We start from the raw sequence: 56,345 nt of genomic DNA on the forward strand, positions 1-56,345 counted from the left end.
TCGCCAGCGTGTCGGCCTCGGTGTCGGAGTGCTGCAGGACCGGCATCAGGCCGGCGGCGACGAGGCACGGCAGCAGCACGATCCAGGCGCGCCGCCGCGCGAACGTGCGCAGGCCGTCGCGCGCCGCGACCTGTCGCTCCGCGACGAGCTTGGTGAGCGCCGCCGGCAGGCTGCCGCCGAGCGTCAGCTGCGAGGCGAACAGGCCCACCGCGATGACGAGCGCGATGAGACCCCGGCCCTCGACGCCGAGCAGGCGCGCCATGATGATGCCGGTCACGAGGGTCAGGAACTGCAGGCCGAACGTGGCGGTGACGATCAGCAGGAACGTGAACCGGTCACGCATCTGCCGGGGCCCGGTCGTCGATTCGCCCCCGTCGTCCGACACCCGTAGAGCATACTGTCAACGATCCTCCGAAGGCCCCGAAACGGCGGTCTCTACTCCCAGGAGAATGCGCTCGATGCCGACACCTCTGCCCCTGCCGATCCGCGTGCTCGTGAAGGGTGCCTCGACCGTCAACTGGGTCTCGTTCATGGGCGGACCACGCCAGGACTTCATCTTCCCGCGGGTCGTCGAGGAGCAGCTGCTCGCCGCGGGCCGTCCGTGCGACGTCCAGACCAGCACCATGACCTCGCAGCGCACCTCGACGATCCTCAGTACGTGGCAGGCCGAGGTGCTCGGCTACTCGCCCGACGTCATCGTGCTGGTGTACGGCCACTACGAGACGATCCACCTGTTCATCCCGCGCTGGCTCGAGGTGCACGCCAACAGCCTCAAGGCCAGGCCCCGGCGGATCGCGGCGATCTACCGTCGTGCGTTCGTGCGACCGGCCTGGAAGGCGCTGGCTCGGTTGCAGGCCAAGGTCGACTCGATCCTCGACCCGACCCTGCGGCGCGGACGTCCCGAGCAGGTCGCGGCCGACCTGCGCCGCTACATCGACAACGTGCAGAAGGTCGGCAGCCCGCTCGTCTACGTCTTCGAGCTGCTGCCCCCCGGGAGCCGCTATCGCAGCTGGTTCCCGGGCATGGCGCGCCGCATCGACGTCATGAACCAGACCCTCGAGCGCATGGTCGCCGACGTGGGTCTCGACCACGTCCGGTACTTCCGCGTGGCCCCTCTGGTCGACCAGCACGCGGGCGGCGACATCGACGTCGCGATCCCCGACGGCTTCCACTACTCGCCCGAGATGCACCGCCACATCGGCACCGCGCTGGCCGCCGACGTCGAGCAGTGGGCAGCAACTCAGAATCATCTCTCCACGGGGCCCGAACGGCCCTGAAAAAGGCCGATCTTCCGTACAATTTCCAGATGGCCATCACGACCTCCCCCGCTCCGGCGCCCCCGTCCGCGAAGCAGCGTGCCGCCCGATTCCTCCCTCGACCGATCGTCGAGCTGCTCGACCGTCTCGTGTTCCGCGCTCGCCGCGGTCGCGTCCGGTCGACGCAGTGGTTCTTCGGGCTGTTCGGCTTCAACATCGTCAAGAAGGACGACTACTACTCCACCCTTCCCGTGCTCGCAGAGATCGAGAAGACCCGCGCTCGCTGGGACAAGCCCAGTGCGCTGGTCGGTATCGATCTCGACGTCCCGGCCATGTCCGCGGCCCTGCGCGACCTCGCGGGTCGGTGGGAGGATGAGTTCGCCGACGTCACGGGCGACTACATCGCCAACACGACCCAGGGCTTCGGTCCCGGCTACCCGCAGCTGGATGCCCGGACGCTCTACTACATGCTGCGCGAGCACAAGCCCGCCCGCTACCTCGAGATCGGCTCGGGGCTCTCGACCTACTACGCCTCGCTCGCGGCACGCCGCAACGCCGAGGAGGGTTCACCGCTGCAGATCACGTGCGTCGAGCCCTACCCGTTCGACGCCCTCCGCACGCTCGACAACTTCGAGCTCGTCGAGGGCTTCGTGCAGGACGTCCCGTTGTCGACGTTCGAGGCGCTCGACGACGGCGACGTGCTGTTCATCGACTCCTCGCACGCGCTCAAGATCGACAGCGACGTCGCCTTCTTGTTCCTCGAGGTGCTGCCGCGGCTCAAGCCCGGCGTCATCGTGCACATCCACGACGTGCACTTCCCGTTCAACGGCCCGTACCCCGCCGACATGTGGCTGTTCGGCGAGCGCTGGCCTGTCTACTGGAACGAGGCGATGGTCGTCCAGATCTTCCTGGCCCACAACTCCGCCTATCGCGTGCTGCTGTCGACGCCGATGATCCGCCACGAGGACGAGGCCGTCCTCACCGAGCTCTTCGACGACTACACACCGGTCGCCGACGACCGCAACCCGCCGTCGTCCCTCTGGCTGCGCCGGGTGCCCTGACGCATCAGGGGTGGTGCCGGGTGCGCCTGATGCGTGCTCCGAACTCGTCGAGTGCCTCGAGCACCTCGGGGGCCTGCCAGACCCGGTTGCGGGTGCCCTCGCTCGTCTGCGTCAGGATGCCGGCGTCGACGAGTGCGTTGACGGCCCGCTGGGCTCCCGGTACAGAGGTCCCGAGGGTCGACACGACGTAGGCGTTGTTGACCGCCGGCTGGCTGATGAGTGTCTTCGCGAGTCGTCTGGCAGCTGCGTCGGACCGCAGGTGCGCGAGGCGTCGGTCCCAGTCGACGGAGATCTCGTGGAGCTCTCTCACCAGGTGGCGGCCGTTGCTCGTCGCGAGCGCGGTCGCCCGGCACAGCTGTTCGACGATGGGCCGCACGTCGCCCTCGCGGTAGGAGGTCAGTGCGTCGTAGTACGAGTCGGTGTCGGCGAGCAGGCCGGCGGAGATCGGCACCGTGGTGCGCCGCGAGAGCCGCTTGTTGCGGATCATGGCGTGCAGCAGCGCCCGGCCGGTGCGCCCGTTGCCGTCGGTGAAGGGATGGATCGTCTCGAATTGGGCATGCGCGACGGCGAGCTGCTGAATGACGGGGATGTCGTCGCGCCGGCAGAACGCCATGAGGTCCGTGAGTCCGTCGGCGACGCGGGAGTGGTGCGGAGCGATGAAGTCCGCGCGATGGGGGCCGGTCCCGGACCCGCCGATCCAGACCTGCTGGTCCCGAAGGTGTCCTGCGTCCGGGTCGTGGCCCTGGAGAAGGGTCTGGTGCATGTGGAGGACGGTCGGGGTCTCGATGGCATCTGCCAGCGACGTCGCGGCCTCCATCGCGTCGACGTTCGCCTTGACGATGCGTGCGTTCCGGACGGATCTCACCCCGATCTCGGCGAGCGCGAGCTGGCGCGCACCGACCGTGAGGTTCTCGATCTGCGAGGAGGACGCGGACTCCGTCCTCAGCAGGATGGTCGACATCGGCGCGATCTCCGCCGCGCCCCAGAGCTCGGAGACATCGCGGTCGAAGGAGATGATCTCCCGGGCCGCCGCCTCGGCAGCGGCGGCGACCGAGGCGGGCACCGCCGGCGTCAGCGTCGCGATGTGCGGCGGCACCGCGGCGAGGTACGGGCCGGCGTGCTTTCGCTTCTGGCTCTGCGACGCCGAGTCGGCGACCGTCCACGGGCGCGACTCGTGCTCGACGGGTGGCCATGACTCGCCATGTGTCGACATGGGTCCCCATGCTAACACTTAGTACACCAGGTGACGCTACACGGAGCCGCTGGTCACACCTGGTGAGGACTTGAATGCCCGCGCGACGTGTCAGGCGTCGTCGGCGAGACGGACGAACAGTCCATCGACCTGCATCATGCGGCCGTCGGGACCGGAGTAGCCCGGCTCGATCTGCTGGATGCGGTAGCCGTGTGCCGTCATCGAGCCGACCAGGTCGTCGAACAGCAGCTGGTCGTCGTAGAGCTCGACGAACGACAGCTCGAGCTGGATGGCCGCCACCTGGCCCACCAGGCCGCCCGCGCCCTGCAGCACCTCGCCCTCGAAGCCCTGCGTGTCGATCTTGAGCAGGGTGCGGGCGGGTTCGACCGCATGGGTCGCGGCGATCTCGGCGACCGTCGTGACGGGCACGGTCTCGGACGCGATGTACTGCGACCCGGGCGCCGTGGTCAGGTGGGTGTCGGTCATCCCGCGGATGGAGGACGAGAACGAGTTGGCCGAGACGTTGATGACCGCCTCGCCGGGCTCGGCGCCGACGGCCACGTTGAGCACCGTCCAGGCGTCGTCGCGCGCAGCCCGCTTGCCCAGCTCGGCGAACGCGCCGCTGAGCGGCTCGCAGCTGATGATGCGACCGCCGAAGCCGGCGCTGCGGGTCAGGGTCGCGTACTGGCCGACGTTGGCACCGATGTCGAGCACGGTGTCGATGCCGCGCGACTCCAGCGTGCGGACGAGCCGGCCCGCGTACGAGCCGCGGCCGATCTCGAGGTCCGCGCGCTGCAGCGTCTTGCGGATCGCGAGCTTGGCAGTCTCGCGGGCGCGGTTGGTGCGGGACTGGTCGCTCATGCCCGCCCTAGCGCTTGGCGAGGATGTCGTAGATCCAGGCGTAGGTCTTCTCGAGACCGTCGCGCAGCGAGATCGACGGCTCCCAGCCGTAGATCTCGTGGAACATCGTGTTGTCGCTGTTGCGGCCACGGACGCCCTGGGGCGCGGTGAGGTCGTGCTTCTTGGTCACCGTGATGCCGGCGATGTCCTCGAGGATGCCGATCATCTGGTTGATCGTGACGAGCTCGGACGATCCCAGGTTGACCGGCTCGACGTTGTCGCCGGCGAGGATCTCCTGGGTGCCGCGCACGCAGTCGTCGATGAACATGAAGCTGCGGCTCTGCTCGCCGTCGCCCCACACGTCGATCTCGTGCGTGCCGGTCAGCTTGGCCTCGGCGATCTTGCGCGACAGCGCCGCGGGAGCCTTCTCGCGTCCGCCCTCGAACGTGCCCTCGGGCCCGTAGACGTTGTGGTAGCGGGCGACGCGGGTCTCGAGGCCGAAGTCCTCGCGGAAGTGGCGGGCCATGCGCTCGCTGAACAGCTTCTCCCAGCCGTAGCCGTCCTCGGGGTCGGCCGGGTAGGCGTCGGACTCCTTGAGGGCGGTGACGTTCGGATCGGTCTGCTTGTCGCCGGCGTAGACGCATGCGGAGCTGCTGTAGAAGAAGTTCTCGGTGCCGGCGGCACGGGCTGCGACGAGCATGTTGGTGCTGGTCTGCACCGACAGCATGCACTCGGCCTTGTTGTTCTCGATGAACCCCATGCCGCCCATGTCGGCCGCGAGGTTGTAGATCGTCTGCGTGCCCTCGGCGATGCGCTGGGCATCGCGCTGGTCGGCGCAGTCGGCCACGACGTTGTCGGCGGCGTCGCTGACCTGGTACCACTCGTCGATCGGCTTGACGTCGACGGAGCGGACGTCATGTCCCTGTCGAAGGAGGTCGGCCACGAGGTGTCCACCGATGAAGCCGCCGCCGCCGGTCACGAGTATCGTCATTCAGCTGTACCTGTTCTCACGAGAATCCATCAGGGAAGGTGCAGGGCCGAAACGGCCACCACGCTACACAACGTCCTACGAGTTCGATGGTTACGAAAGCCGTCCTCGGTCGTTGATGGAGAGGGGTGGATCGTGCGGTCAGGGCAGCTCGGCTCGCATAGACTCCCCCCACATCCGAGCCGGACAGTCATCTTTCGAATGGGGACCTTGTGGATCTGCGTCAATTCCTGGGCATCCTGCGTGCGCGCTGGGTGTTCAGCGTCTCCACGTTCGTCGTGGGGACGGTGGCCACGATCCTGCTGGTCCTCAGCATGTCGCCGGTCTACGGGTCCAGCGCCAAGCTGTTCATCACGTCCCCCATCGGCCAGCAGGCCGCCGATCCGACGGCTGCCTTCTTCGCAGCCCAGCGGCTCGCGTCCTACGCCGATCTGGCGCGCGAGCCCTCGCTGCTGCAGGACGTCATCAACAAGCTCAACCTCACCGACGTGTCTCGGGAGCAGCTGGCCGGTCAGGTCAGCGCCGAGATCATCGCGTCGACGCAGACGCTGCAGGTCGACGTCACCGCCGACACGCCCGAGCTGGCCCAGCGGATCGCCAAGGCCGAGTCCGAGGGCATCGTGAGCCTGGTCGCCCGCCTCGAGAAGCCCACGTCGGGCGACGGTGCCCCCGCGTTCGTGGCCCGCATCGTCGGTCCGCCCAGCATCAGCCAGACCCCTGTCGCGCCCAACGTGCCGCTCAACATCGCGATCGGGCTGCTGCTGAGCCTGTTCGTCGGCATCGCCGGCTCGGTGTTGCGCGACCTGCTCGACCGCACCGTCAAGACGCGGCAGGAGGCCGAGGAGCTCAGCGGCGGTGCCGTGCTCGCGACGCTGCCGTTCGACCGCCAGCTCAAGAAGCAGGCGCTGAGCAGCGAGGGCCACGGTGCGCTCGCCGAGGCGTTCCGCGTGCTGCGCACCAACCTGCAGTTCGCCAACCTCGACGCCAAGGTCGAGTCGATCCTGGTGTCGAGCGCCGTGCCCAACGAGGGCAAGACGCTCGTCGCGACCAACCTGGCCATGTCGATGGCGCAGTCGGGACGCTCGGTGCTGCTGATCGACGCCGACATGCGCAACCCCAACGTGGCCGAGCTGCTGGGCCTCGAGAACTCCGTCGGCCTCATGACGGTGCTGATCGGGCGCACGACGCTGGCCGAGGCGATCCAGTCGCACGAGAGCGGCATCAGCTTCCTCGGCACCGGACCGCGTCCGCCCAACCCCGCCGAAGTCCTCGACACCCAGGCGATGCGCGACCTGCTGTTCGGGCTGCGCAGCGACTACGACGTCGTCATCATCGACGCGCCGCCCATGCTCCCGGTCGCCGACGCCTCGATCCTCATGCGGGAGGTCGACGGCGCGCTGATGCTGGTCCGCTACGGCTCCACGACGCGTGAGCAGCTGCGCCTCGCGGTGACCCGCATCGAGACCGTCGGCGGCCGCCTGTTCGGCTCGATCCTCAACCGGACGCCTCGCCGTGCGGGCGACGTCTACGGGTACGGGTACGGGTACGGATACGGCGAGCCGGTCGAGGCGGCACCGCGCCGCAGCCTGCCGCAGCTCGTCCGTCCGGGTCGGCGCGCAGACACCAGCCGCCGGGCCGTCCGGTAGCCGGGCCTCCACCATGAGCCTGACGTCGATCACCGAGCGGCTGACGTCGATCACCGAGCGCCTGACCGACCGCCTGACCCTCGGCGACCGGGCGGCCGACCGTCTGGCCCGGGTCGTGCGTGCCGTGGTGCCGCCCGTCGTCGTGCTGGTCATGCTGATGGTGCTGATCCCGCTGGGCCTCGGATCGACGATCGGTGCCGGGGCCGCGCTCGGCCTGGTGCTGGTGCTGCTGCTGCTCGCCACGGTGGGTCTCGAGTCGTCCGCCGTGGTGCTGTTCGGTGCGGGCTTCCTGTTCGCCCCCATGAACGACGTCAAGCCCGTCGCGGCGATCAGCTTCGTGACGGTCTCCGACGTCTTCTTCTTCATGGGCGTGCTGACGCTCTTCCCGCTGCTCATGACGCGCACCTTCGTGCGGCAGGCGCCCTTCCTGATCGGTGTCGGCGGCATCGTCGCGTTCGGCCTGATCTCGTCAGCCCTCGCGACGGCTCCGGCGGCGAGCCTCAACGTCCTCGTGCGGCTCATCGTCGGTGCCCTGATGCTGCCGCTGGTGTTCATGCTGTGGCGGCCCGGTCGCGGGGTCATGACCTGGTTCGCCGCGGCCTACGTGGCCGGCAACGGCATCAGCGTCCTGCAGGGGCTCGCGACGGGTGTCGTGTCGGTCGAGGGCCGCTACATCGGCCTGACGGAACACCCCAACATCCTGGGCCTGATCTCGATGCTGGCGGTCGCGCTCGTGCCGTTCCTCTACGCCGAGGTGCCGAGCCGTCTGCGCTGGCTCGTGCTGGTCGGCGGTGCCGTGTCGGCCTACGGCGTGTGGATGAGCGGCAGCCGGGCCGCGCTGGCCGGCACGGTCGTGCTCGCGCTCGTCTACCTGATGCTGTCGCGCTCGATCGAGCACGGCCTGGTCCTGTTCGGCCTGAGCATCGTGCCGCTCTACCTCGTCGGACGCACGTTCAGCTCCGACACCGCCGACTCCAGCCCGCTCGGGCGCCTGCGCGGCGGAGGGTCCGCGACGCTGTCCGACATCGACCGCGAGAATCTCCACGCGGTCGCGATCGACAAGTTCCTGCACCACCCAGTGCTGGGCAGCGGGTTCGCCGATGCGTCACTCGCGCACAACATCTACCTGCAGGTGGCCGCGGCGGGCGGCATCGTCGGCGTCCTGTTCTTCCTCGTGATCGTCGTGTCGACGATCCGCCAGCCGCTGCTGCTGCTCGGGCACCTACGGCTGCTGGCGCTGCCCGCGATGGGCTACGCGATGGTCGGCCCCCTCACCCCGCTGATCTGGGACCGCTACATCTGGTGCGTCCTGGCCCTGCCGTTCCTTGTCCTCCGCCCGCCCGGTCGCGCCGCGACCAGCGATGTCGGCCACCAGACGGCCGAGCCCTCGGCCGCCGCACACCGTCAGGAGCGCGTGGATGGATGACGTGCAGGCACCACCCCGCACCGCGCTCATCACGGGCGTCTCCGGCCAGGACGGCATGTACCTCGCCCGGCACCTGCTCGCCCAGGGCTGGCAGGTCGTCGGCACGGTGCGCCCCGGCATCTCGTCGCTGGCCCGCATGGCGCCCTACCTCGCCGGGGTCGAGATCGTCGAGCACGACCTCACGGACGCGTTGGGGTTCGGCGACCTCGTCAGTCGGCACGCGCCGCAGGCGGTCTACAACCTGGCGGCCTTCAGCGCGGTCGGTCGCAGCTGGGACCAGCCCGAGCTCGCCGCGCGCACCAACCACCTCGCGGTCGTCGAGATGCTGCAGAGCCTCCTGCGCCACCGCGACAAGAACGCGCAGGACGTCCGGTTCTTCCAGGCGTCCACCGCCGAGGTCTTCGGCAGCGAGGTCGAGGGACCGCTCGACGAGGAGTCGTCCCACCGGCCCCGCACCCCCTACGCGATCGCCAAGAGCGCCGCGCACCACCTCGTCATCAGCTACCGCGAGCGCTACGGCCTGCACGCCAGCAACGGCATCCTGTTCAACCACGAGAGCCCCTTCCGTGGGCAGCAGTTCGTGGCCGGCAAGATCGCCAGGGTCGCGGCGTCCGCGGCGTGCGGCCGTCACACGACGGTCGCGCTCGGCGACCTCGACGTCGAGCGCGACTGGGGATCGGCCGCCGACTACGTCGACGCGATGGCGCGCGCGGTCGGCCACGAGGTGCCCGACGACTACATCATCGGCACGGGGCAGACCCACACACTCCGCGACATGCTCACGGCGGCGTTCGCGGCGGTCGGCCGCGACGACATGGAGGACCACGTCGAGCTGATGCCGCACCTGTGGAGCGCCACGCAGGCGCAGGCGCTGCTGGCCGATCCGGCCAAGGCGGCACGCCAGCTCGGCTGGTCGGCCTCGACCTCGTTCGACGAGCTGGTCTCCGGCATGGTCGAGGTCGACGTCAGGCGCATCACGACCGGCGTGGCCGAGTCCGAGGCCTACCTCGGCTGACGCGTGACGATTGGGACGCGCGCGCGTTGTCTCATCGGAGGCTGCCGGTCGATCCCGTCGGGATGAGCGCATCGGGGCCCACGAGCAGGAAGGCTTCCCCACGATGACGCGCAGCGTGACATTCGCAGCCCGCAGGGTGCAGCAGACGGTCAGCAGCTTCGACAACGGTCCCCGGCTGCTGGTCGACCTCGCCCGACAGGCCGTCACCGGCCGTCCCGAGGAGATCACGTTCCGCACCCGTGACGGTGCCTCCATCACGATCCCCAACCGCCCGGGTGCCCGGGTGCCGATCTACGAGATCTTCGTCGAGGACGAGTACCGCATCGACTGGTTCACGTCCGACCTCGGCGAGTCGCCCGTCGCGCTCGACATCGGTGCTCACGTCGGCTGCTTCGCGGTGGCCTTCGCCCGTCGCCACCCGGGCTCGCGCGTCGATGCCTACGAGGCCTCGCCGTCGACCGCGGCCTACCTGACGCGCAACGTCGACGACAACCACCTCACGGGTCGCGTCAACGCCAACCACCTCGCGGTGCAGGCCGTGGCGGGGCAGCTCGAGCTCGCCGACAACGGCGCCGCCAGCGGCCACAACGGCGTCCTGCACCTGTCCGAGGGCGGCCCGACCGTCACGGTGCAGAGCGTCGCGATGTCCGAGGCCCTGCACGTCAGCGGACGCTCGGCCGACCTGGTCAAGATCGACACCGAGGGCGGCGAGTACGACATGGTGCTCGGCTCCGACCCGGCCGACTGGTCGGGCGTGCGCCGCGTCGTGCTGGAGTACCACAACCTGCCGGGTCACTCCTGGGAGCAGCTCGAGGAGTTCTTCACCCGCGCCGGCCTGTCGCTGATCCGCCGCGACAGGTTCTCGACCGGCCTCGGCATGGCGTGGCTGTCGCGTGACCCGCTGGTCGATCCCTCGCCCATCACCGACTGAGTGCTCTGAGGTGACCCGACTCCCGCCTCGGCTGCAGCCGTTCTGGCCGCTGGTCAAGCGTGTCCACCGCTTCGTGTCGTTGACGGCCGGCATCCTCGGCCGTCGCACGAGGCGGTGGCACGGCGACCGCGCGCTGCCCGCTCGCGGGACGGCCTCGATCGACGAGACCCGTGACCGCGAGCCCCAGCACGTGGCGATCCACCGGGCAATTGAGGGCGAGCTGATCCGTCGTGCGCCCGCACAGGGCTCGCCGGCCGGGCACTGGGTCTTCGACCAGCACCGCCAGGTCGACATCCCTGCTGCGTCGTGCCTCGACATCGAGCGCGGCACCGTGGTCGGCGACTTCGGCGCCGTCATCACGCCGGGCGGCACGCTCGACGGCGAGACGAGCGACTACTTCGGCATCGCGGGCTGGCGTGAGCACCCGCTGTTCCTGCGTCCGCGGCTGCCTGTCGTCCAGGAGGTCGACGGGACGGTCGCGGTGCTCGCGACGCGCGGCGGCAACAACAACTACTACCACTTCCTGCTCGACGTCCTGCCGCGGTTCGGCGTCCTCGAGCGGACGCTGCCGGGCGTCGACGTCGACGCGATCTTCGTGCCGAACGGGTCCGGGTGGCAGCGGACGTTCCTCGACCTCGCTGGCCTCGGTGACGTGCCGGTGCTGTCGTCGGGCCCCGACCGGGCCGTGCGGGCGCGACGCCTGCTGGTGCCGTCGGTGGCCAACCGCCGGGAGGCCGCCCCGTCGTCGTCCGTGACGTGGCTGCGCGAGCACCTCCCGCCACAGGGGACGGACGACACCCCGAGGCGCATCTTCGTGACCCGCGGCCAGGTGCCCAACTCGCGGCGCGTCGTCCACGAGGACGCCGTCATGGAGCAGCTCGCCCAGCGGGGGTTCGTGAGCATCGACCCGGCCAAGCTCACACCGCAGGGGCAGATCGACCTGTTCGCGGGTGCCGAGGTCGTCGTGGCCGCACACGGTGCCGCCCTCACCAACCTGCTGTTCCTGAGCCCCGGTGCCCGGGTGCTCGAGATGTTCGCGCCGAACTACGTCAACAGCTGCTACTGGGCCATCACGCAGGGTATCGCCGACGTCCGGTACCGCTACCTCGTCGGCGACGGCTGGGAGCAGCACGGGCCGGGCGACCCCATGAACAAGATCCTGGCCGACATCGAGATCCCTGCCGCGACGATCGTGGCGGCGGTCGACGAGCTGCTGGCCGACTGACTCAGCGGAAGTCGAGCAGCATCGTGTCGGGGGGCTCGGACTCGTGCGTCATGGCGTCCTTGTCGACGCGGGCGCGGACGCACGTCGTCTCGTGCCGCAGCCGCAGGAAGCCCGTCTGCCCGCCGTAGCTCAGGAAGAGGTCGCGCACCTGCGCCAGGGCCGACTCGCCGACCGAGGGGTGCTTGGTGGCTTCCGCGAACCGCAGGAGCCCCGGCAGGTCGAGCTTCTCCCAGCTGCCGACCTCCTGCGTCTCGGGCTCGTGGAACAGTCCTGATGCGCTGAACGTGTCGGCCGGCGTCGCGGCGTTGTCGCGCGCGCCGGTGATCTCGCGCAGCTTGCGCATCCACGGGATCGAGTCGTCGTGCTGGCGCGAGACGGTCGACAGCAGGCCATCGGGACGCAGCACGCGCGCGTACTCGGCGAGGGCCGTGGGTGCCTCGCGCAGCTCGGGGACGATCACGACGTCGAAGGCGTCGCCCAGGAACGGGAGCCGCTCGCCGGCGCTCCGGACGTACTGGATGTCGGGGTGGCGGCTCGCGGTGACGTCGTCGCCGGCCACGACGACCTCGTGACCCTGCTCGACGAGCTGGTAGGCGAGCGATCCGTCACCGAGGTGCAGGACGCTCGACAGGCGGTCACCGACGAGCCACTTGGCGGTGCGGTCCTCCGGCGATTCGGTCACGTCCCGAGGCTACTCGTTCGTCCCGCAGGCGGCCGGTACGCTTCGGTCGTGTCCGATCCCTTCATCTCGGCGGCCCTGCTCGAGGGCATCCCGTCCACCTACGCGGGCACCCGTGACGGCATCGACTCGATCCTGCGCGATCGTGGCCTGCGCCGCAGCACGCCCGAGGACACCGCCCGCTCGCTCCTGCTGGGAGCCGCCGCCACGGCGTCGCTCGAAGGCAGCGCCTACGACGCCGACACGCTCGCATCAGGCGGGGGAGACGCCCTGGCGCGCGGTGCGGTGCGCCTGTCCACCGAGCTGCTCGGGCTGCTCCCGACGTGGAACCGCTCGCCGGTCCAGGCACTGGCCCGCATCCACGCGCTGGCTGCGGCTGGTTCGGCCGACGACGCCGACCTCGGACGTCCGGTCAACCCCGAGGGCGTCGCCCGCCTGACCGAGCTCGCTTGGATGCTCGGCCAGCCCACCGAGGCACCCGGCCTGGTCGTCGCCGCGCTCGTCAACGCCGAGATCACCGCCGCCGGTGCCTTCGCCTCGCACAACGCTGTCGTGGGCCGAGCCGCCGAGCGCCTCGTTCTGCTGGCCAAGGGCGTCGACCCGGCCTCGGTGCTCGTGCCTGAGGCTGGGCACGCCGCCGAGCCCGACGGCTACCGATCGGCGCTCGCGGCCTACGCCGGTGGCCAGCCGACGGGCGTCCACCAGTGGCTGATGTACGCCTCGCAGGCGTTCACGCGTGCCGCCGAGGCATCCCCGCTCGCGCGCTGAGGCCGTCCCGCTGGGCCTGACGTTTTTCCCAACACGCCGAGGGCGTGTCTGCAGAAACGTCAGGCCCACGGTTGTTCGGGGTGGGGCACAGGACGACGGCGCCGGTCCTCGAGGGACCGGCGCCGTCCGGAGCGACACGGCTGGCTACCAAGCGTGCTGGATCTGAGTCGTCATGGCTCCGGTGGTCCTGAGTGGGTCGGAGTCCGGCGAGCGACTGTCCCAGAGACGGGTGATCGCCGCGTGGGTACCGGTGTGTCGTTCCGCTGTGGTGTTGTTGAGTCATGTGTACGCCTCTGCGGCGATCACCGAAACCCCTACTCGCGCGTAACGTTGTGCGCTTCGGTTCACAAGCGTCCGCAGCAGCGGTTGTCTACGATTCACCCATGCCCCGTCGTCGTCTGGTCGCGGTGATCGCGCTCGCGGCCTGCACATGTCTCGCAGCATGCTCGTCCGACACGGGCGGCAAGGGCCCGTCCGGCTCGGCCGGATACGTCGCGGTCGGCGACTCGTTCGTGTCGGGCCCCTCGCTCGGTGCCCCCGACACCGACGTGCCGGGCTGCTTGCGGTCGACGGCAAACTACGCGCACCAGCTCGCCGCCACGATGCCCGAGCTGGGCTTCCGCGACGTCAGCTGCGGCGGCGAGGACACCACGATGCTTCGCGACGGGCGCACCCTCGACGACGGCACCGTCCTGGAGCCGCAGCTGTCGTCGATCGGTCGCGACACGACGCTCGTGACGGTCGGCATCGGGGCCAACGACGCCTCCGCCACGGCCGGCCTCTACCAGTACTGCCTGCTGCCGGCCACCGCCGACGACGCGCAGTGCGACACGTTCAGCGGCACGTACATGCCAACGGTGTATCCCAAGACGTCCAAGGCCGTCATCTCGGTGCTCGACGAGATCGCGGACCGTGCGCCGAAGGCTCAGGTCGTCCTGGTGGGCTACCAGCGCATCGCCTCCGACACCGGAACGGGGTGCGCCGCGCTGCCCCTGACGGACGCCCGTCGCAAGGCGGTTGCCGGCTACGAGCGGAACATGAACCAGGCGCTCTCCAGGGCAGCCGAGAAGGCCGACGTGCCGTTCGTCGACATGTACGAGGCCTCGGAGGGGCACGACGTCTGCTCGGGGGAGCCGTGGGTCAACGGCCTCGAGAACTCACCGACGGGTGACGGTGCCTTCTTGCACCCGACCGCCGCGGGCATGGCCGCGGTGACGGCGAGGCTCGAGAAGGTCGTCCAGCGCTGAGGCTGCTCAGGCGGAGCGGCTGCGGCGGTGCGACACGACCGCGACGGCCACGGCGCTGACGGCACCGGCCACGACCGCGGTGGCCGCGGCCTTGCCGACCCGTGTGTCGAGGCCGAGGCGGCGACGCAGCGCGACGGGACGGGCGAAGACCAGCACGGGCCAGTCCTTCTCGCCGGCGACCTTGCGCAGCGCCTTGTCGGGGTTGACCGCGAACGGATGACCGACCGCCTCGAGCATCGGGATGTCGGTCTCGGAGTCGGAGTAGGCGTACGACCGGCTCAGGTCGTAGCCGCGCTCGTCGGCCAGCCGCTGCATCGCGGTCGCCTTGTGCGGGCCGTAGGCGTAGAAGTCGACCTCGCCGGTGTAGCGCCCGTCCTCGGCGACCAGCGTCGTGGCGATGACGTGGTCGACGCCCAGCATCGCGCCGATCGGCTCCACGACCTCGATGCCCGACGCCGACACGATGATGACGTCGCGGCCGGCGGCCTGGTGCTGCTCGATCAGCGTCACGGCCTCCTCGAACACGATGGGGTCGATGATCGTGTGGAGCGTCTCGGCGACGGCCTGGCGCACGACCTCGACGTCCCAGCCCTTGACCATCTGGGTCAGGTACGCACGCATCTTCTCGAGCTGGTCGTGGTCGGCGCCGCTGATCGAGAACATGAAGTTGGCGTAGGCGCTGCGTAGCACGGCCCGCCGGTTGAGCAGACCTCCGTCGTAGAAGGGCTTGCCGAAGGCGAGCGTGCTCGACTTGGCGATGATCGTCTTGTCCAGGTCGAAGAAGGCTGCGGTTCGCGCGGGGCTCACCCCATCAGGATAGGCCGGTCCACAGGTCGATGCGCCAGGCTCGGCCGTCCACAGGTGCCTCGATCGACCTTTCGGCCCGTGCCTGGTGGCCGGAATCGTCGTGGGCATGACCCATGCCGCGGCCCCGCTGATCGCCACGACCGACCCCCGCCTGATCGACGAGGGCCTGCGGTGGTGCGCTGCCGTGGGTGCCTCACCGACTCGTGCCGACGACGTCGCAGCGGTGCGGCGGTCGTGGCGCGGGGCCTCGGCGGTGTTGGTCGGTGACGACCTGCTCGACGACCTCGCGCGGTCGTCGCTGCCGCGCCGCGAGCACGTCGTCGTGGTCGCCCGCGACCTGTCGCCGAACCGCTGGTCGGCCGCGGTCGCCCTCGGTGCGGTCGCGGTCTGCGGCCCCGACGACGAGGACCGCGTCGTCGAGCTGCTGTCGGCGGCGCTCGATGGATCCGGCGAGGCGTGCGTCGTCGCGGTGGTCGGCGGTGTCGGCGGGGCCGGGGCGTCGACGCTCACCGCTGCGCTCGGCATCGCCGCCTCTCGCCGCCGGTTGCGTCCACTGGTCGTCGACGCCGATCCGCTCGGCGGTGGCCTCGACCTCGTGCTGGGGGCCGAGACCGCGGACGGGGTGCGGTGGGACGACTTCGGCACGACGCGGGGCCGCCTCGACGCGTCGTCGCTGGCTGACGTGCTGCCGGCCCGCGACGGTGTCGCGCAGCTCGTCTGGGCCCGCGGCTCGCTCCGGCAGGTGCCCGATGCGTGGCCGGAGGTCGTGTCGGCTGCGGTGCGCGGCTTCGACCTGGTGGCGGTCGACGTGCCCCGCCACCTGGGCGTCACGGGTGCCGAGCTCGTCGGACGCTCGGTGCTCACGCTGGTCGTGGTGCCTGAGGAGATCGCCGCGGTGGCGGCCGCTCGTCGGGTCGTCGACGAGGTGCGTCTGCGGGCACCCACGGTGGGCCTCGTGACGGTCCGGCGGCCGCATGGCCTCGGCGCAGCCGCGGTCGAGGAGGCGCTCGACCTGCCGTCGGTGGCCCGGCTGCGTCCCGACCGTCGCCTCCGCGCGGCCGTCGACCAGGGACAGGGCCCGGGGCGCTGCCGCTCGCTGGGTCGTGCCGCGGCGGCGGTGCTCGACGCCGTGGGGCTCGACCGGTCATGAGCATGCACTCCTCAGCGGGTGAGCCGTCGGTCCTGGAGCGGGTGCGGCGCAGACTGGCCGCCGACTCGTCCGAGCCCACGGCCCTGACGGTCGCGGACGCCCTGCGGTCGGAGCAGCAGGTGGCCGGCACCGGCACCGTGCTGCAGATCGTCGACCAGCTGCGCAGCGAGAGTCATGGTGCTGGCCCGCTCGACCCCCTGCTGGCGCTGCCCGACGTCACCGACGTGCTGGTCAACGGACCCCACGACGTCCACGTCGACTGCGGGCGTGGGCTCGAGCGGGTGCCGGTGCGATTCGACGACGACGAGGCGGTCCGGCGGCTCGCCCAACGCCTGGCGGCGCAGGCCGGACGACGCCTCGACGACGCCAGCCCGTGGGTCGATGCGCGGCTGCGCGACGGCACCCGGCTGCACGCCGTGCTCTCTCCATTGGCCCGCCCCGGCACCGTGATCTCGTTGCGGGTACCGGCGCGCCGGTCGTACAGCCTGGCCGACCTGCACGACGTGGGCTCGGTGACGGGCGAGGCGCTCGAGCTGCTCCGGCAGCTGGTGTCGTCGCGAGCCGCCTTCCTTGTCACGGGAGGCACCGGCTCGGGCAAGACCACGCTGCTGTCGGCGCTGCTGTCCGAGGTCGCCCCCACCGAGCGCATCGTCGTGGTCGAGGACGCGACCGAGCTGCGTCCCGGCCACCCGCACGTCGTGGGGCTCGAGGCCCGTCCCGCCAATGTGGAGGGCGCAGGTCAGGTCACGGTGCGCGACCTCGTGCGCCAGGCGCTGCGCATGCGCCCCGACCGCCTCGTCGTGGGGGAGGTGCGAGGCGCCGAGGTCGTCGATCTGTTGGCCGCGCTCAACACGGGGCACGAGGGCGGGTGCGGCACGGTCCACGCCAACTCGACGGCCGACGTGCCGGCCCGGTTCGAGGCGCTCGGCGTCGCGGCGGGCCTGCCGCGCGCCGCGGTGCACAGCCAGCTGGCCGCCGGCATCGACGTCGTCGTGCACGTCGGCCGCACGGGTGCGGGGCGACGGTCGGTCGAGCAGGTCGCCGTCATGGCCCGCACCGGCGACGGCATCGTCGAGTGCGTGCCGGCGATGTCGTTCGGTGGCGGCAGGTCGGTGCGTGGCCCCGGGGCGGCGCGGCTGCTCGAGGTGTTGCGGTGAGCGTCGCGGCGGCCGTGCTGGTCATGATGGCGGTCCGGCTGCGCTGGCCGGCCGGACGGTCGCGGGTGCGGTCGCGCCTCGTGCTGGCCCCGCCCGTGGTCTCGCGCGGCTGGCTGGTCGCGGTGGCCGTGGCCGTCGGGGCGGTCGCGTCCGCGTGGCTGCCGGCGATCTCCGGTCCGGGTGTCGTGCTGCTCGCCACGGTCGGGGGAGTCGGCTGGTTCGCGGTGCTCCAGGTGCGGGCGGGACGGGCGCGGGCGACGGTCGCGAGGCACCGTGCCGAGGTCGTCGAGCTGCTGGGTCTCATGTCGGCCGAGCTGCGGGCCGGCGTGCTCGCACAGCGCATGATGGCCAGCCTCGCGGACGACTTCCCGGTGCTCCGACTGGCCGCCAGGACCGCCGAGACGGGCGGTGACGTGGCGCAGGCGTTCCGGGTGGCCGCGGCGACGCCGGGGTGCGAGCTGCTGCGCGACGTCGCGGGTGCGTGGCAGGTCTCCGACCGGTCCGGCGCGCCGCTCGCCACCGTCATCGGCCGGCTCGAGCAGTCGGCACGCGTCGACCGCGAGATCGACCGCGAGATCCAGTCCGGCGTGGCACCTGCGCGGGCCACGGGCCGGATGATGGCGGCACTGCCCGCCATGGGCCTCCTGCTGGGCTCCGGCATGGGCGGCGATCCGGTCGAGGTGCTCACCTCGACCTGGATCGGGGTGACGTGCCTGGCCGCCGGCTGCGGTCTCGCCTGTGCGGGCATCGCCTGGATCGAGCGCATCGCCGCCACGTCGGGCACGACATCGTGATCGCGGCGCTGCTGGCCGGCGTGGCGGTGTGGTGCGTCGTGCCGGCGTCCGCCCGGCCCCGAGCCCGCCGGGTGCTCCTGCCGCAGACGGCGTCGCGCCGGGTCGACCCCGCCCTCGTGGCGTCGATGCTGGTGCCGGTGGCGTCCGTCGTCGTGCTCGGGGTCGTGTGGGGGCTGGCCCTGTCGGTCGTGGCGGTGCCGGTCGTGCGCCGTATGGTGGGTCAGCTCGAGTCGACGTCGCAACAGCTCCGTGCCGCGCGCATCGAGGCGGCCCTGCCCGGGGCGCTCGACCTGGTGGTCGCGGCGCTGTCCGTCGGCCGTCCGCCCGTCACGGCCTTCGCGCTCGCCGCCGATGCGACCGCCGCACCCTTGGGAGACGACCTCGCCGTCATCGCCGGCCGGCTCGCGGTGGCGGCCGATCCCGACACGGTCTGGCACGGCGTCCCGCCCGACTCGGGTCTGGCCGCGGTGGCCCGGGCGTTCCGGCGCGCGGCAGCGTCCGGGATGCCGGTCTCCGACGTGGTCAGGGGCGTGGCCGACGAGCTGCGTCGCGAACGCGCGGCGCGCATGCGCGAGCGCAGCCAGCGGGTCGGCGTCCGCACCGCGGCACCGCTCGGCCTGTGCTTCCTGCCGGCGTTCTTCCTGATCGGCATCGTCCCGACCGTCGTGGCGTCGTTCAGGGGCCTGTCGTGGTGACGGCCGCCGTCCACAGGTAGCGGACGGCGCGGGTCTGTCCCCAGGCGGGTCGACCAGATCGCAGCGGCGGCGACCCGCGACCCATCTTCTCGGTGACACATCAACCCACGAAGGGACTTCCCATGAAGCAGCTGTTCACCCGCACCCGCGACGAGCAGGGCATGTCGACCTCGGAGTACGCCGTCGGCACGCTCGGTGCCTGCACGATCGGCGGCGTGCTCGTCAAGATCGGCCAGTCCGAGTGGTTCGGCGACCTGGTCCGCGACCTGTTCGACAAGATCCCCAGCATCCTGCCGTTCTGACCGACCGCCGTCCCGACCCCGCCGGGGCGGTGCTGCGGCACCGCCCCGGTCCCACCCGGAGGACCCCATGACCCACCACACTGCCTTGATCCACGAGGACGGCCCGTCCGACGAGGGCGGCCTGCCCGACGACGGCATGGCGACGGCGGAGTACGCCGTCGGCACGCTCGGTGCCTGCTCGATCGCCCTCGTGCTGCACGGGCTCGCCACCGACGGCAGCATCTTCGACCTCATCGCCGGGCTGTTCCGTCTGCTCGACGGGTTCCCTCCCGGCAACCTGCGCCTGCGATGACCCGGCGGCGCGACGACGGCATGGTCACGGCCGAGCTGATGACCGTCGCACCCTTCGGCGTGGCCCTGGCCTTCCTGCTGCTGTGGATCGTCTCGCTCGGCCTGACGCAGGTGCGGCTATCCGATGCCGCCCGCGAGTCGGCCCGCATGGTCGCCCGGGGCGAGTCGACCCAGGCGGCGACCGACATGGCCCGACGGCACGCGCCCGGTCGCGCGTCGGTCGAGGTCACGACCGCCGACGGCGAGGTGACCGTCACGGTGCGCACGCGGTCGCGCATGCCGCTGCCGTTCTTCTCCGGCATCGGCTCGCGATCCCTGGAGTCGACATCGGTCGCAGCCCAGGAGTCACCGTGAGAGGCCGCGTCCCCGTCAGAGATCCCGGTGCTGTCAGAGACCGCGGTGCCGCGACGGTCCACGCGGCGACCGTCGCGGTGCTGCTGGTGGTCGTCGGCCTGCTGCTGGTGCAGGCGACGAGCTTGGTGCAGATGAAGCACCGGGTGGCCGCCGCTGCTGATCTCGCCGCCCTGGCGGCGTCGCGGGCGAGCGTCGAGGGCGAGGACGGGTGTCAGGCCGCCGCCGCGGTCGCCCGCCGCAATGGCGCCCGCCTGGCCGCCTGCCGCATGGACTTCGACGTCGCGACCGTCACGGCCAGGGCCACGAGCCCCCGGTGGTGGGGTGGCCGCTGGGCCACCGAGCAGCGCGCGCGAGCCGCGCCCGAGTCGTACGTGACGCCGTGAGGCCTCAGGTCGACCGGCGCAGCAGACGTCGGGCGCGGGTCAGCGTCGCCCGCTTGCGCTCGATGAGTCGGCGCTCGCTGTCGGACAACTGCATCGGGGACGGAACGGTCGGTGTCTCGAGCTGGCGACGCTCGTCATCGGTCCGCTGCTTGCCGGCAGCCCGCAGCCGCGCATCGTCCTCGGGCGAGCGGTCACGGGGCAGCCGGCGCAGCACGGCGTAGAACTCGAGCTGGCCCGGCCGGGTGTTGCGGACGGTCTCGACGACCAGCTCGCACAGGCCCAAGCGACCCAGCTCGTTGACCTGCTCGATGAACGACGACGGACGGAACGTCCACACGTGGCAGTCGACGTACTCGCCCGATCGTGCCCTGTCGACCTGGGCGAGTGTGTTGTCGAGGTCATGACTGCGGACGCCGTCGAGCGGAGGACGCCGGCCGCTCCAGGCGTCCTTCGGGCTCAGCGTCGTCGCCGTGCGGAGGTGGTCGTAGACCGCGCGGACGCTCGGCACGAGATCGCCCTGCTGGTGTGCCTGCAGCATCTGGCCGACCGTCGTCTGCGGCCGGTAGGCGTCGAAGGAGTACCGCATGTCGGGGATCGCCAGCACCAGCGCACCGTCGTCGCGCAGCAGCGAGGCGATGTCGTCGAGCCACGTGATGAGGTCGGGCACGTGCTCGATGACGTGCGATGCGATGACCCACGCGAAGGGTGCCTTCGCCGCCGCGACCTCCGACAGCGGACGGATGACGCCGTCCGGCCCGGTGAGCGGGAAGTCGACGGCCACGATGTCGTCGTCGGGCACGGCCTCGTCGTGGTGGTAGTGCTCGACCAGCGACTCGGTCGGCACGATGTCGACGTAGCTGACGTCCCACCGCGACTTGAGCGCGATGGGGCTGTGCAACGGGGCGATCTCCAGGCCAGGACCGTGGTCGAGAGGCGTCAGACCGAGCATGCGTTCTCTGCGATGCACCTTCACCACGATGGTGGTCTCCTCAGGATCTGGGTCCGACGTCCGCCCCATGTTCCCACGAGCAGGTCACGCGGCCGGTGCGTCGACCAGCAGGGCATCGAGCAGCCGGATCGCGCCGGCCTTGTCGAGGGGCTCGTTGCCGTTGCCGCACTTGGGCGAGTAGACGCACGACGGGCAGCCGTCGCGGCACGCGCACGCGGCGATCGCGTCGCGGGTGACCCGCAGCCACGTCGCGGCGACCTCGTAGCCGCGCTCCGCGAAGCCGGCCCCGCCCGGGTATCCGTCGTAGACGAACACCGTCAGGGTGCCGGTGTCGGGGTGCAGAGCGGTCGAGACGCCGCCGATGTCCCACCGGTCGCACGTCGCCAGCAGGGGGAGCAGCCCGATCGCGGCGTGCTCGGCGGCATGGGCCGAGCCGGGGACGTCGTCGTGCGCCATCGTGCGGGCGACCGCCTCGGCGTCGAGGGTCCACCAGACGGCCTTGGTCTGCAGCGACCGCGCCGGCAGCTCGAGCACCTCCTCGCCCAGCACGCCACCGCCCGACGTGCTGCGCTTGAGGTACGACACGACCTGGTTGACCACCTCGACCGATCCGAACGACATCGCCGCATCGCCCCACTGCGTGGTCCGCTCGGTGGCGACGACCGCGATCTCGGTGACAGATCGCGCCGACGTCGAGTAGTCGGGGTCGTCGCGGTGCACCATCGCGACACCGTGCTCGACGTCGTACTCGTCGACGACGTGCACGTCGCCCTGGTGCACGTAGACGGCTCCCTCGTGCACGGTCGAGTCGGCCGAGCCGCCGTCGACCGTGCCGATCAGGCGTCCGGTCGTGCCGTCGACGATCTGCACGGGCGCGCCGCCGCTCGACCGGATGTCGGCGAGGTCGCTGGCGCGGTCGCGCTTGGTCCAGAACCAGCCCGCGGGCCGCCGGCGCAGCCAGCCCGCCGCCTCGAGGGCTGCGACCCCCTCCTCGGTGCGGGGCCCGAACATCGCGAAGTCGTCCTCGGTCAGCGGTATCTCCTGGGCCGCGGCCGCGAGGTGCGGACCCAGCACGTACGGATTGTCGGGGTCGAACACCGATGCCTCGACCGCGCGGCCGAGCAGCGCCTCCGGGTGGTGCACGAGATACGTGTCGATCGGCTCGTCGCGGGCCACGAGGATGCCGATCGAGTCGCGTCCCGACCGTCCCGCTCGCCCGAACTGCTGTTGCAGCGCCGCCCGCGTGCCCGGGAACCCCACCGTGATGACGGCGTCGAGACCCGCGATGTCGATGCCGAGCTCGAGGGCGTTGGTGCTGGCCAGCCCCAGCAGGTCGCCGCTGCGCAGCCGTTGCTCGAGCTCGCGCCGCTCCTCGGGCAGGTAGCCGCCGCGGTAGGTCGCCACGCGTCGCACGAGCTCGGGGTCGACCTCGCGCAGGCGTCGCTGAGCCGTCGCGGCCACCGACTCCGCGCCGCGCCGCGACCGCACGAAGGCCAGCGTGCGCACCCCGCCGACGACGAGGTCGGTCAGCAGCTCGCCGGCCTCCGACGTCGCCGAACGTCGCACGACCGCTCGGGGGTCTGCGTCGGGGCCGGTCGTGCCGACACCCGGCAGGATCGGCGGCTCCCACAGCGCGACGGTGCGGGCCGCGTGGGGCGAGGCGTCGTCGGTGACGGGCACGACGTCCAGACCTGTCAACCGTCCGGCGAACACCTCGGGGTCGGCCACCGTGGCGGACGACAGCACGAACGTCGGGTCGGCCCCGTAGTGCTGGCAGATGCGTCGCAGCCGTCGCAGCACATGGGCGACGTGGGCACCGAAGACGCCGCGGTAGTGGTGGCACTCGTCGACCACGACGTGCGTCAGCCCGCCCAGCACCCGCGTCCACCGCGCGTGCCCCGGCAGGATCGTGTGGTGCAACGTGTCGGGGTTGGTCAGCAGGTAGTTGGCGTGGTCGCGCGCCCAGGCGCGTTCCTCGCGTGAGTTGTCGCCGTCGACCGTCGCTGGCCGTGCGAAGGCCGTCGCCCCGGCGAGGCGGCGCAGCTGGTCGGCGGCCAGGGCCTTGGTGGGCGCGAGGTAGAGGACGGTCGGCATGCGGTTGCCGCGCAGCGAGCTGCCGGTGCGTCCGGCCGCGAGGTCGGTGAGCGCGGGTGCCTGGAACACCAGCGACTTGCCCGAAGCCGTCCCCGTCGAGATGACGGTGTGGCGACCCTCGTGCACGTGATGCAGCGCCTCGGCCTGGTGCCCCCACAGGGTCGCGATGCCCTCGGCCTCGTACATCGCCCGCACGCCGGGGTCGACCCAGTCGGGCCACGGCTCGACGACCGCCTCGCGCGCCGGCACCCGCTCGACGTGCGTCACCCTGTCGCCGTAGCGCAGCACGAGATCGGCGGGGTCCACTGGTCGAGTCTCCCAGAACGGCCCTCGCCGGTGCCCGGCCGTCGGTCTCCGTGGGGCCTCGTGTGGCGGATCGTGATTCAATGCACCGGGAGCCGCTGGGGTTTTCGAGCAAGGGAGATCGGCGATGGAGCTGGCACTGACTGCCCGCACGGAAGGCGACTTCGAGGTCATCGAGGTCGGGGGCGAGATCGACGTCTACACGGCTCCCCGGCTGCGCGAGGCCATCGTGACCGCGGTCGACGCGGGACACACGCGCCTCGTGATCGACGTGCGCAAGGTCGACTTCCTCGACTCCACGGGCCTCGGCGTTCTGGTGGGGGCCCTCAAGCGCGTCCGGGCCGACGGCGGCTCGCTCGACATCGTCTGCACCCAGGAGCGCATCCTGAAGATCTTCGAGATCACGGGACTCGACAAGGTCTTCGGTCTCCACGCGACGGTCGACGAGGCGCGCGCCGCGCAGGCGTGACCCAGATCACACCTCTCCGGTGTCGTGACATGTAACGTGCGTCACACGGCTCTGCCGGGCCGATGCACGTCTCCGTCCTGACCTCTGGAGGATTCCCATGGCGAACGCGACCCTCGTTGCGGCTGCCGGTGACATCGACCTGTCGAACGACAACACGATCATCGTGGGCGTCGTCGCGGGCATCGGTCTCTTGGCACTGATCATGGCGGCGGTCTTCCGCGCCGACGTCCTCAAGGCCTCCGAGGGCACCGAGAAGATGCAGGAGATCGGGCAGGCCGTCCAGGAGGGAGCATCGGCCTATCTCGGCCGGATGTTCCGGACGCTCGCGATCTTCGCGGTCCTCGCCTTCGGCCTGCTGTTCCTGCTGCCCGGTGACACCGACGTCCGCATCGGGCGCTCGGTGTTCTTCCTGCTCGGTGCCGGCTTCTCCGCCGCGATCGGCTACCTCGGCATGTGGCTGGCGACGCGCGCCAACATCCGGGTGGCTGCCGCCGCCCAGACCGAGGGCCGCGAGCCCGCGATGCGCATCGCGTTCCGCACCGGCGGTCACGTCGGCATGCTGACGGTCGGCCTCGGGCTGCTGGGTGCCGCAGCCGTCGTGCTGATCTACCAGGGTGAGGCGCCCTCAGTGCTCGAGGGCTTCGGCTTCGGTGCCGCGCTGCTGGCGATGTTCATGCGCGTCGGCGGCGGCATCTTCACCAAGGCCGCCGACGTCGGCGCCGACCTCGTCGGCAAGGTCGAGCAGAACATCCCCGAGGACGATCCGCGCAACGCCGCGACGATCGCCGACAACGTGGGCGACAACGTCGGAGACTGTGCCGGCATGGCGGCCGACCTGTTCGAGTCGTACGCCGTGACGCTCGTGGCCGCGCTGATCCTCGGCTCCGTCGCGTTCGGCGAGCAGGGTCTCGTGCTCCCGCTGATGATCCCGGCGATCGGCGCGCTGACGGCGATCCTCGGCGTGTACCTCACGCGTCCGAGGGCCGGCGAGGGCGGACTCACCACGATCAACCGATCGTTCTACGTCTCGGCGTTCATCTCGGCGATCGCCTCGTCGGCCGCTGCCTGGTTCTACCTGCCGTCGTCGTTCGGCGAGCTCGACTTCGCCGGCGGCCAGGAGCAGAACCAGCTCGTCGCGCAGTTCTACCAGGCACCCGACCCCTCCACGCTCGACGGCGATCCCCGCATCATCGCGATCGTGGCGGTGCTGATCGGCATCGTGCTGGCCGCCGTCATCCTGGCGCTGACGGGCTACTTCACGGGCACCGAGACGCGTCCGGTCAAGGACGTCGGCAAGACGTCGCTGACGGGGGCCGCGACGGTCATCCTGTCGGGCCTGTCGGTCGGCTTCGAGTCGGCCGTCTACACGGCGCTGGTCATCGCGGCAGCCGTCTACGGGGCGTTCCTGCTCGGCAGCGGGTCGATCGTGGTCTCGCTGTTCGCCGTCGCGCTGGCCGGCTGCGGTCTGCTCACGACGGTCGGCGTGATCGTCGCGATGGACACCTTCGGCCCGGTCAGCGACAACGCGCAGGGCATCGCCGAGATGTCGGGCGACGTCGACGAGGAGGGCGCGCAGATCCTCACCGAGCTGGACGCCGTCGGCAACACGACCAAGGCCATCACCAAGGGCATCGCGATCGCCACGGCCGTGCTGGCCGCGACGGCGCTGTTCGGCTCGTTCGCGGACGGCATCAAGGAGTCGTTCTCCGACATCCTGCGTGCCATCGACGTCACCGACCAGGCTGCTCTCCAAGCCTTGGGCAACGGGCTCGACCAGAGCGACCTGACGGCCCTGCAGGGCATCCTCAACGTCGGCGACCCCAGCCTGCTGGTCGGCCTGATCATCGGCTCCGCCGTCGTGTTCCTGTTCTCGGGACTCGCGATCAACGCGGTGGGCCGTGCGGCCGGCGCGGTCGTGTACGAGGTCCGTCGCCAGTTCCGCGAGATCCCCGGCATCATGGAGGGCACGGGTCGTCCCGAGTACGGCAAGGTCGTCGACATCTGCACGCGCGACTCGCTGCGCGAGCTCGCGACGCCGGGCATCCTGGCGATCTTCGCCCCCATCGCGGTGGGCTTCGGGCTCGGCGTGGGCGCGCTGGGCGCGTATCTGGCCGGTGCGATCGGCACGGGACTGCTGATGGCGGTCTTCCTGGCCAATGCCGGCGGCGCGTGGGACAACGCCAAGAAGCTCGTCGAGGACGGCAACCACGGCGGCAAGGGCTCGCCCGCCCACGAGGCGACGATCATCGGCGATACCGTCGGCGACCCGTTCAAGGACACCGCCGGGCCGGCGATCAACCCGCTGCTCAAGGTCATGAACCTCGTGGCCCTGCTGATCGTGCCGTTGATCATCAAGTTCACGTACGGCGAGGACGCCAACGAGCTGATCCGCTACTCGATCGCGTTCGCCGCGGCGCTCATCATCGCCCTGGCGGTGTACGCCTCGAAGCGTCGACCGATCACCCTCGAGACCGACTACGTGGAGCCCGACGAGGAGCCCGCCCCCACCGCCTGACCCGCGAGTGGCGCAGTCCTGCGTTTTCGAGACGGTGCGTCCCGCGAGATTGCGCCACTCGGGGACGAGATTGCGCCACTCGCCTGTCTGACAGGGTGGACGCATGCTCGACGCCGCGCACGTCCCCGCCCTCCGATCCGCCCTCGACCGGGCGGGCTTCACGGTCGACGCGGTCTACGCGCTGCTCGGCGACGACGCCCACCGGGCGCTGGGTCGCAACCAGACGGTCCCCGCGCTGAGGGCGACGCGTGGCGGGGGCGATCTCGCGACGCTCGTGCGGCTGTTCGCGCTCCAGGTGCCGGTCGACCGCAGCCGGGCCGACGCGGCGCTGCCCGGGCTGGTCGACGCCCTCGCCGCAGCCGGGATGGTGGTCGCCTCCGGCGGTGAGGTGCGCGCACTGGTCGACATCCGGCCCTACGGCGACGAGGACCATGACTGGTGGATCATCTGCGACCCGACCTCAGGCCTGGACGGTCGCCAGTCACCCATGGACCCGTCGTACGTGCTCGGCATCAGCGAGGCGTCCTCTTCCTTGGCGCAGCTGACGGTGCGCGAGCCGGTCGGCCGGGCGCTCGACCTCGGCACGGGGTGCGGCGTGCAGGCGATGCACCTGGCCCAGCACGCGCGCGAGGTCGTCGCGACCGACGTCAACCCGCGCGCGCTCGCGATGGCCCGCCTCACGGCCGCCCTCAACGACGCCGACGTCGACGTGCGCGACGGCAGCCTGTTCGACCCCGTCGCGGGTGAGACCTTCGACCTCATCGCGACCAACCCGCCGTTCGTCATCTCCCCGCCCGGCAGCCAGGTGCTGGTCTACCGCGACTCCGGCATGCCCGGCGACAGCGTCGTGCGACACCTGGTCGAGAACGCCGAGACGCACCTCAATGACGGTGGCTGGTGCCAGATCCTGGCCAACTGGGCCCACCACGACGACGTCGACTGGCAGGCCGACCTCGGGCAGTGGCTCGACGGACGCCCCCTCGATGCGTGGATCCTGCAGCGCGAGCTCGTCGACCCCGCCGCGTACGTCGAGATGTGGCTGGCCGACGCGGGCCTCGCGACGTCCCCCGACTACACGCAGCGCTACGACGCCTGGCTCGACTGGTTCGCGAGCGAGCGCATCGAGGCGATCGGCTTCGGGTGGCTGAGCCTGCGCAAGACGTCCGCCACCCCCGTGCACCGGCTCGAGGAGTGGACGGGCGAGATCGCCCAGCCCGTCGGCCCGGCCGTCGCCGCCTGGGGCCGCCGCATCGACCAGCTGCGCGGCACCTCGGACGACGACCTGCTCGGACGCACGTTCCGCCAGGCCGTCGACCTCGTCCAGGAGACCCGCGGAGCGGCCGGCGCGGACGATCCGGAGAGCATCGTCGTGCGGCTGCAGCACGGTGTGCGCCGCACCCGCCAGGTCGACACCGTGGAGGCCGGGCTGGTCGGTGCCAGCGACGGCGACCTGACCTCGGCCCAGATCCTCGACGCCCTCGCGTCGCTGCTGGACCGCGACCCAGCCGAGCTGCGGCAGCGCTACGCCGGGTCGGTGCGCGAGCTGGTCGAGGAGGGCTTCCTGGTCTGAGCCGTCACGACCTGCAGATGCGTCGGGCCGTCGACCACGGCATGCTCGACGGGGTGACGACGACAGGACTGGCCACCAGCGACGACTACGACCTGCCGGGGGCGGTGCTCGCCAGCTGGGATGCGTTCATCGGCCTGGTCGAGCACGCCGATCTCTCGGCGCGCACGCGTCTGGACGGATGGACCGTGCGCGACGTCGTGCTGCACCTCGGCACGTGGGACGGCGAGTCGGCCCTGAGCGCCGCGCTGGCGACCCGCGGCACGGACGCCGTCCGCACGCCGCTCGACCCCGATGCGACCAATGCCGGCATGATCCAGTCGCACGGCGACGCGTCGGGCGACGAGATCCTGGCGGCCCTGGGAGCTTCGCGCGATGCCGTGGCCGACGTGCTGTCGTCGGTCGCAGGCTCCGCCGAGGGGCTCGAGCCGGTCGCGAGCCAGCTCGGACCCGTCCCGCTGCTGACGCTCGTGCACGCTGGTTGCTACGAGCTCGCGGTGCACGCCCTCGACGTCGCCGATGCGCTCACGCTCGAGGTCGATCCGCAGCTGCTGGCCTCGGGCGTCGCGGCGCTGGCCGACACCACGGGTTGCCTGGCCGCCCGTGAAGGCATCGAGACCACGGTCGTCATCGACGCCAAGGACGCGTCGTGGGCGTTCGCGGCCGACGGCAACGGCGGGTGGACGACGACGGCCGTGGTGGGCAAGGCGCACGGCCCCCGAGTCTCGGGCAGCGCCGAAGACCTGCTGGAGGCGTCGGCAGGACGGGCCGACCCCGTGCGACTCGTGACGCTGCGCCACCTGAAGATCAAGCACCTCGGTGGGTTGCTCGCGCTGACGCCGATCATCGACCAGGTGCCCGGCCTGCCCGGCGGGCGGGGCCTCAAGGTCGCGGCCAAGACCCTCGGCGGGCTGTTCAACCACTGACCACTGAGGGACCAGGCCGAGCGGCCCGGCCGCTCAGACCGCCAGGGCGAACCAGACCGCCGCGCTGTGCGCATCGGTCGTGCGTCCCCAGCTGTCGACCATCGCGTCGACGAGGCGCAGCCCGTGCCCGTGGCCGTGCAGCGAGTCGTCGTCGCCGCGCACCTGCGGCGAGACCGCGGCCCCGTTGTCGTGAACCCTCGTCGTCAGCACGCCGTCCTGCAGCTCGACCCGCACGTGGCAGCCGCCGCCGGTGTGGATCAGGGCGTTGGTGGCCAGCTCGGACAGGCACAGCACGGCCTGGTCGGCCTTGTCGGGGGAGACGCTCCAGTCGGTGAGGACCTGCCGCAGGAACCGGCGTGCCGCCCCCACGCCCGAGGGATCGGCCGGCATGTCGTGCTCGGCGATCAAGGTGCCGGGAGCGGGACGGTGCAGCGCGACCTCGGGTGATCCGGCGGGCGTGAGGCGCTCGCGCAGGTCGCGCTCGAGGCGGTCGGCGATCGCGTGCAGCTCGGCGCGCTGCGCGGCGTCGAAGGCCTGCGGCTGCGAGTAGTAGAGGACGAAGCCGCCCATCGCCGAGCCGTCGGTCGTGAACGGTGCCGCGGCGACGGCCCGGTAGGTCGTGTCGCGCTGGGCCGCGACGAAGTCGGCGTACCGGCCCTCGAGACACTCGAGGGCGTCGGCCACGAGCTCGCCGGTGCCGATCGCGTCGTTGAGTGGTGCCGTCGCGAACGCGTCGATGTGGCACCACTCGTGGGTGCCTCCGCGCTGCCGGTCGCTCGCGGTGAACAGCAGGCGACGGCCGCCTCCCTCGACGACGGCGACGCCCACCCGGTCGACGCCGGGGATGCGGGTCAGCACGTCGAGCGCGGCCTCGGTCCAGTCGTCGACGCCGTCCAGCGGGACGACGGGATCGGGCGCGGAGACGGACACGGCGGTCAGTTTAGGCCGCGGAGGCGAGCTGTGTGGAGATCGAGCCGCATGATCATCCGGCCGCGCCGGCCGCGACGCTCTCGGCGGGTTCGGACTCGGGACGCCACCGCGGCACGAGCTGCCCGCCGAACGCCACCAGCGCGATGATCGTCGCGATGGCCCCGCCGACGAGGAACCCGCCCCACGACCCGACGTGGTCGATCGCCGCTCCGACGACGGGCGAGGCCGCCGCACCGCCGAGCGTGAACGCCGTGCCCTGCCAGCCCATCGCCTCGCCGCGTCGCTCCTCGGGGACGAGCTTGGCGATCCACTCGCTCGCCGCCGACATCGTGGGTGCGCAGAGGAAGCCCGTCGGGATGACGCACAGCGCCAGCACCCACACGCTGTCGGCGAGACCGACGGGGATCAGCGTCACCCCCATCGCCAGCAGCAGCCACGTCGGCCGGATCGAGAAGTCGAGCGCCCCGTAGAGCAGCCCTCCGACCAGCGACGCGAGCCCCCACGCGCCGAAGACGATGCCGACCGAGCCGATGTGATCGAGGTGGTCGAGCTCGGCGACGATGCCGAGATCGGTCGAGATCAGGGCGATCATCGTGCCGGACGAGATGAGGAACAGGAACAGCACCTGGCTCGACACCCACGACGCCGAAGCGCGCTCGCGCCGCCCGGACGGGTCGGGGGCCGTGGATGAGCGCGTCGGCGGGTCGAGCCGCCAGAAGATCAGCCCCGCCACGACCTCGCACGCCCCGATGAGGGCCAGCGACACGTCGGCTCCCGCCTGGATGACCAGCAGTCCGCCGACCGCCGGACCGATGATGAAGCTGGCCTCGGCGATGACGCTGTCGGCCGCGAACGCCGTGCGGTGCTGGTCGGACGGCACGATGACGCTCAGCGAGAGCCGCACGATCGAGAAGATGGGGATGAGGAACAGCCCCATGCCGAACGCGATGGGGGCCAGCACGAGCGCCGACGTCGTGATCGAGGCCAGCGGGTAGAGCACCGCCACCGCGACGATCGACGGGATGATCGCGCGCCGCATGCCGAGCCGGTCGATCAGGCGTCCGCGCCAGGGTGCGCCGAGACCCGCCCCGACGGTGGAGGCGGCGGCCACGACCCCGGCCAGCACGTAGTCGGCGTCGAGCTCGCGGACGACGAACAGCGTCAGCACCAGCGGTGCGGTCATGGCGGGGATGCGGGCGAAGAACGCGGCGATCAGCAGCGCCCGGACACGACGGTCCGCCCACAGCTGCGCATACCCCGAGAAAGCCACAGGACATGTTCTCACCGTCGTCCGACAGGTCGATCCGGTGCCACGGTGCGCGCCCTCGTCAACGACGCTCTGTAGTAGTGCGGTTCGGCGTTCCTTGACAGCACGCGTTAGCGTGTCCCCGTCCGACCACCCCAGGAGTTCCAGTGACCACGCTCGTCATCGTCGAGTCCCCCAACAAGGTCCGCAGCATCGCGGGCTACCTCGGGGACGGCTACGTCGTCGACTCGTCCGTGGGCCACATCCGCGACCTCCCGCGTGGTGCCGACGAGGTGCCCGCAGCGTTCAAGGGCGAGTCGTGGGCGCGCCTGGGCGTCAACATCGACTCCGAGTTCGAGCCGATCTACGTCGTCTCGGCCGACAAGAAGTCGCAGATGACCAAGCTCAAGAAGCTGCTCAAGGACGCCGACGAGCTCGTCCTCGCGACAGATGAGGACCGCGAGGGCGAGGCCATCGCGTGGCACCTGTTCGACGAGCTCAAGCCCAAGGTGCCGGTCAAGCGCATCGTCTTCAACGAGATCACCAAGGACGCGATCCAGTACGCGATCGCCCACCCCCGCGACATCGACATGGACCTCGTCGACGCGCAGGAGGCCCGCCGCATCCTCGACCGCCTGTACGGCTACGAGGTCAGCCCCGTGCTGTGGAAGAAGGTCATGAGCGGCCTGTCCGCCGGCCGCGTGCAGTCCGTCGCGACGCGCCTGGTGGTCGAGCGCGAGCGTGAGCGCATGGCGTTCCGCATCGCGTCCTACTGGGACCTCGAGGCGACGTTCGACGCCGGCGAGGGCTACGACCCCCGACAGTTCCCGGCCAAGCTGTTCAGCATCGACGGCAAGCGCATCGCGTCGGGCAGCAACTTCGACAACACGGGCGCTCTGACGTCCGACAAGGTGGCCCACCTCGACGAGGCGCAGGCCGGCGCGCTGGCCGAGGCCCTGGCCGACCAGGCGTTCACGGTGCGCTCGGTCGAGGAGAAGCCCTACACGCGCAAGCCGTACGCCCCGTTCCGCACCACGACGATGCAGCAGGAGGCCTCGCGCAAGTTCGGCTTCGGCGCCGCCCGCACGATGCAGGTCGCCCAGCGGCTCTACGAGGGCGGGCACATCACCTACATGCGCACCGACTCCACGACGCTGTCGCAGACGGCCCTCAACGGCGCGCGCGCCCAGGTGCTCGAGCTGTACGGCGACGCCTACCTGCCCGAGAAGCCCCGCACGTACGCCAGCAAGGTCAAGAACGCGCAGGAGGCCCACGAGGCCATCCGTCCCGCGGGCGAGAAGTTCAAGACGCCCAAGGAGACGGGCCTGTCGGGCGACGAGCTGCGCCTCTACGAGCTGATCTGGAAGCGCACGATCGCCAGCCAGATGAACGACGCCAAGGGCAACTCGGTCTCGATCCGCATCGGCACGACGGCCTCGACCGGCGAGGACGTCGTCTTCTCCAGCTCGGGCCGCACGATCACGTTCTACGGCTTCCTGAAGGCCTACGTCGAGTCCAGCGACGACGCCGACTCCGAGGGCGACGACCAGCAGACCAAGCTGCCCAACCTGACCGAGAAGCAGACCGTCACGGCTGTCGAGCTCGGCAAGGCCGGACACGAGACCAAGCCGCCGTCGCGCTTCACGGAAGCGTCGCTGATCAGCGAGCTCGAGACCCGCGAGATCGGCCGCCCGTCGACGTACGCCTCGATCATCGGCACGATCCAGAACCGTGGCTACGTCTACAAGAAGGGCACTGCGCTGGTGCCCGCGTGGATCGCCTTCTCGGTGACCCGTCTGCTCGAGGAGCACTTCCCGCGCCTGGTCGAGTACTCGTTCACGGCGCAGCTCGAGGACGTCCTCGACGAGGTCGCCAACGGTCGCGAGGACCGCCTCCACGTCCTGCAGGGCTTCTGGACCGGCGAGGCCGAGGGTGACACGGGCCTCAAGCGGCTCGTCGAGAACCTGCCCGACATCGACGCCCGTGGCCTGGCGACCTTCCCGCTCGGCGAGGGCATCGACCTGCGCGTCGGCCGGTACGGACCGTACGTCGAGGGTCCCCCGTTCACCGAGGGCGAGGACGGCAAGCAGGTGCCGACACGCGCCAACGTCCCCGACGACCTGCCGCCCGACGAGCTGACGCTCGACAAGGCCAAGGAGCTGCTCGCCACGCCCTCGGGCATGGAGAAGGAGCTCGGCGTGCACCCCGAGACGGGCCTGGCGATCACGGCCAAGAACGGACGCTTCGGGCCCTACGTCACCGAAGCACTCCCGGAAGGCGCGAAGAAGGCTGACCGGGGTCGCACCGCGAGCCTGTTCAAGGACATGGACCTCGACACCATCACGCTCGAGCAGGCCGTGCAGCTGCTGACCCTGCCGCGCGTCGTCTACGTCGAGGACGGCGTCGAGGTGACGGCGCAGAACGGTCGCTACGGCCCGTACCTCAAGAAGGGCACCGACTCCCGCTCGCTCGAGCGCGAGGAGCAGCTGCTGACGATCACCGAGGACGAGGTCAAGGCGATCTACGCCCAGCCCAAGACCTACGGGCGCAAGGCCGCCGCCGCACCGCTCAAGGAGCTCGGCGACGACCCCGTCAGCGGCAGCCCCGTCGTGGCCAAGGACGGCCGCTTCGGCATGTACGTCACCGATGGTGAGTACAACGCGACGCTGCGCAAGGACGACTCGCTCGAGACGCTGACTCCCGAGCGGGCGTTCGAGCTGCTCGCCGAGCGTCGGGCCAAGGGGCCGGCCAAGAAGGGCGGCAAGAAGACCACCGCCAAGAAGACGACCAAGAAGACCGCGACCAAGAAGACCGCGACCAAGAAGACCGCGACCAAGAAGGCTCCTGCCAAGAAGGCCGCCGCCAAGAAGGCCGCCGCCAAGAAGACCCCGGCGAAGAAGACCCCGGCGAAGAAGACCCCGGCGAAGAAGACGAGCACCGTCACCACGACGACGACCCCCGCGGCCTCCGAGTCGAGCTGACGTCATGGCCGCCGGGGGGCGCTGGGCCGGAGGGGGTGGACGTGGGAGACGGCGCGGGGCCGCCGGCGCGATCGCGGCGCTGATGATGGCGGTGGGCCTGTCGTCCTGCGGCGACCCCAATGAGGGCGACGCGTTCGCGGCGGAGTTCGGCGCCTGGCTCGACGCCCAGGACGCCGTGGTCTCGCACGACTCCGGCGGCACCCAGCCGCTGCCCTTCCACGGTGACGCGCAGACCGTCGTGACCCTCGCACCGTCGCTCGACGACGCTGCGGTCGTCGACGCGGCGACGACCATCGTGTCGCACCGGCCGAAGACAGACATCTCGTCGCACGATCTCACGATCCGCTTCTCGGCCGACAGCACCGACGCTGCCAGTCCGATCGTCTCGTTCTACGTGCAGGCGGCGACGCCGCTTCCCGACGACGCGCAGACCCGTGGCCGGGTGGAAGCCCTGGTCGAGGAGGCGCAGCGGTGGGTCCCGGCCGACGCCGGTCTCACCGCGGTGACGGCCGAGGCCGAGGTCGTGACGGTCGAGACGACGACCGAACCGCTGACGGCCGCGCCCGCGCTGGCCGAGGTGCTGGCCGCCGGGAGCCGCGACGTCCGCACCCTCGAGGTCGAGTCGCCGGCCGGCGACCGGGTCGTCGTCGACGACGGGGGAGACCTCGCCTGGTTGGCCGACGTTCCGTCGTTCGTCGAGCAGGCTCGTTCAGCCGCCCCAACGGTGACCTACCAGGCGACCGCCTCGGGGGTCGACAGCCGTTACGACCGCGCCACGCCGAGACCGGCCGACCCGCCTGCCCTGCTGCTCACATTGCCCGACGGCACCGACGACGCCACGCTCGCGGCCCTCGAGGCGCTGTCGGCACCGTCCGGCGTCGACGTCGACGTGTTCAGGCCGCCCCCGGCTCGGACCGCTGCGCCCACGCCGTAGCACCTGGTGGGGCAGGGGCTCGACGGCATAGGCTCCTGCGATGATCGCCACGCTCCGTCGTCCGCTGGCACCGCGCGACCCGCACGAGCAGCACCGGGTCGCGTCGCCCCTCGAGCTGTTCACAGACCTCTGCTACGTCGTCGCGATCGCGCAGGCGGCGCTGACACTCGAGCACGAGATCGTCCACGGCAAGCCGGGCCACGGCCTGGTGTGGTTCTGCGTCGCGTTCTTCGCGGTGTTCTGGGCCTGGCTCAACTTCGTCTGGTTCAACTCCGCGTACGACCCCGACGACACGATCCACCGGATGCTGACGCTGCTCCAGATCTTCGGGTCCCTGGTGCTCGCGGCAGGCGTGCCCGACATCTTCCACGAGGACTTCACGCTCGGTGTCATCGGCTACGTCATCATGCGCATCGGGCTGGTGCTGATGTGGTTGCGCGCCGCGGCCGGCCACCCCGAACGTCGTCGGACGGCCCTGCGATACGTCTACGGCCTGGTGTCCGTGCAGGCCGTCTGGGTCGCGGCACTGCTCGTGACCGACGGGCACCTGCCGCTGTGGCTCTTCGTCGTGGCCATCGCCCTGGACTTCGCGGTGCCCGTCTGGGCCGAGTCGGCCGGCACGACGCCGTGGCACCCGCACCACATCGCCGAGCGGTACGGACTGTTCTTCATCATCGTGCTCGGCGAGACGATCCTGTCGGTGACTCTGGCGTTGCGTACTGCCTTCGCCGAGGAGGATCCGCCGTTCGAGCTCTGGTACGTCGTCGCGGGCGGCGTCCTGGTGACGTTCTGCGCGTGGTGGCTGTACTTCGCCCGCGAGAACGGCGAGATCCTGACGGGCAACGACGTCGGCTACACGTGGGGCTTCGGCCACTACGTGATCTTCGCGGCGGCCGCCGCGGTGGGTGCGGGGCTCTCGGCCCGCATCGCGTTCTACGGTCACCACGCCGAGGTGTCGGACGTCGTCAGCAGCGCGTTCGTGACGGGTCCCGTGGCGGCTGCGCTCGCGGCGCTGTGGCTCGTCAACGTCCGGCTGCACGACGCGTCCGCCCGGACGGCCGTCCCGTTCGGTGCGGCGATCGTGGCTGCGGTCGCGGTGACGTTCGTCCCCGTCTCGGAGCTGTGGGTCGGCTTGATCTGCGTCGCGCTGCTGGCCGTCGAGGTGTGGCTGACGACGCGTGCCCCGGACGTCACCGGGCCGGCCTGAGTCGGCCCCGTCCGACCGATCTTTCTGCGTTCGCGCTGCCGGGGCGACGTGAACGTCGTCAGGTCCGTCGGGCTGCTGACCGATCTTTCGACGTTCAGGGTGTCACGGCTACCGATACGCAGAAAGATCGGTCGCGCCCCGCCGGCGACCGGACGTCACCGTGACGGGCCCTGACGGTGGCACCGACTAGGCTCGCCTGCATGGATCCCCTCTTCACCGAGACCGGGCTGTTCCTCTGTCTCGAAGGCGGCGAGGGAGCCGGCAAGTCGACGCAGGCGAAGCTGCTCGTCGAGTGGCTCGAGTCCCTCGGCCACCCCGTCCTGCTGACCCGTGAGCCGGGCGGCACCGACGTCGGGCAGATCCTGCGCCGCATCGTGCTCGACAACGACACCGGCGAGCTGTCGCCCCGCACCGAGGCACTGATCTACGCCGCCGACAAGGCCGAGCACGTCGACCGCGTCGTCCTGCCGGCACTGGCCGACGGCACCGTCGTGCTGACCGACCGCTACGTCGACTCCACGCTGGCCTACCAGGGAGCAGGGCGCGAGATCGGCATCGCCGAGCTCGAGGCCGTGGCTCGCTGGGCGACGTCCGACCTGCGTCCCCACCTCACGGTCGTTCTCGACGTCGACCCCACGGTCGGGCTCAGCCGGTTCGAAGGGGCCGACCGCATCGAGGCCGAGCCGCTGGAGTTCCACCAGCGGGTCCGCCAGCACTTCCTCGACCTCGCGGCCGTCGACCCCGCGCACTACCTCGTGGTCGATGCGAGCCGCACGCCCAGCGAGATCCACCAGCAGATCCGGGCCGCGGTCGAGCCCTGGCTCGCGCAGGTCGGCGCACCGTGACGCTGACGTCGTCGTCGGTCTGGGCCGACCTCGTCGGGCAGGAGCCCGTCGTCGAGACGCTGCGCAGCGCCGTCGCCTCGGCGTCGGGCGACGGTCGCTCGATGACGCATGCGTGGCTGTTCACGGGCCCACCCGGCTCAGGACGCTCCAACGCCGCCCTGGCCTTCGCCGCGGCGCTGCAGTGCGAGCGGGGCGGCTGCGGTGAGTGCCACTCGTGCACGACGGCGCGCGCTGGCAGCCATCCCGACATCACGGTCATCACGACCGAGGGCCTGACGATCGGCGTCGACGGCATCCGCGAGTACGTCCGCGCGTCGTCGCTGCGGCCCGCGCTCGGACGTTGGCAGGTGCTGATCGTCGAGGACGCCGACCGGCTCACCGACCAGGCCGCCGCCGCGCTGCTCAAGGCCATCGAGGAGCCCTCGAGGCACACCGTGTGGATGCTGTGCGCGCCCGCCGCCGACGACGTCATGATCACGCTGCGGTCACGGTCGCGGTCGGTCATCCTGCGCACGCCCGGCACCGCCGCGATCGCCCGGCTGCTGGTCGAGCGCGACGGCATCGAGCCGGCCATGGCCCAGGCTGTCGCGGCGGCGTCGCAGGGCCACATCGGCCGCGCCCGGGGGCTGGCGCGCGACGCCGGTGCGCGGGAGCGGCGACGCCTGATCTTGTCGATCCCGCTGTCGTTGCGAGGTCTCGGCGAGTGCATGTCGGCGGCGCAGCGGGTCAGCGACGAGGCCACGGCGCGAGCCACGGCGTTCTGCGACCCCGCCGACGAGCGCGAGCTCGCCGATGTCCGCCAGGCGTGGGGCGTCGAGGAGCGCGGACGACGTCCCCCCGGCTACGCGGGGGCCATCGCGACGCTCGAGAAGGAGCAGAAGCGCCGCCGCACCCGCCTGACCCGCGACGCGATCGACGGCGTGCTGCTCGACCTGTTGTCGTTCTGCCGCGACGTCCTCGCGGTGCAGTGCACGCAAGGGGCGGCGCTGGTCAACGCCGACGTCGCCGACGACGTCCACGAGATCGCCCGCCTGTGGACGCCCGAGTCGACCATCGGCGCCATCGATGCCATCGTCGAGTGTCGTTCGGCCCTGACGGCCAACGCCGCTCCGCTCCTCGCTCTCGAGCGCATGATGATGGGACTTCGCCGATGACCCGTACCCGTACGGCCCTGCTCCTGACCACCGTGGTGGCCCTGCTCGCCGGGCTCGTCGTCTACGCCGCCTTCGCGACCCGGTCGCCCGACTTCGACCCGCCGACCCCGCTCGAGGCGGCCGCGCCCCAGGGCCTCGAGTCGTTCTACACCCAGAAGCTCAGCTGGTCCGACTGCTACACCGGCGGCCACTGCGCTGATGTCACGGTGCCGATCGACTACGCCGACCCCGACGGTGCCACGACCCAGTTGCGCATGGTGTTCTACCCCGCCACGGGTGACGCGACCCGCAGCATCTTCGTCAACCCGGGCGGCCCGGGCGGGTCCGCGATCGACTACGCAGGTCAGATGAAGAACGACCTGGGCAAGCAGGTGCGCGACGCAGCCGACGTCATCGGCGTCGACCCGCGCGGGGTCGGCCTCAGCTCGCCGCTCACGTGCCTGCCGGCCAAGAAGTTCGACGCCTACGCGGCCAGCGACCCCGACCCCGACGACGCCGCCGAGATCGCGGCCTCGCGAGCGTCGTTCACCGCGATGGGCAAGGCCTGCGAGGCCAACTCGGGTGCGCTCGCCGCGCACGTGTCGACCGTCGAGGTGGCCCGCGACATGGACGTCGTCCGGGCCCTGGTCGGTCGCGCCAAGCTCGACTGGTTCGGCGCGTCCTACGGCACCGAGCTCGGCGCGGTCTATGCCGAGCTGTTCCCCGGCAAGGTCGGCCGCATGGTGCTCGACGGGGCGGTCGACCCGTCGCTCGACTCCGTGGAGTCGAGCTTCGCCCAGAACGAGGGCTTCCAGCGCGCGCTCGACGCCTACGCCGCCGACTGCGTCAAGAGCGACGCTTGCCCGCTCGGCACCGACGCGAAGGCCGGTGTCGCCAAGATCGCGGCGCTCATGGACCAGCTCGACGCCGCGCCGCTGCCTGGGGTGGGCGACCGCAAGCTCACCGAGGGGCTCGCCTTCTACGGCATCGCCGTGACCCTCTACGACCAGAAGTCGTGGTCCTACCTCAGTCAGGGGCTGGCCGCCGCGTTCAAGGGAGACGGCGCCCTCCTGGTGCAGTTCGCCGACGTCTACTTCGACCGCAAGCCCGATGGCTCCTACGGGTCCAACAGCGGTCAGGTCATCAATGCCATCAGCTGCCTCGACAACCCCGGCGGGCTCACCCTGGCCGATGTCGAGAAGCAGACCCCGCGCTTCGTCAAGACGTCCCCGGTGTTCGGGCGGGCGCTCGCGTTCGGGGCGCTCGGCTGCTCCGACTGGCCCATCGAGTCGGCCAACCCGCTGCCCACGATCGACGGCAAGGGCGCTCCGCCGATCGTCGTGATCGGCACCACCCGCGATCCGGCCACGCCCTACGAGTCGGCCGAGGCGCTGGCCAAGCAGCTCGACTCCGGCGTGCTGCTGACCCGTGACGGCGACGGCCACACGGCCTACGCCTCCGGCAACGCCTGCATCACCAAGGCCGTCGACGGCTACCTGGCCGACGGCACCGTGCCGAAGGTCGGCACCACCTGCTGATCGCCCCGGGCGGACCGATCTTTCGACGTTTGGGTCGCTAGAGCAACCGGAACGTCGACAGATCGGTCAGCGGGTGGACAGGTCTTTCTACATTCGGGTCGCTGGGACGACCGAAACGTCGAAAGATCGGTCCCTGCGGTCAGCCCCGGATGTCCTCGTGGTGCCGGATGACCTCGGCGATGATGAAGTTGAGCAGCTTCTCGGCGAAGGCCGGGTCGAGGTCGGCGTCGAGGGCCAGCCCCTTGAGCCGGGTGATCTGCCGTTCCTCGCGGGCCGGATCGGACGGCGGCAGGTCGTGCTCGGCCTTCAGGCGCCCGACACGCTGGGTGTACTTGAACCGCTCGGCCAGGATGTGGATCAGGGCGGCGTCGATGTTGTCGATGCTGGCCCGGATCTCCTCGAGCTCTGCCTGCGTCGTGTCAGTCACGGCCCCGAGTCTACGGTGACCGGCCCGGTGTGAGGCCGCCACGATCAGCGGGTACAGTTTGTTGTCGGTTCGGCGGGCGATCCCCGGCGGACCTTTGGCCGCCTTAGCTCAGTCGGTAGAGCGTTTCACTCGTAATGAAAAGGTCGTCGGTTCGATTCCGACAGGCGGCTCCACGGAAATCCGGGACTTGACTGCTAGCCACGGTCGTCTCGCTTGTTCACGCGCGGCTCCGGGTCTCCGGTGTCCGGTTGGTGCGGCCAGCCAGCTCCGTGTCGATTCGCGTACGTGCGGCCTGACACTGCGCTCCAGATCGGTGCCAGCCGCCCGAACTGTGCGCCCTGCCAGACTGGTGCGATGAAGGTTGAGCCTCCGCGTCCCATCAGCGATACCGAGCGCAGCATCTTGGTATTCCTACTAGACGCAGACTTCCCGGGCGCCGACGTCCTTCGTGCGCAGGTAGACGGATTGCTCGTCGTCGGGCGATGCGACTGCGGCTGCCCCACAGTCGACTTTGCGCCCAGCCTTGGTGCCGTAGCCGCGGGGGGACTCTCGCAGCGGCCCGTCCCCAGCGAGGCGGTAGTCAGCCCGATCGGTGGCGAGCCGGCGGCAGAGGTGATCGCATTTGTGGATGACGGATTTCTGGCTGGGCTTGAACTTGTGTCCTATACAGACAGCCCCCCGCGTGAATGGCCCGACCTGTCCCGACTCGAACATCGGCCATAGAACTGGGACGTCGTAGGGTGACGGGATGTTTCGGGGAGTCCTGGCTGCGTCCGCCTTCACGGCCATTGCTCTCGGCGGATGCTCGAGCGTTCCGATGCTGACGGACGCCGAGGAGGTGACGCGCGGTGCAGATCTGACCGGGATCGCGCCGAAGCTGCCGGAAGATGTCGAGCCGGAGTGTGTCGCTCAGACCTTGTACGAGTCGGCGATAAGTGACGGGGCCATGGATCTCCTGCGCGATCTGGGATCGAAGGCGCACCAGGTGGTACCCTTCACGTTCAGCAGCGATGATTCGGAGAAGATCGCCAACGCCCTCGAAGCCGCTGCGGGGTACTGCAGGAGCCCCGAAACCCAGTAGACGCTGCTCCTGCCTGCTGCCCACAGCAGCAGGCACGGGTCCCCTGCGGACATGTGTCTCGTGGACGAGATCTGCGACGGTGACGTCGCGAAGACCTACTGCTGGGACCCTGACGAAGTCGGCGGCATGATCAATCTCGACTTCGACGGTGCGGGACACCTTCTCGGAAGCGAGATACGTGGACGCCACGTCGTACCTGGATCCCAGGTCGTCGTCCCGGGCGCGACGGTTGCTTCGTGGAGATGGTCGGACCGATCAAGCTGCAGCGTCCGCCATCAGGCCAGAACGGCGGTGCGCTGCATGTGGGCGGCGGCTGCCGGTTTCCGGGCTCGCACGTCGCCGAACACGGCCCGCCGTCGTTCCTTTTTCTCCCGCAGTCACCGCCCGTTGGGCCGCGCCGTGAGCCAGCCTCAGCGCAGCGAGTCGACGACCTTCGCGACGCGGCGCGCGCGCGTCTCCGCCGCCTTGGCCTCGACGACAGACCGCACGTGCTCCTTCGATCGACTCGGCGCGAGGGCGTCGAAGGCTGCGCGGACGCCCGCCGAGGCGAGTGCCTCTGCGAGATCGTCGGGGACGTCGGGCGTCCGGGTCGACGTGTCGTGCTCGAGCGTGATCTCGTGCTGCTCGCCGCCGGCGACGCCGGCCGCCTCGCGGACAGCCTTCGAGACGGGGACGAGGAACCGTCCACCCATGCTCGCGATCGTCGAGGCGTAGACGTGCCCGTTGAGGTGGACGGTCACGGGGACCCGCCGGCCGGCGCCGAAGCCCAGCACGACGTCCTCGGGCACCTCGATGCCGACGTTGTTGCCCATCTGCACCAGCGTGGTCGTGAAAGTGGCCATGGCCGACTGTATCGACGGCGAACGCGACGAGGGGGACGATCACGACATCGTGATCGTCCCCCTCGTCATGCGTGGGCCAGGGTTCAGCGGGGCGGCAGGTCGTCGCGACGGACGACCTGCTCGCGACGGCTGTTCACGACCAGGCTGAGCACGATGCCGAGGGCACCGGCGGCCATGCAGATGTAGCCCACCGTGACGAGGTCGACGCCGGAGAGGCGGTCCTGCACGGCGAAGGCGAGGATGGCGCCGAGGGCGATGAGAGCGATAGATCCACCGAAGTACATGGGGGATTCCTTTCGTGGGAGGGACGGATTCAGGCGGTTGCGTGCAGGGTCGAGTCGAACCCGAAGGAGGCGTGCGGACGAGCGAGGATCGACTGCGCGACGTCGAGCACCGTCGCGCCCCGATCGGTGGCCGCCCACACCAGCAGTCCGAGCGCCGTCTCCGACGTGACGTCGTGCTGGTCCATCAGGGTCTTCTGGGCGCGGACGATGGTGTCGATCGCCGGTTGGCTCATCTCGGTCCTCCGCACGTCTGAGGCTGGATGGTCCCGAGGCCACCACCGCGTCCGGAACGGCGCACGGTGACGAGACTGTTCCCCCGACACGCGCCCTCAAACCCCGTCGCGCAGGAATTCTCGTTCGAGCATCGTCCCGATAGGGTGGTCGTGGTGCGCCGGGAAGTCTGGTCGGCATGATGTCGTCGACCCCCACGGAGCCCCCATGAACGTCCCGCCCACCCCCCGCCGCCTGCTGTCCCGCGGCAGCTGGCCCGAGGCCCGTCGTATCGGTGTGCTGCTGCGGGCCGAGACCTTCGGCGGAGCACTGCTGCTGCTCGGCACGGTCATCGCGCTGGTCTGGGCCAACTCGCCGGCAGGCGACTCCTACCAGCGCCTGGCCGAGGTGCGGGTCGGGCCGTCGGCGCTGCACCTCGACCTGACGCTGTCGACGTGGGCCGCCGACGGATTGCTCGCGATCTTCTTCTTCGTGGTGGGCCTCGAGCTCAAGCGCGAGTTCGTGGCCGGCGACCTCCGCGACCCGGCTCGGGCCGCGCTGCCGGTCGTCGCGGCGATCGGCGGCATGGCCGTGCCGGCGCTGCTGTTCGTCGCGGTCAACGCCGGCGGCGGTTCCGACCTGCGGGGCTGGGCCATCCCCACCGCGACCGACATCGCCTTCGCGCTCGCGGTGCTGGCCGTCGTGAGCTCGAACCTGCCGACCGCGCTGCGCACCTTCCTGCTGACGCTGGCCGTTGTCGACGACCTGCTGGCGGTCACGATCATCGCGATCTTCTACACGTCCGACCTGCAGGTCGGCTATCTCGCCGCGGCGATGGTCCCGCTGGGGCTGTTCGCGCTCGCGGTGCAGAAGCGCATCCGCTCGTGGTGGCTGCTGCTGCCGCTGGCCGTGACGACGTGGGCACTGATGCACGAGTCCGGCGTGCACGCGACCGTGGCGGGCGTCCTGCTGGGCTTCGCCGTGCCGGTGCTGCGGCGCGACGGCTCCGGCGGCATCGGCCTGGCCGAGCACTTCGAGCATCGGGTGCGGCCGATCTCGACGATCATCGCGGTGCCGGTGTTCGCGTTCTTCGCCGCGGGAGTCACGGTCGGCGGCCTGAGCGGCCTGTCGGAGGCGCTGCGCGACCCCATCGCGATCGGCATCGTCGTGGGCCTGGTCGTCGGCAAGACCGTCGGCGTGCTGGGCACGACGGCCCTGTTCGCCCGCTTCACCCGCGCGCGACTCGACGACGACCTGGCGTGGACGGACGTCTTCGGCGTCGCGGTGCTGGCCGGCATCGGCTTCACGGTGTCGCTGCTGATCGGCGACCTGGCCTACGGCGCGGGGTCCGACCGCGACGACCACGTCAAGGTCGGCGTGCTCGCCGGATCGCTGCTGGCGGCGATCTTGGCCTCGATCATCCTGCGCAGCCGCGACCGCGTGTACTCGCGCATCGCGGGGCAGGAAGCGGCCGACGACGACGGTGACGGCGTCCCGGACGTCTACCAGCGCTGAGGGTGCGTCCTCACCTGAGCTCGTCGCCGAGCAGCCCGAGGAACTCGTCGGCCATCGCGACCTGCCGCTCCAGCCGCGCGCGTCGCTCGCGCGCGTCGTCCTCGATCTCGGCCAGGTGCCGGCGCGCCGCGGCCCGCACCTCGGCCGACGACGCCGCGTCGCGTGACGCCTCGAGATCGGCCATGACGGCCTTCATCTCGTCGAGCGAGAACCCGAGCGGCTTCATGCGGCGCACGAACAGGATCTTGGCGACGTCCTCGTCGGTGTAGAGCCGGAAGCCGCCGTCGCTGCGCCCCGAGGGCGTGATCAGGCCGACGTCCTCCCAGTGCCGCAGGCTGCGCAACGACAGCTCGGTGCGGGTCGCGACCTCGCCGATGTGCATCGTCATGCGCGTCACCCGTCCGTCGTCGAGGAGGGAGCAACCCTTCCGCTGCGGTAGAGTTGGACCCGGAATTCGCCGACGCCTCGCCGGCACGACCCATCGTGGCCCATCGAACGGCCGCCCCAGCACCCACCTCGCGCCGCTGCGCCCAGGAGAACCCATGCCTGCTCGTTCGTCCACCCGTCCGGCCGCTGCCGAGGGAACCGTCCTGCACGCGCTGAGGTCGCCCCGCGTGCTGCGCACCGAGGTGCTGGCCGGGCTCGTCGTCGCGCTCGCGCTGATCCCCGAGGCGATCTCGTTCTCGATCATCGCCGGCGTCGACCCGCGCGTGGGGCTGTTCGCCTCGTTCACGATGGCCGTCGCGATCTCGTTCCTGGGCGGCCGCCCGGCGATGATCTCTGCGGCCACGGGTGCCGTCGCCCTGGTCATCGCGCCCGTCATGCGCGAACACGGCTTCGACTTCCTCATCGCGACGGTCCTGCTCGGCGGGCTCGTGCAGATCCTCCTGGCCGTCGCGGGTGTCGCCAAGCTGATGCGCTTCATCCCGCGCTCGGTCATGGTCGGCTTCGTCAACGCGCTGGCCATCTTGATCTTCGAGGCCCAGATCGACCACATGATCGACGTGCCGTGGGCCGTCTACCCCATGATCGCCGTCGGCATCGCCGTGCTGGTCGGGTTCCCGCGCATCAACGCCGTGATCCCCGCCCCGCTGGTCGCGATCGTCGCCCTGACCGCGTTCACGGTCGTCGGGTCCCTCGACGTGCCGAACGTCGGCGACGAGGGCCAGCTGCCCGACAGCCTCCCGACCTGGTTCGTCCCCGACGTCCCGTTCGATCTCGAGACCCTCCGGATCATCGCGCCGTACGCCGTCGCGATGGCGCTGGTCGGGATCCTCGAGTCGCTGCTGACCGCCAAGCTCGTCGACGACATCACCGACACGCACTCGAACAAGACCCGCGAGACGTGGGGTCAGGGGGCCGCCAACGTCATCACGGGCTTCTTCGGCGGCATGGGCGGCTGCGCGATGATCGGGCAGACCATGATCAACGTCAAGGTCTCCGGTGCCCGCACCCGCCTCTCGACGTTCTTGGCGGGTGTCCTCCTGCTGGTCCTCGTGGTCGGCTTCGGCGACGCCGTCGCGCTCATCCCGATGGCCGCGCTCGTCGCCGTCATGGTCATGGTGTCGGTCGGCACCTTCGACTGGCACTCGATCCGGCCCTCGACCCTGCGCAGGATGCCCAGGAGCGAGACGGCAGTGATGCTCGCGACGGTCGTCGTGACCGTCCTGACCCACAACCTCGCGATTGGCGTCGGCGTCGGCGTGCTGGTCGCGATGACGTTGTTCGCCCGCCGGGTCGCGCACCTCACCGATACGCACCGCAGCCTCGAGACGGGGCCGGACGGCACCGCCCGGGCGGTCTACACCGTGACGGGCGAGCTGTTCTTCGCCTCCAGCAACGATCTCTACACCCAGTTCGAGTACGCCGACGACCCCGAGCGCGTCGTGATCGACCTGTCGCAGGCGCACGTCTGGGACGCCTCGACCGTCGCGTCGCTCGACGCCATCACGACCAAGTACGAGCGCAAGGGCAAGACCGTCCAGATCGTCGGTCTCGACGACGCCAGCGCCGAGCGCCACGGACGACTGACCGGCGAGCTCTCGGGCCACTGAGGACGGTCAGCGGCGCAGCGCCTGCAGCCGGTCGAGTGCCTCGGCGATGACGTCGGGACGCTTGCAGAACGCCCACCGCACCAGCGGACGTCCCGCGTCCAGGTCATCGTGGAAGACCTGGTGCGGGATCGCCACGACACCGGCCAGCTCCGGCAGTCGTCGGCAGAAGTCGAGGCCGTCCTCGAAGCCGAGCGGACGGATGTCGGTCGTCGCGAAGTAGGTCCCGGCGGGCACGAAGACGTCGAGTCCGAGGTCGGCGAGCCCGTCGCACAGCAGGTCGCGCTGCTCCTGCAGGCGGGTGGCCAGATCCGTGAAGAAGTCGTCGTCGGCCATGAGGGCGTGGGCGATGGCCGGCTGCAGTGGTGAGCCCGACGTGTACGTCAGGAACTGCTTGGCCCCCACCATGGCCTGCACGAGGGGAGCCGGACCTGTCGCCCAGCCGATCTTCCAGCCCGTGAACGAGAAGCTCTTGCCGCCGCTCGAGATCGTGAGGGTGCGCTCCGCCATGCCGGGCAGGGACGCGATCGGCACGTGGGGGACGCCGTCGAACGTCAGGTGCTCGTAGACCTCGTCGCTGATCACGACGAGGTCGTGCTCGATCGCGAGGGCCGCGATCGCCTCGAGCTCGTCCCGTCGCAGCACGGTGCCCGTCGGGTTGTGGGGCGTGTTGAGCAGGATCGCGGTCGTGCGTGGTGACGCCGCGGCCCGCAGCTCGTCGACGGGCAGCCGGAAGTCGGGGGCCCGCAGGGTCACGGGACGTCGGACGGCGCCCGACATCTGGATCATCGCGACGTACGAGTCGTAGTAGGGCTCCAGCACGATGATCTCGTCGCCGGGGTCGACCAGGCCGAGCAGCGCCGCCGCGATCGCCTCGGTGGCACCCGTCGTGACCGCGACCTCCTCGTCGGGATCGACCGTGAGGCCGTAGAAGCGCTGTTGGTGATGCGCGATCGCATCGCGCAGCTCGGGCACGCCGATGCCCGGGGCGTACTGGTTGCGGCCGGATCGCAGCGCCTGCACGGCGTGGTCGACGACCTCGTCGGGACCGTCGGTGTCGGGGAATCCCTGCCCCAGGTTGATCGCCCCCGTGCGCGCCGCCAGGGCGCTCATCTCGGCGAAGATCGTGGTCCCGAGACCGGCGATCCGGCGGCTGGAGGTCTTCACCGTCCCGACTGTATCCGCGCGGGCTGCGGCCGAACCGTGTGCAGGTGACACTGCGCAGTCCTACGCTGAGCCCAGGCCAGGTCGCGCATGACCACGGGAGGGCCGAGCGGGGGGAGAGCCGTGAGTGCGACCCGGTTGTCGTCCGCCGTCACCCCCGCCACGCTGTCGACGTCGCAGCACCACGTCGCGAGCCGCTTCACGTTCGGCGTCACCGAGGACGTCATCGCCGAGCTGCGGGCCGCCGGCAGCTGGCAGCAGTGGTTCGAGCGCCAGCTCGCCTGGACGAGGCTCTCCGACCCGGCGGGCGAGCGCGTCGCCTCGTGGTTCCCGTTCCTGGCCGACTCGCCGGCCAAGGCCTGGAGCCGGATCACCACCGAGGAGCGCAGCGCCTGGGACTACGGCTACGACTTCCGCACCGCGACCTTGGCCCGCAAGATCGTGTCGCGTCGCCAGGTGCACGAGGTCATGGCCGACTTCTGGTCCAACCTGCTCTACATCCCGGCCGGCGAGGACCGCTCGTTCCCGTGGCGCACCTCGTTCGACGCCGTCATCCGCCGCCACGCGCTCGGCAGGTTCCGGATGATGCTGCGGGAGGCCGTCGTGCACCCGGCGATGTCGGGTTGGCTCAACAACTCGTCCAACACCAAGAACGGCATCAACGAGAACCTCGGCCGCGAGCTGCTCGAGCTCTACACCGTGGGACGTCCGGCCGGCTACGACGAGGCGGACGTCAAGAGCTCCGCGCAGCTGCTCACGGGCTTCAAGGTCAAGGTGTTCGACGACTTCGCCGACTCCTACCAGCCGAACGACCACTACGTCGGCACCGTCTCGGTCATGGGGTTCACGCACCCCAACACCGATCCCGACGGACGCGCGGCGGTCGCGGCCTACCTCGACTACCTCGCGCGTCACCCCGCCACGGCGACCCGCCTGGCCCGCCGCCTGTGCACCCGGTTCGTCAGCGACACCCCGTCCGACGACGTCGTGGCGGCCGTCGCGAAGGCCTACCGCGACTCCGACACCGACATCAGGGCGGCGCTGCGGGCGATGGTGCGACACCCCGACTTCGCCAGCTCGGTCGGCGAGAAGGTCCGCACACCCACCGAGGACATCGTCAACGGCGCCAGGGTGCTGTCGATGACGCCGACCGGCGCGGAGGGCGACTCGGCGTTCGCCCGTCAGGTCGTCTGGATGAGTAACGCCGTCGGGCAGATGCAGTTCGACTGGCCGCGGCCCGACGGCTTCCCCGAGACGTCGTCGACCTGGACGTCGCCGGCTCGCGTCGTGCGCAGCTGGAACCTGCACTACGCGATCGCCGGCAACTGGTGGGGAGCCCAGGAGGTCACGATCCCGTCGCGGTCCGATCTGATGCCGACGACCTGGCCCCTGACGCTCGGCCAACTCGTCGACCACCAGGCGCGCCTGCTGCTGGGCCGTGAGTCGACCCCGGCGCTGCGCCAGGGCGTCGCCGACCTGCTCAACGTCACGGTGGGCCGTTCCCTCACATCGGCGTCGGCGGTCTCCGACTGGACGTGGACCGTCGTGCGCGGCAGCGTGCTCAACGCGCCCGAGGGGATGCTCCGATGAGCGCCTCCGCCGGAATCGCGACGCCCGACGACGGCTGCGGCTGCGACGAGTACGGGCCGAGCCGCCGCTCGATCCTCAAGGCGGCAGGTCTGGCGTCGCTCGCCGGCGTCACGACGTCGATGTTCGGCGATGTGCTGACGTCGACGGTCTTCGGCGCGACGGAGGGCAACATCCTCGTGGTGGTGTCGTTGCGGGGCGGGGCCGACGGCCTGTCGATGATCGTCCCGCACGCCGAGAGCGCCTACTACGCCGCGCGACCGACGACGTCCATCGCTCGTGGCGAGCTGATCGGGGCCGACAGCACGTTCGGTCTGCACCCGGCGTTCGCGCCGCTCACGGGCATGTGGACGCGCGGCCAGATGGCCGGGATCCACGCCGTCGGCCTGCCCGTGCCCAACCGCAGCCACTTCGAGGCGATGGAGCTGCTGGAGGACGCCGATCCCGGCAGCTCGGAGCGCATCGGCTGGATCAACCGGATGATCTCCGGCCTGGCGTCGGTGCCCGACGTGCTCGACGGGGTCCAGATCGGCTCGACCATTACGCCGACGGCCCTGGTCGGCCCCGCCCCGAGCCTGTCGACCAGCGGCTTCGACGACCTGCTGATGCCGTTCCACGCCGATGCCACGATGCGGCAGCGGGTCACGGCGACGCTGAAGACCCAGTACGCGGTCGACGGGCCGCTGAAGGCTGCCGGCACCGGGGCCTTCGCGCTGGCCGCACGCGCCGGCGAGATCGACAGCGCGGTGGGCGCGGGGCCGCCGTCGGGCGTGACCTACCCGGAGTACTCGGCCCTCGGCGAGGCGCTCGGAGCCACCGCGGGGCTGATCCGCGCGAAGGTAGGGGTCAAGGCCGTCGCGGTCGACGCCGGTGGCTGGGACCACCACGTCGACCTCCGCTGGCGCGTCAAGAGCACCATCGGGGACCTCGCGGCGTGCCTCGCTGCGTTCTTCACCGACCTCGGGCCGGACGCCGGACGCGTCACGGTCGTGACGCTGAGCGAGTTCGGCCGGCGCCTGACCGAGAACGGCTCGCGGGGCGTCGACCACGGCTACGGCAATGCCGTGTTCGCGCTGGGAGCCGGCGTCGTCGGTGGACGCTTCTACTCCCGATGGCCGACCCTCGGGACCGGCAGCCAGATCGACGGCGACCTCGCCGTGACGACCGACTACCGCAGCGTCCTGATGGAGGTGCTGGCCGCGCGGTTCCCCTCGCTCGACCTGTCGAGGGTGTTCCCGGGCGTCAAGGCCGCGCCGTTCGGCTTCATGGGGTGAGGTGGCCCCGCCCTGCCCCTACGATGACGCGATGACCGACCTGCGACGTGCACGCGCCTCGGTGGGAGCCGGGTTCTTCCTGCAGGGGCTGGTGTTCGCGGCGATCGTGACCCAGGCACCGCGCATCAAGGACCGCTTCGACCTCGACGACGGAGGGCTGACGCTGATCCTCGTCCTCGTCGCCGTGGTGTCGGGCGTCGGCAGCGTCCTCGCAGGCGTCGTCGCCGAGCGACGCTCCAGCGCGACGGCGTTCCGGCTGGCCCTGCTCACGATCGGTCTCGGCGCGCTGCTGGTCGGTGTCGCGCCCACCGTCCCGCTGCTGGCAGCGGCCTTCGTCGTGTACGGCCTCGGGGTCGGTGCCGTCGACGCCGGCATGAACATGCAGGGCGTGCGGGTGCAGGAGGCCTACGGGCGCAGCATCATGGCGAGCTTCCACGGCCTGTGGTCGGTCGGCGGCATCCTCGGTGCGCTCTATGCGGCAGGGGTCGCCAGGATCGACGTCCCGTTCGCGGCGTCGCTCGCCGTCGTCGCCGCCATCACGTGGATCGTCTCGACCGTCGCGGCCGGCCACTTCGTCGACGCCCGCGAGCGCGACCCCGGTCTGTCGGCCGCGGGCCTCGACCTGCCGTGGCGACCTGTGCTGGTCTTCGGCCTCGTCGTGCTGGTGTTCTACGCCGCCGACACCGGCATCCTGAGCTGGAGCACGGTCTACCTCGAGGACGCCCTCGACGCACCCGCGTCCGTCGCGCCGCTCGGCTACGGGGCCTACCAGGTCGGCGCGCTGGTGTCCCGCTTCGGCGGTGACCTCGTGGTGCGCCGCATCGGTGCTGCCCGGGTCGTCGCGATCGGCACGTCGGTCGGGCTCGTGGGGCTCGCGACGGTCGTCGCGGCACCCGTCCCCGCGGTCGCCGTGATCGGTTGCTTCGTGACCGGCGTGGGGCTCGCGATCCTCGCGCCGCTGGCCTTCGCCTCGCTGGCCGCCGCGGTGCCGCCGGACGCCCGCGACGTCGCGATCGCCCGCATGAACATCGCCAACTACCTGGGCGCGATCCTGGGCGGCGGTCTCATCGGCGCCGCGGCGACGGCGGGCCACCTGCGCTGGGCCTTCGTCATCCCACTGGTCACCGTGCCGGTCGTGCTGCTCGTCGCCAGGTCGTTCAGGGCGGCCGACGTGTCGTCGGTCTGAACGGCAGAGGGCATAAGTCGGCCCCACCGTTCTCGGGGGGTGAAACGGTGGGGCCGACAACAGGCGCCAACAGCACGAAGCGCATTGACCCTGCATCAAGAATCATAGGGGAGTGCACCCAGCGTGCGCAGCAAAAACAGGAAAACTCATCAGAACTTTTCCGGCGGTGCCCGCGGGCTGGGACGGGGTGGGACAATTCAGCCCATGACCGCCACCCTCGCGCCCGTCGGGCCCCCCCAGCGTCCTCGCTCCGGGCCCGTGCGCCGCACCGTCTTCGTGCTCGGTGTCGGCATGATCCTGGCCGGTGTCGGCTTCCTGCTGTTCTGCGCGTGGCAGTACTACGGCACCAACATCATCGCCAAGCAGAAGCAGGCCGACGTCAAGCAGAGCATCGCGAGCAACTGGGACAACGGCATCGACGGCAAGGACATCGGCCTGCTGCGGGTCAAGCGGTTCGGGTCCGACTACGAGCAGCCGATCGTCAAGGGCTTCGACGACAAGGCGCTCGCGAGCGGCGTCGGCTGGGACCCCAAGAGCGCCCTGCCCGGCGAGATCGGCAACTTCGCGATCGCCGCGCACCGCGTCACGCACGGCGAGCCGTTCGCGAAGTTCCCGAAGCTCAAGAAGGGCGACGAGGTCGTCGTCGAGACCCGCCGCCACATCTACACGTACCGGCTTCGCAACTCCGGCACGTCCATCACGGTCGACTTCTCGGTCGGCTGGCCCCTGCAGCGCGTGCCGGCTCCCGATGCCGCGGGCGAGCGTCCGACCAAGTCGGTCATCACGATGCTGACGTGCTCCGAGCTGTTCCACACCCGCAACCGCAACGTCGTGATCGGCGACCTCGTGAGCGACCAGGACAAGAAGACGGGCAAGACCACGACGATCGGCTGACCGGCGGTCGCGCTCCCTCGTCGTCGGTCCACCTAGGCTGACCCCATGCACGACTACCAGCGCGAGTTCATCGAGCTCGCCCTCGACCTCGAGGTGCTGCGCTTCGGCGAGTTCACCCTCAAGTCGGGGCGCACCTCGCCCTACTTCTTCAACGCCGGGCTGTTCAACACCGGCGCTCGGCTCGCGGCGCTCGGCCGCTTCTACGCCGATGCGATCGTCGAGAGCGGCCTGTCGTTCGAGGTGCTCCTCGGCCCCGCCTACAAGGGCATCCCGATCGCGTCGGCCGCCGCGGTGCAGCTGTCGGCGCTGCACGGCCGAGACGTCCCGTGGTGCTTCAACCGCAAGGAGCCGAAGGATCACGGGGAGGGCGGCCTGATCGTCGGCTCGCCCCTGCAGGGACGCGCGCTGGTCGTCGACGACGTCATCACGGCCGGCACCGCGATCCGCGAGGTCAAGCAGATCGTCGACGAGGCGGGCGCGACGCTGGCCGGCATCGTCGTGGCGGTCGACCGGCAGGAGCGCGGACGCGGCGAGCTGTCGGCGATCCAGGAGGTCGAGCGCGACTTCGGGGTGTCCGTGGTCTCGATCATCTCGTTCGACCAGATCATCGAGTTCATCGAGCAGACCGGCCGGCACGCCGAGCACCTCGACGCCGTGCGCGGGTACCGCGAGGAGTTCGGCGTCCTCGCGTGAGCGAGCCGGTGGAGCCGGTCGGCGTCGGACCGTGGCCGGGGGAGTGGCCGGTCGGCGACCACTACGACCCCGAGCTGCTGCGCGACGGTGACCGCCGCAACGTCGTCGACGGCTACCGCTACTGGACGCTCGAGGCGATCGTCGCCGACCTCGACACCCGCCGGCATCCCCTGCACGTCGCGATCGAGAACTGGCAGCACGACTTCAACATCGGGTCGATCGTCCGCACCGCCAACGCCTTCGCCGTCGCGGAGGTGCACATCGTCGGACGCCGGCGCTGGAACCGTCGCGGGGCCATGGTGACCGACCGCTACCAGCACGTCCGGCACCACGAGACGGTCGACGATCTCGCGCGGTGGGCCGCCGAGGAGGGTCTGCCGGTGCTCGGCATCGACAACGTCGACGGGTCGGTGCCGATCGAGTCGGCGACGCTGCCCGCGGCGTGCGTGCTGGTGTTCGGGCAGGAGGGTCCCGGCCTGTCGGACGAGGCGCGAGCTGCGTGCGAACAGACGCTGTCGATCGCGCAGTTCGGCTCGACCCGGTCGATCAACGCGGGTGCCGCGGCCGCCATCGCGATGCACGCCTGGATCCGCCAGCACGCCATCCCCTGACCCCGGGGGCGGGCCGCCGGGATCCGCGAGTGGCGCAGTCTCGCGATTCTGGGACGGCGTGTCGCGCGAAACTGCGCCACTCGCGCCCCGAACTGCGCCACTCGCTCGCGCGAAACTGCGCCACTCGCGCCCCGAACTGCGCCACTCGCGCGGCAGCCCGGAGCCCCCGGACCTAGGCTCAGGGCGTGAGCTCTCGTGTGGTGGTGATCGGCGGAGACGCCGCAGGCATGACGGTCGCAGCGGGCGTCCGCCGCCGGCTGGGCAAGGACGACGAGGTCGTCGTGCTCGAGCGCGGCACCTGGACGTCGTACTCCGCGTGCGGCATCCCCTATTGGGTCGCCGGCGATGTCGACTCGGCCGATGCCCTCGTGGCCCGCACCCCGCAGGAGCACCGCGCCAACGGCATCGACGTGCGGCTCGGCGCGGAGGCGGTGGCGATCGACCCCGAGGCGCGCACCGTCTCGGTCAAGGACGGCGACCCCATCGGCTACGACCACCTCGTCATCGCGACGGGCGCCGAGCCCGTGCGCCCCGACCTCCCGGGCATCCACGGCGACGGCATCCACGGCGTCCAGTCGCTCGACGACGGCCAGGTCATCCTCGACGAGCTGGAGCGGGGGCCGCAGCACGTCGTGGTCGTCGGCAGCGGCTACATCGGGCTGGAGATGGCCGAGGCGTGCGTCGCCCGCGGCTTCGACACGACGGTCGTCGAGCGGTCCTCGACGGTCATGCCGATCATCGAGGCGCAGCTGGGCGACCAGGTGGCCGAGGCGATGAAGGCCCGCGGCATCCACCTGCGCACGGGCGTCGCGGTCGAGGGCTTCACGCTCGACGCGCGAGGCCGCGTGGTCGCGGTCGAGACCGATGAGGGCACGCTGCCGGCCGATCTCGTGATCCTCGGCCTCGGCGTGACGGCGCGCTCGTCGCTGGCACGGGACGCCGGCCTGCCGCTGGGTGCCAAGGGCGGCATCGTCGTCGACGACCGGCAGCGGGTGCGGGGCTTCTCCGACATCTGGGCGGCGGGCGACTGCGTCGTCACCCACGACCGCATCACCGGCGACCTGATCCACCTGCCGCTCGGCACCCATGCCAACAAGCAGGGCATGGTCGCCGCCGACAACTTGGCCGCCGAGCTGCTCGGCCAGGAGCCGCGGCTGACGTTCCCGGGAGTCGTGCAGACCGCCATCACGAAGTTCTGCTCGCTCGAGATCTCGCGCACCGGACTCGGTGACAAGGCCGCCCGCGAGGCCGGCTTCGACCCCGTCGTGGCGTCGATCGAGACGTCCAACTTCGCGGGCTACATGCCGGGTGCGGGCACCATGACGGTGCTGGTCGTCGCCGACCGCGACTCGCGCCGGCTGCTGGGTGCCCAGATCGTCGGTGCCGAGGACGCCGCGCTGCGCATCGACGTCGCCGCCACGGCCCTGGTCGCGGGCATGACGGTCGACGAGGTCGTGATGCTCGACCTGGCCTACGCGCCCCCGTTCGCCTCGGTCTGGAGCCCCGTGCAGGTCGCCGCACGTGCCGCCGTCAAGGCTCTCGCGGGGTCGTGAGCGCGGCCCCGAGCAGCAGCGACCCGGCAACTGGAACAATGGGGCCTGCCGCCCCCTCTACCCACTGGAGTTCGCATGCCCGTCGCCACACCTGAGGTCTACGCCGAGATGCTCGACAAGGCCAAGCGCGAGTCGTTCGCCTACCCGGCCATCAACGTCTCGTCGTCGCAGACCCTCAACGCCGCCCTCGCCGGATTCGCCGAGGCCGAGAGCGACGGCATCATCCAGGTCTCGACCGGCGGCGCCGACTACTTCTCGGGCCACACCGTCAAGAACATGGTCTCCGGCTCGCTGGCCTTCGCCGCGTTCGCGCAGGAGGTCGCCAAGAAGTACCCGGTCAACGTCGCGCTGCACACCGACCACTGCCCCAAGGACAAGCTCGACGACTTCGTGCGTCCGCTGATCGCCGCGTCCAAGGAGCGGGTCGACGCTGGCGGACTGCCCTACTTCCAGTCGCACATGTGGGACGGCTCGGCCGTGCCGCTCGACGAGAACCTGCAGATCGCGCAGGAGCTGCTGGCTGCCGCCGCAGCCGCGCGCATCATCCTCGAGGTCGAGATCGGCATCGTCGGCGGCGAGGAGGACGGTGTCGAGGGTGGCCTCGGCGAGCACCTGTACACGACCCCCGAGGACGCCCTGGCGACCGCCGAGGCCCTCGGCCTGGGCGAGAAGGGCCGCTACCTGACGGCCCTGACGTTCGGCAACGTCCACGGCGTCTACAAGCCCGGCAACGTCACGCTGAAGCCGGAGATCCTCAAGGCGGCGCAAGAGGCTGTGGCCTCCAAGTACGGCAAGGAGTCGCCGTTCGACCTGGTGTTCCACGGCGGATCGGGCTCGCTGCCCGAGGAGATCTCGGCGGCCGTCGACTTCGGCGTCGTCAAGATGAACGTCGACACCGACACGCAGTACGCCTTCACCCGTCCGATCGCCGGCTGGATGCTGTCGAACTACGACGGCGTCCTGAAGGTCGACGGCGAGGTCGGCAACAAGAAGCAGTACGACCCGCGTGCGTGGGGCAAGGCTGCCGAGGTCGGCATGTCGGCCCGTGTCGCCGAGGCCTGCGCAGCGCTGCGCAGCGCCGGCACGTCGCTCTGACCTTCGGCCCTGGTCGCAGTTTCCCAGGTGCACC

Annotated in this window: 54 protein-coding genes and 1 tRNA gene (1 of these 55 running past the window's edge); 39 read left to right on the forward strand and 16 right to left on the reverse strand. The window is 70.8% G+C overall.

Annotated features, from left to right (window positions below; genetic code table 11):
* Positions 1 to 385 carry the start of a lipopolysaccharide biosynthesis protein gene (locus JOF40_RS07505; protein ID WP_129181531.1) on the reverse strand. Its footprint begins 947 nt before the window's first position, so the window shows 385 of its 1,332 coding nt (coding positions 1–385); it begins with the start codon at positions 383 to 385; its stop codon lies beyond the left edge, outside the window.
* A 73-nt stretch (positions 386 to 458) separates the two neighbouring features.
* On the opposite strand from JOF40_RS07505, the gene JOF40_RS07510 reads away from it, so the two are divergent.
* Positions 459 to 1,277 (forward strand): SGNH/GDSL hydrolase family protein, encoded by an 819-nt coding sequence (locus tag JOF40_RS07510; protein WP_129181533.1) that lies wholly within the window; start codon positions 459 to 461, stop codon positions 1,275 to 1,277.
* A 29-nt stretch (positions 1,278 to 1,306) separates the two neighbouring features.
* A complete protein-coding gene (locus tag JOF40_RS07515; protein ID WP_129181535.1) occupies positions 1,307 to 2,317 on the forward strand; it encodes a class I SAM-dependent methyltransferase in 1,011 nt (336 codons plus the stop codon).
* 4 nt (positions 2,318 to 2,321) lie between these two features.
* Here the strand turns inward: JOF40_RS07515 and JOF40_RS07520 are convergent, their stop codons facing one another.
* The 3 genes from JOF40_RS07520 to JOF40_RS07530 all read right to left on the reverse strand — a co-directional run bounded on the left by JOF40_RS07520 (position 2,322) and on the right by JOF40_RS07530 (position 5,340).
* Positions 2,322 to 3,530, reverse strand: coding sequence for a Fic family protein (locus tag JOF40_RS07520; RefSeq protein WP_129181537.1), 1,209 nt, complete (start codon positions 3,528 to 3,530; stop codon positions 2,322 to 2,324).
* A gap of 90 nt (positions 3,531 to 3,620) precedes the next feature.
* A complete protein-coding gene (locus JOF40_RS07525; protein ID WP_129181539.1) occupies positions 3,621 to 4,370 on the reverse strand; it encodes an FkbM family methyltransferase in 750 nt (249 codons plus the stop codon).
* 7 nt (positions 4,371 to 4,377) lie between these two features.
* The gene (locus JOF40_RS07530) at positions 4,378 to 5,340 is read right to left on the reverse strand and encodes an NAD-dependent epimerase/dehydratase family protein (RefSeq protein WP_129181541.1); all 963 of its coding nucleotides are present in this window, start codon (positions 5,338 to 5,340) and stop codon (positions 4,378 to 4,380) included.
* Positions 5,341 to 5,549: 209 nt separating this feature from the next.
* Between JOF40_RS07530 and JOF40_RS07535 the strand changes: the two genes are divergently transcribed.
* The 5 genes from JOF40_RS07535 to JOF40_RS07555 all read left to right on the forward strand — a co-directional run bounded on the left by JOF40_RS07535 (position 5,550) and on the right by JOF40_RS07555 (position 11,580).
* Entirely contained in the window at positions 5,550 to 6,983 is a 1,434-nt protein-coding gene (locus JOF40_RS07535; RefSeq protein ID WP_129181543.1) for a tyrosine-protein kinase domain-containing protein, read from the forward strand.
* A gap of 13 nt (positions 6,984 to 6,996) precedes the next feature.
* The gene (locus JOF40_RS07540; protein ID WP_129181545.1) at positions 6,997 to 8,409 is read left to right on the forward strand and encodes an O-antigen ligase family protein; all 1,413 of its coding nucleotides are present in this window, start codon (positions 6,997 to 6,999) and stop codon (positions 8,407 to 8,409) included.
* The gene (locus JOF40_RS07545) at positions 8,402 to 9,424 is read left to right on the forward strand and encodes a GDP-mannose 4,6-dehydratase (protein WP_188111726.1); all 1,023 of its coding nucleotides are present in this window, start codon (positions 8,402 to 8,404) and stop codon (positions 9,422 to 9,424) included. The genes JOF40_RS07540 and JOF40_RS07545 overlap by 8 nt, the downstream gene beginning before the upstream one ends.
* Before the next feature lie 103 nt (positions 9,425 to 9,527).
* Positions 9,528 to 10,355 carry an FkbM family methyltransferase gene (locus JOF40_RS07550; protein ID WP_129181548.1) on the forward strand — a complete coding sequence of 276 codons (828 nt, stop codon included), beginning with the start codon at positions 9,528 to 9,530 and terminating at the stop codon, positions 10,353 to 10,355.
* Between the two features lie 10 nt (positions 10,356 to 10,365).
* On the forward strand, positions 10,366 to 11,580 hold the full coding sequence (locus tag JOF40_RS07555) for a glycosyltransferase family 61 protein (protein ID WP_188111727.1): 1,215 nt from the start codon (positions 10,366 to 10,368) through the stop codon (positions 11,578 to 11,580).
* A gap of 1 nt (position 11,581) precedes the next feature.
* On the opposite strand, the gene JOF40_RS07560 is transcribed toward JOF40_RS07555, so the two are convergent.
* On the reverse strand, positions 11,582 to 12,262 hold the full coding sequence (locus JOF40_RS07560) for a class I SAM-dependent methyltransferase (protein ID WP_129181552.1): 681 nt from the start codon (positions 12,260 to 12,262) through the stop codon (positions 11,582 to 11,584).
* Between the two features lie 48 nt (positions 12,263 to 12,310).
* Between JOF40_RS07560 and JOF40_RS07565 the strand changes: the two genes are divergently transcribed.
* Together JOF40_RS07565 and JOF40_RS07570 are read left to right on the forward strand one after the other, a co-directional pair.
* The gene (locus tag JOF40_RS07565; RefSeq protein WP_129181554.1) at positions 12,311 to 13,027 is read left to right on the forward strand and encodes an oxidoreductase; all 717 of its coding nucleotides are present in this window, start codon (positions 12,311 to 12,313) and stop codon (positions 13,025 to 13,027) included.
* Positions 13,028 to 13,410: 383 nt separating this feature from the next.
* Positions 13,411 to 14,274 (forward strand): SGNH/GDSL hydrolase family protein, encoded by an 864-nt coding sequence (locus JOF40_RS07570; RefSeq protein ID WP_188111728.1) that lies wholly within the window; start codon positions 13,411 to 13,413, stop codon positions 14,272 to 14,274.
* 6 nt (positions 14,275 to 14,280) lie between these two features.
* Here the strand turns inward: JOF40_RS07570 and JOF40_RS07575 are convergent, their stop codons facing one another.
* On the reverse strand, positions 14,281 to 15,081 hold the full coding sequence (locus tag JOF40_RS07575; RefSeq protein ID WP_246152799.1) for an HAD family hydrolase: 801 nt from the start codon (positions 15,079 to 15,081) through the stop codon (positions 14,281 to 14,283).
* Between the two features lie 106 nt (positions 15,082 to 15,187).
* Between JOF40_RS07575 and ssd the strand changes: the two genes are divergently transcribed.
* The 8 genes from ssd to JOF40_RS07615 all read left to right on the forward strand — a co-directional run bounded on the left by ssd (position 15,188) and on the right by JOF40_RS07615 (position 20,207).
* Positions 15,188 to 16,231 carry a septum site-determining protein Ssd gene (gene ssd / locus JOF40_RS07580; protein ID WP_129181560.1) on the forward strand — a complete coding sequence of 348 codons (1,044 nt, stop codon included), beginning with the start codon at positions 15,188 to 15,190 and terminating at the stop codon, positions 16,229 to 16,231.
* A 2-nt stretch (positions 16,232 to 16,233) separates the two neighbouring features.
* Positions 16,234 to 17,388, forward strand: a complete 1,155-nt coding sequence (locus JOF40_RS07585; RefSeq protein WP_372440709.1) for a TadA family conjugal transfer-associated ATPase — start codon at positions 16,234 to 16,236, stop codon at positions 17,386 to 17,388.
* Positions 17,385 to 18,182 carry a type II secretion system F family protein gene (locus JOF40_RS07590; RefSeq protein ID WP_129181564.1) on the forward strand — a complete coding sequence of 266 codons (798 nt, stop codon included), beginning with the start codon at positions 17,385 to 17,387 and terminating at the stop codon, positions 18,180 to 18,182. The genes JOF40_RS07585 and JOF40_RS07590 overlap by 4 nt, the downstream gene beginning before the upstream one ends.
* Positions 18,179 to 18,877: a type II secretion system F family protein gene (locus tag JOF40_RS07595; protein ID WP_129181566.1), complete on the forward strand. Its 699-nt coding sequence runs from the start codon at positions 18,179 to 18,181 to the stop codon at positions 18,875 to 18,877. The genes JOF40_RS07590 and JOF40_RS07595 overlap by 4 nt, the downstream gene beginning before the upstream one ends.
* A gap of 122 nt (positions 18,878 to 18,999) precedes the next feature.
* Positions 19,000 to 19,179 (forward strand): DUF4244 domain-containing protein, encoded by a 180-nt coding sequence (locus tag JOF40_RS07600; RefSeq protein ID WP_129181568.1) that lies wholly within the window; start codon positions 19,000 to 19,002, stop codon positions 19,177 to 19,179.
* A gap of 67 nt (positions 19,180 to 19,246) precedes the next feature.
* On the forward strand, positions 19,247 to 19,471 hold the full coding sequence (locus JOF40_RS07605) for a DUF4244 domain-containing protein (protein WP_129181571.1): 225 nt from the start codon (positions 19,247 to 19,249) through the stop codon (positions 19,469 to 19,471).
* Complete coding sequence (locus JOF40_RS07610; RefSeq protein WP_188111729.1) at positions 19,468 to 19,824, forward strand: TadE family type IV pilus minor pilin; 357 nt, start codon at positions 19,468 to 19,470, stop codon at positions 19,822 to 19,824. Before JOF40_RS07605 ends, JOF40_RS07610 begins: the two co-directional genes overlap by 4 nt.
* Complete coding sequence (locus tag JOF40_RS07615; RefSeq protein ID WP_188111730.1) at positions 19,821 to 20,207, forward strand: Rv3654c family TadE-like protein; 387 nt, start codon at positions 19,821 to 19,823, stop codon at positions 20,205 to 20,207. The genes JOF40_RS07610 and JOF40_RS07615 overlap by 4 nt, the downstream gene beginning before the upstream one ends.
* A 4-nt stretch (positions 20,208 to 20,211) precedes the next feature.
* Here JOF40_RS07615 and JOF40_RS07620 read toward each other — a convergent pair whose 3' ends face one another.
* Positions 20,212 to 21,156, reverse strand: a complete 945-nt coding sequence (locus tag JOF40_RS07620) for a class I SAM-dependent methyltransferase (protein ID WP_209674447.1) — start codon at positions 21,154 to 21,156, stop codon at positions 20,212 to 20,214.
* Positions 21,157 to 21,240: 84 nt separating this feature from the next.
* Positions 21,241 to 23,556, reverse strand: coding sequence for a DEAD/DEAH box helicase (sftH, locus tag JOF40_RS07625; RefSeq protein ID WP_246152800.1), 2,316 nt, complete (start codon positions 23,554 to 23,556; stop codon positions 21,241 to 21,243).
* Between the two features lie 124 nt (positions 23,557 to 23,680).
* Between sftH and JOF40_RS07630 the strand changes: the two genes are divergently transcribed.
* The 4 genes from JOF40_RS07630 (at position 23,681) to JOF40_RS07645 (ending at position 29,030) form a co-directional block, all read left to right on the forward strand.
* Positions 23,681 to 24,022 carry an STAS domain-containing protein gene (locus JOF40_RS07630; protein WP_129181579.1) on the forward strand — a complete coding sequence of 114 codons (342 nt, stop codon included), beginning with the start codon at positions 23,681 to 23,683 and terminating at the stop codon, positions 24,020 to 24,022.
* Positions 24,023 to 24,119: 97 nt separating this feature from the next.
* Positions 24,120 to 26,537 (forward strand): sodium-translocating pyrophosphatase, encoded by a 2,418-nt coding sequence (locus JOF40_RS07635; RefSeq protein ID WP_129181584.1) that lies wholly within the window; start codon positions 24,120 to 24,122, stop codon positions 26,535 to 26,537.
* A gap of 103 nt (positions 26,538 to 26,640) precedes the next feature.
* Entirely contained in the window at positions 26,641 to 28,107 is a 1,467-nt protein-coding gene (locus tag JOF40_RS07640) for a DUF7059 domain-containing protein (protein ID WP_129181586.1), read from the forward strand.
* 17 nt (positions 28,108 to 28,124) lie between these two features.
* Positions 28,125 to 29,030 (forward strand): maleylpyruvate isomerase family mycothiol-dependent enzyme, encoded by a 906-nt coding sequence (locus JOF40_RS07645; RefSeq protein ID WP_129181588.1) that lies wholly within the window; start codon positions 28,125 to 28,127, stop codon positions 29,028 to 29,030.
* A gap of 33 nt (positions 29,031 to 29,063) precedes the next feature.
* On the opposite strand, the gene JOF40_RS20220 is transcribed toward JOF40_RS07645, so the two are convergent.
* Both JOF40_RS20220 and JOF40_RS07655 read right to left on the reverse strand, forming a co-directional pair.
* On the reverse strand, positions 29,064 to 29,960 hold the full coding sequence (locus tag JOF40_RS20220) for an ATP-binding protein (RefSeq protein ID WP_129181590.1): 897 nt from the start codon (positions 29,958 to 29,960) through the stop codon (positions 29,064 to 29,066).
* 52 nt (positions 29,961 to 30,012) lie between these two features.
* Positions 30,013 to 31,230, reverse strand: a complete 1,218-nt coding sequence (locus tag JOF40_RS07655; RefSeq protein WP_129181592.1) for an MFS transporter — start codon at positions 31,228 to 31,230, stop codon at positions 30,013 to 30,015.
* A gap of 143 nt (positions 31,231 to 31,373) precedes the next feature.
* Between JOF40_RS07655 and topA the strand changes: the two genes are divergently transcribed.
* From topA to JOF40_RS07685, 6 genes are all read left to right on the forward strand, one after another.
* Complete coding sequence (topA, locus tag JOF40_RS07660) at positions 31,374 to 34,187, forward strand: type I DNA topoisomerase (RefSeq protein WP_129181595.1); 2,814 nt, start codon at positions 31,374 to 31,376, stop codon at positions 34,185 to 34,187.
* Between the two features lie 4 nt (positions 34,188 to 34,191).
* The gene (locus JOF40_RS07665) at positions 34,192 to 35,121 is read left to right on the forward strand and encodes a hypothetical protein (protein WP_129181598.1); all 930 of its coding nucleotides are present in this window, start codon (positions 34,192 to 34,194) and stop codon (positions 35,119 to 35,121) included.
* A 40-nt stretch (positions 35,122 to 35,161) separates the two neighbouring features.
* Complete coding sequence (locus tag JOF40_RS07670) at positions 35,162 to 36,328, forward strand: low temperature requirement protein A (protein WP_129181601.1); 1,167 nt, start codon at positions 35,162 to 35,164, stop codon at positions 36,326 to 36,328.
* A 200-nt stretch (positions 36,329 to 36,528) separates the two neighbouring features.
* Complete coding sequence (gene tmk / locus JOF40_RS07675; RefSeq protein WP_129181604.1) at positions 36,529 to 37,173, forward strand: dTMP kinase; 645 nt, start codon at positions 36,529 to 36,531, stop codon at positions 37,171 to 37,173.
* On the forward strand, positions 37,170 to 38,327 hold the full coding sequence (locus JOF40_RS07680) for a DNA polymerase III subunit delta' (RefSeq protein ID WP_246152801.1): 1,158 nt from the start codon (positions 37,170 to 37,172) through the stop codon (positions 38,325 to 38,327). Before tmk ends, JOF40_RS07680 begins: the two co-directional genes overlap by 4 nt.
* The gene (locus JOF40_RS07685) at positions 38,324 to 39,844 is read left to right on the forward strand and encodes an alpha/beta hydrolase (protein WP_129181607.1); all 1,521 of its coding nucleotides are present in this window, start codon (positions 38,324 to 38,326) and stop codon (positions 39,842 to 39,844) included. The genes JOF40_RS07680 and JOF40_RS07685 overlap by 4 nt, the downstream gene beginning before the upstream one ends.
* Before the next feature lie 139 nt (positions 39,845 to 39,983).
* Here the strand turns inward: JOF40_RS07685 and JOF40_RS07690 are convergent, their stop codons facing one another.
* On the reverse strand, positions 39,984 to 40,271 hold the full coding sequence (locus JOF40_RS07690) for a chorismate mutase (RefSeq protein WP_129181610.1): 288 nt from the start codon (positions 40,269 to 40,271) through the stop codon (positions 39,984 to 39,986).
* Between the two features lie 97 nt (positions 40,272 to 40,368).
* Between JOF40_RS07690 and JOF40_RS07695 the strand changes: the two genes are divergently transcribed.
* Positions 40,369 to 40,444 (forward strand) — tRNA-Thr (locus JOF40_RS07695).
* Between the two features lie 644 nt (positions 40,445 to 41,088).
* On the forward strand, positions 41,089 to 41,352 hold the full coding sequence (locus JOF40_RS07700; RefSeq protein ID WP_129181613.1) for a hypothetical protein: 264 nt from the start codon (positions 41,089 to 41,091) through the stop codon (positions 41,350 to 41,352).
* A gap of 410 nt (positions 41,353 to 41,762) precedes the next feature.
* Here JOF40_RS07700 and JOF40_RS07705 read toward each other — a convergent pair whose 3' ends face one another.
* The 3 genes from JOF40_RS07705 to JOF40_RS07715 form a co-directional block, all read right to left on the reverse strand.
* Positions 41,763 to 42,194 (reverse strand): YdeI/OmpD-associated family protein, encoded by a 432-nt coding sequence (locus tag JOF40_RS07705; protein ID WP_129181616.1) that lies wholly within the window; start codon positions 42,192 to 42,194, stop codon positions 41,763 to 41,765.
* A gap of 83 nt (positions 42,195 to 42,277) precedes the next feature.
* Positions 42,278 to 42,478: a DUF6458 family protein gene (locus JOF40_RS07710; RefSeq protein WP_129181619.1), complete on the reverse strand. Its 201-nt coding sequence runs from the start codon at positions 42,476 to 42,478 to the stop codon at positions 42,278 to 42,280.
* 29 nt (positions 42,479 to 42,507) lie between these two features.
* On the reverse strand, positions 42,508 to 42,711 hold the full coding sequence (locus JOF40_RS07715) for an ANTAR domain-containing protein (protein WP_129181622.1): 204 nt from the start codon (positions 42,709 to 42,711) through the stop codon (positions 42,508 to 42,510).
* A gap of 205 nt (positions 42,712 to 42,916) precedes the next feature.
* Here JOF40_RS07715 and nhaA point away from each other — a divergent pair, with 205 nt between their 5' ends.
* On the forward strand, positions 42,917 to 44,203 hold the full coding sequence (gene nhaA / locus JOF40_RS07720; RefSeq protein ID WP_129181625.1) for a Na+/H+ antiporter NhaA: 1,287 nt from the start codon (positions 42,917 to 42,919) through the stop codon (positions 44,201 to 44,203).
* A 10-nt stretch (positions 44,204 to 44,213) separates the two neighbouring features.
* Here nhaA and JOF40_RS07725 read toward each other — a convergent pair whose 3' ends face one another.
* Positions 44,214 to 44,591, reverse strand: a complete 378-nt coding sequence (locus JOF40_RS07725; RefSeq protein WP_209674449.1) for a MerR family transcriptional regulator — start codon at positions 44,589 to 44,591, stop codon at positions 44,214 to 44,216.
* A 154-nt stretch (positions 44,592 to 44,745) separates the two neighbouring features.
* Here JOF40_RS07725 and JOF40_RS07730 point away from each other — a divergent pair, with 154 nt between their 5' ends.
* A complete protein-coding gene (locus JOF40_RS07730) occupies positions 44,746 to 46,257 on the forward strand; it encodes a SulP family inorganic anion transporter (protein ID WP_129181631.1) in 1,512 nt (503 codons plus the stop codon).
* 6 nt (positions 46,258 to 46,263) lie between these two features.
* Here the strand turns inward: JOF40_RS07730 and JOF40_RS07735 are convergent, their stop codons facing one another.
* On the reverse strand, positions 46,264 to 47,421 hold the full coding sequence (locus tag JOF40_RS07735) for a pyridoxal phosphate-dependent aminotransferase (protein ID WP_129181633.1): 1,158 nt from the start codon (positions 47,419 to 47,421) through the stop codon (positions 46,264 to 46,266).
* A gap of 120 nt (positions 47,422 to 47,541) precedes the next feature.
* Between JOF40_RS07735 and JOF40_RS07740 the strand changes: the two genes are divergently transcribed.
* The 8 genes from JOF40_RS07740 (at position 47,542) to fbaA (ending at position 56,311) form a co-directional block, all read left to right on the forward strand.
* On the forward strand, positions 47,542 to 49,008 hold the full coding sequence (locus JOF40_RS07740) for a DUF1800 domain-containing protein (RefSeq protein WP_188111732.1): 1,467 nt from the start codon (positions 47,542 to 47,544) through the stop codon (positions 49,006 to 49,008).
* On the forward strand, positions 49,005 to 50,279 hold the full coding sequence (locus JOF40_RS07745) for a DUF1501 domain-containing protein (RefSeq protein ID WP_129181639.1): 1,275 nt from the start codon (positions 49,005 to 49,007) through the stop codon (positions 50,277 to 50,279). Before JOF40_RS07740 ends, JOF40_RS07745 begins: the two co-directional genes overlap by 4 nt.
* A 31-nt stretch (positions 50,280 to 50,310) precedes the next feature.
* Positions 50,311 to 51,465, forward strand: coding sequence for an MFS transporter (locus JOF40_RS07750; protein ID WP_129181642.1), 1,155 nt, complete (start codon positions 50,311 to 50,313; stop codon positions 51,463 to 51,465).
* A gap of 204 nt (positions 51,466 to 51,669) precedes the next feature.
* Entirely contained in the window at positions 51,670 to 52,359 is a 690-nt protein-coding gene (locus tag JOF40_RS07755) for a class E sortase (RefSeq protein WP_129181645.1), read from the forward strand.
* A gap of 45 nt (positions 52,360 to 52,404) precedes the next feature.
* Positions 52,405 to 53,052, forward strand: a complete 648-nt coding sequence (pyrE, locus tag JOF40_RS07760; protein ID WP_129181648.1) for an orotate phosphoribosyltransferase — start codon at positions 52,405 to 52,407, stop codon at positions 53,050 to 53,052.
* A complete protein-coding gene (locus JOF40_RS07765; RefSeq protein WP_129181651.1) occupies positions 53,049 to 53,663 on the forward strand; it encodes a TrmH family RNA methyltransferase in 615 nt (204 codons plus the stop codon). Before pyrE ends, JOF40_RS07765 begins: the two co-directional genes overlap by 4 nt.
* Before the next feature lie 185 nt (positions 53,664 to 53,848).
* Positions 53,849 to 55,216 carry an FAD-dependent oxidoreductase gene (locus JOF40_RS20225; protein ID WP_246152802.1) on the forward strand — a complete coding sequence of 456 codons (1,368 nt, stop codon included), beginning with the start codon at positions 53,849 to 53,851 and terminating at the stop codon, positions 55,214 to 55,216.
* Between the two features lie 75 nt (positions 55,217 to 55,291).
* A complete protein-coding gene (fbaA, locus tag JOF40_RS07775) occupies positions 55,292 to 56,311 on the forward strand; it encodes a class II fructose-bisphosphate aldolase (RefSeq protein ID WP_129181654.1) in 1,020 nt (339 codons plus the stop codon).
* The last annotated feature ends 34 nt before the right edge of the window (positions 56,312 to 56,345 follow it).

Source organism: Aeromicrobium fastidiosum (assembly GCF_017876595.1).
Taxonomy (GTDB): Bacteria; Actinomycetota; Actinomycetes; order Propionibacteriales; family Nocardioidaceae; genus Aeromicrobium; species Aeromicrobium fastidiosum.

Excerpts from the sequence above, each read along its gene's own strand:
- JOF40_RS07755 (WP_129181645.1), top strand. The coding sequence starts at position 51,670 with ATGACCGCCACCCTCGCGCCCGTCGGGCCCCCCCAGCGTCCTCGCTCC.
- fbaA (WP_129181654.1), top strand. The coding sequence starts at position 55,292 with ATGCCCGTCGCCACACCTGAGGTCTACGCCGAGATGCTCGACAAGGCC.
- JOF40_RS07570 (WP_188111728.1), top strand. The coding sequence starts at position 13,411 with ATGCCCCGTCGTCGTCTGGTCGCGGTGATCGCGCTCGCGGCCTGCACA.
- JOF40_RS07700 (WP_129181613.1), top strand. The coding sequence starts at position 41,089 with ATGCTGACGGACGCCGAGGAGGTGACGCGCGGTGCAGATCTGACCGGG.
- pyrE (WP_129181648.1), top strand. The coding sequence starts at position 52,405 with ATGCACGACTACCAGCGCGAGTTCATCGAGCTCGCCCTCGACCTCGAG.
- JOF40_RS07620 (WP_209674447.1), bottom strand. The coding sequence starts at position 21,156 with ATGCTCGGTCTGACGCCTCTCGACCACGGTCCTGGCCTGGAGATCGCC.
- JOF40_RS07630 (WP_129181579.1), top strand. The coding sequence starts at position 23,681 with ATGGAGCTGGCACTGACTGCCCGCACGGAAGGCGACTTCGAGGTCATC.
- JOF40_RS07730 (WP_129181631.1), top strand. The coding sequence starts at position 44,746 with ATGCCTGCTCGTTCGTCCACCCGTCCGGCCGCTGCCGAGGGAACCGTC.
- JOF40_RS07540 (WP_129181545.1), top strand. The coding sequence starts at position 6,997 with ATGAGCCTGACGTCGATCACCGAGCGGCTGACGTCGATCACCGAGCGC.
- tmk (WP_129181604.1), top strand. The coding sequence starts at position 36,529 with ATGGATCCCCTCTTCACCGAGACCGGGCTGTTCCTCTGTCTCGAAGGC.
- JOF40_RS07705 (WP_129181616.1), bottom strand. The coding sequence starts at position 42,194 with ATGGCCACTTTCACGACCACGCTGGTGCAGATGGGCAACAACGTCGGC.
- JOF40_RS07670 (WP_129181601.1), top strand. The coding sequence starts at position 35,162 with ATGATCGCCACGCTCCGTCGTCCGCTGGCACCGCGCGACCCGCACGAG.
- JOF40_RS07530 (WP_129181541.1), bottom strand. The coding sequence starts at position 5,340 with ATGACGATACTCGTGACCGGCGGCGGCGGCTTCATCGGTGGACACCTC.
- ssd (WP_129181560.1), top strand. The coding sequence starts at position 15,188 with ATGACCCATGCCGCGGCCCCGCTGATCGCCACGACCGACCCCCGCCTG.
- JOF40_RS07750 (WP_129181642.1), top strand. The coding sequence starts at position 50,311 with ATGACCGACCTGCGACGTGCACGCGCCTCGGTGGGAGCCGGGTTCTTC.
- JOF40_RS07685 (WP_129181607.1), top strand. The coding sequence starts at position 38,324 with ATGACCCGTACCCGTACGGCCCTGCTCCTGACCACCGTGGTGGCCCTG.
- JOF40_RS07585 (WP_372440709.1), top strand. The coding sequence starts at position 16,234 with ATGCACTCCTCAGCGGGTGAGCCGTCGGTCCTGGAGCGGGTGCGGCGC.
- JOF40_RS07525 (WP_129181539.1), bottom strand. The coding sequence starts at position 4,370 with ATGAGCGACCAGTCCCGCACCAACCGCGCCCGCGAGACTGCCAAGCTC.
- JOF40_RS07640 (WP_129181586.1), top strand. The coding sequence starts at position 26,641 with ATGCTCGACGCCGCGCACGTCCCCGCCCTCCGATCCGCCCTCGACCGG.
- JOF40_RS07520 (WP_129181537.1), bottom strand. The coding sequence starts at position 3,530 with ATGTCGACACATGGCGAGTCATGGCCACCCGTCGAGCACGAGTCGCGC.
- JOF40_RS07725 (WP_209674449.1), bottom strand. The coding sequence starts at position 44,591 with ATGACGATGCACATCGGCGAGGTCGCGACCCGCACCGAGCTGTCGTTG.
- JOF40_RS07610 (WP_188111729.1), top strand. The coding sequence starts at position 19,468 with ATGACCCGGCGGCGCGACGACGGCATGGTCACGGCCGAGCTGATGACC.
- JOF40_RS07510 (WP_129181533.1), top strand. The coding sequence starts at position 459 with ATGCCGACACCTCTGCCCCTGCCGATCCGCGTGCTCGTGAAGGGTGCC.
- nhaA (WP_129181625.1), top strand. The coding sequence starts at position 42,917 with ATGAACGTCCCGCCCACCCCCCGCCGCCTGCTGTCCCGCGGCAGCTGG.
- JOF40_RS07645 (WP_129181588.1), top strand. The coding sequence starts at position 28,125 with ATGCGTCGGGCCGTCGACCACGGCATGCTCGACGGGGTGACGACGACA.
- JOF40_RS07715 (WP_129181622.1), bottom strand. The coding sequence starts at position 42,711 with ATGAGCCAACCGGCGATCGACACCATCGTCCGCGCCCAGAAGACCCTG.
- JOF40_RS07550 (WP_129181548.1), top strand. The coding sequence starts at position 9,528 with ATGACGCGCAGCGTGACATTCGCAGCCCGCAGGGTGCAGCAGACGGTC.
- JOF40_RS07605 (WP_129181571.1), top strand. The coding sequence starts at position 19,247 with ATGACCCACCACACTGCCTTGATCCACGAGGACGGCCCGTCCGACGAG.
- JOF40_RS07635 (WP_129181584.1), top strand. The coding sequence starts at position 24,120 with ATGGCGAACGCGACCCTCGTTGCGGCTGCCGGTGACATCGACCTGTCG.
- JOF40_RS07600 (WP_129181568.1), top strand. The coding sequence starts at position 19,000 with ATGAAGCAGCTGTTCACCCGCACCCGCGACGAGCAGGGCATGTCGACC.
- JOF40_RS07545 (WP_188111726.1), top strand. The coding sequence starts at position 8,402 with ATGGATGACGTGCAGGCACCACCCCGCACCGCGCTCATCACGGGCGTC.
- JOF40_RS07745 (WP_129181639.1), top strand. The coding sequence starts at position 49,005 with ATGAGCGCCTCCGCCGGAATCGCGACGCCCGACGACGGCTGCGGCTGC.
- JOF40_RS07515 (WP_129181535.1), top strand. The coding sequence starts at position 1,307 with ATGGCCATCACGACCTCCCCCGCTCCGGCGCCCCCGTCCGCGAAGCAG.
- JOF40_RS07665 (WP_129181598.1), top strand. The coding sequence starts at position 34,192 with ATGGCCGCCGGGGGGCGCTGGGCCGGAGGGGGTGGACGTGGGAGACGG.
- JOF40_RS07710 (WP_129181619.1), bottom strand. The coding sequence starts at position 42,478 with ATGTACTTCGGTGGATCTATCGCTCTCATCGCCCTCGGCGCCATCCTC.